This window comes from Basfia succiniciproducens, assembly GCF_011455875.1.
Taxonomy (GTDB): Bacteria; Pseudomonadota; Gammaproteobacteria; order Enterobacterales; family Pasteurellaceae; genus Basfia; species Basfia succiniciproducens.
Map to the genome: position 1 here is coordinate 1,727,393 of NZ_CP015031.1, position 57,671 is coordinate 1,785,063.

Here is a 57,671-nt window from a genome sequence, read left to right on the forward strand (position 1 = left end):
GCTGTAGCGTAAAATTGATTGAACGTAATGCTGAAAAAGCAAAGTCTCTGGCGGAAAAACTCTCTAACACATTAGTTTTTCACGGCGATGCCTCTGACCAATCTTTATTATTCGAAGAACATATTGAAAACATCGACGTATTTATCTCGCTCACCAGCGATGATGAGGCCAATATTATGTCGGCATTACTGGCAAAACGGTTAGGTGCCAAAAAAGCCATGGTGTTAATCCAACGTATGGCGTACATTAATCTCATTCAGGGCGGTACCATTGATATTGCCGTTTCACCGCAACAAGCCACCATTTCCGCCTTATTGACGCATGTACGAAAAGGCGATGTGAAAAATGTGGTTTCATTACGCCATGGTCTGGCGGAAGCTCTGGAAGTTGTGGTACATGGAGACGCAGCCACCTCCAACGTGGTCGGGCGAAAAGTAAGCGAACTGAAACTGCCTCAAGGGGTGATTTTAGGTGCCGTTTTGCGAAATGAAGAAGTGATTATTGCCAAAAAACAGGTGGTGATTGAAGAAAACGATCATGTAGTTATCTATTTGAGTGATAAGAAAAATATCAGTGAAATTGAAAAATTGTTCCAACCAAGCGCATTTTTCATTTAAATAACACAAAATAATCAATTTATATAGGTTGTAGGTATTTTAAACAGGCCCTATAATACGCACTCTTTTTTGATAGCAATTAACTTTAGGAGAATATTTATGAGCTTTATGAAAGAATTCCGCGAATTTGCCATGCGCGGCAACGTTGTTGATATGGCAGTCGGTGTGATCATAGGCGGCGCGTTCGGTAAAATCGTTAGTTCGTTAGTAGGCGATGTGGTTATGCCTGTGCTGGGTATTTTAACCGGCGGCGTCGATTTCAAGGATTTAAAATTTGTATTAGCGGAAGCCGTAGGCGAAACGCCGGCAGTTACTTTAAACTACGGTTTATTCATTCAAAACGTATTTGATTTTATCATTATCGCATTTGCCATTTTCATGATGGTGAAAGGCATCAACAAACTGAAAAAACCGGTTGAAGAAGCGCCTAAAGGCCCTACTTCAGAAGAATTGTTATCAGAAATTCGCGATTTACTGAAAAAATAGCGATTGCGGAAAATCTTCCTTTTATCGGGAAGATTTTTTATTTAATCTTCATCGTCCAAACTGAATTAAGGGGAGCAACATGACAGATTTACAAGAACTCCGGGCGGAAACCAGAGAAATCATTACCGACTTACTGAACGACGGTAGTGATCCTGATGCGCTTTATATTATCGAACACCATATTGCTCATTATGACTTCGATAAACTAGAAAAAATTGCCGTTGATGCCTTCAAAGCGGGCTATGAAGTTTCGGAAGCGGAAGAATTTGAAGACGAAAACGGTAAAGTCATTTACTGTTTTGATATTATCAGCGAAGTGGAATTAAAACCTGAAATCATTGATTTACAACAGAAAGAAATTCTGCCGATTCTGCAAAAACACAACGGTATTTATGACGGCTGGGGAACTTATTTTGAAGACCCTAACGCCTCCGACGACGAATACGGCGATGACGGTGAATTCTTTGATGATGAAGACGACTTCGACGACGAAGACGAAAGACCGGTTCATTAATCCGCATACAAACCGCGCCATAAAAGTGCGGTTATTTTTTAGGAAATTTCTATGAAACTCAAATCGTTATTTTGCTTATGTTTGGCGCTCCCGCTGATGGCGGCGGCGAATAACGAAGCGCCGCAAAACCCTCAAAATATAGTCAGTTTCTCCGCGGAAACGGAAAAAGAAGTACCGCGCGACTTAATGCAGGTTTCCCTGTATTTACATGAAGAAGGAAACAATTTAAAGAATTTAAACAAAGTTATCGCAGAAAAACTGAACAAAGGTCTAACGCTGATAAAACAGCAGCCTGCAATAGAAATTCAAAGCAATAACCGCCAAACTCAGGTGCGTTACAACAATAAAAATCAAAAAGACGGTTGGATTGCGACTGCGGAATTAGTACTGCAAAGTAAAGATTTCAGCCAATTGTCTCAATTGATTGAAGACTTATCGCCACTATTTGCCATCGGCAATATCGAAGCGGCACTTACCAAAGAGGCCGTCGCCGCAATGGAAGATGAAATGACCGACAGCGTATTGGCGAAGTTTCAGGCAAAAGCGACATTAATCCAACACAGTTTACAGGCAAAAGGTTACCGTTTGCTGGATATCAATATAGATTCCCTCAGTGAACATTACGCCTCACCGATGGTCAATCACGTCACCATGAAAATGGCGGTAGCGGAACAAGCGGCGCCGGTACAACTGGAAAGCGGGAAAACCCGTTTAAAAGCCATTGCCCGCGGGCGCATTGAATTGATTAAAGAATAAAAACCTTCCGGCGACGGACGCTTTAAAAATACTTGAGACCGCCGCAAGCCCTAATTGAGCATGACAGGCTTTGATAAATCCTATACAATACGGAAAAATTTTTTTAACCATAAAATGAGGTCAAAATGAAAGTTGCTAAGAATATTGTTGTAGGCATTGCTTACCAGGTTCGCACGGAAGACGGCGTATTAGTAGATGAAGCGCCAACCAACCAACCTTTAGAATATTTACAAGGTCACAACAATTTAGTTATCGGCTTAGAAAACGCATTGGAAGGCAAAGCGGTCGGCGATAAATTTGAAGTACGCGTAAAACCGGAAGAAGGTTATGGCGAATACAATGAAAATATGGTACAACGCGTCCCGAAAGACGTATTTGTAGGGGTTGACGAATTAGCGGTAGGCATGCGTTTTATCGCCGATACGGACATGGGCCCGTTGCCTGTGGTTATCACCGAAGTCAGTGAAAATGATGTGGTTGTTGACGGCAACCATATGTTAGCCGGTCAGGAATTATTATTCACCGTAGAAGTTGTTTCCGCCCGTGAAGCGACACCGGAAGAAATCGCTCACGGTCATATCCATTCTGGCGATCATGATCACGGTCATGGCGGCTGCGGTTGCGGTGGTCACGGTCATGAGCACGATCACGACCATAGTCACGGTGGTTGCGGCTGCGGCGGTCACGGTCATCATCATGATCACGGCCATGATCACCATCACGGCGAAGGCTGTTGCGGCGGACATGGCAAAAAAGAAGGTCATGGTCACGGCAACTGCGGTTGTGGCGGACACGGTCACTAATCTTTTTAGTGTTTGCAATCCTTGAAAGGATTGTTCCGCTTCGGATTGGCAACGCCAACATTAAAAAAATGCTGTTTTATGACCGCACTTTGTATTGCGAATCAAAGTGCGGTCTCTTTTTGTAAATTTTTCCTATTAATGCAATTCTGCAAAACCATATAATTTTAGTTAAAAAATCATGAAAAAGTCTGTAAAATAGCCGAATTAAATGCTAACAATTTTATAACAAAGAGAGACTATGAGCGTATTAAACGTACTTATTTATCCGGATGAGCGCTTAAAAACCATCGCCGAACCCGTTACCGAATTCAATGACGAATTACAGACTTTCATTGACGATATGTTTGAAACCATGTATCAGGAAGAAGGAATCGGTCTGGCGGCTACGCAGGTTGACGTACATAAACGGGTTATCACCATTGATGTCACCGGAGAAAAAACCGAACAATTGGTGTTAATCAATCCCGAATTACTTGACGGAGAAGGGGAAACAGGTATCGAAGAAGGTTGTTTATCCCTGCCCGGCTTGCGCGGTTTCGTACCCCGCAAAGAAAAAGTAACGGTGAAAGCGCTAAACCGCCAAGGTGAAGAATTTACCCTTCATGCGGACGGCTTGTTGGCAATTTGCATTCAGCACGAAATAGATCACTTAAACGGTATTGTCTTCGCCGATTATTTATCGCCGCTGAAACGCAACCGTATGAAAGAAAAATTAGTGAAACTGCAAAAACAGATTTCACGCCATCAAGCTTAATTATCCCAGGGCTTCCGATTTTAAAGGAAGCCATTTCATTTTCAGCCCGTTTTTAACGTAGAACATTATGATGAAACCGCTAAAAATTATATTCGCCGGCACACCGGATTTCGCCGCCCAACATTTACAGGCTTTACTTAATTCACATCATCAGGTGATTGCGGTTTATACGCGGCCGGACAAACCCGCCGGACGCGGTAAAAAACTGCAGGCAAGTCCGGTAAAACAACTTGCCGAGCAATATAACATTCCCGTTTATCAGCCGAAATCACTGCGCAAAGAAGAGGCGCAAGCTCAGTTGGCGCAACTGCAGGCGGATGTGATGGTAGTGGTTGCTTACGGCTTGATTCTGCCGAAAGCGGTGTTGGAAATGCCGCGTTTAGGCTGCCTGAACGTACATGGTTCCATTCTTCCCCGCTGGCGCGGAGCCGCGCCTATTCAGCGGGCTATTTGGGCGGGCGACAAACAAACCGGCGTGACCATTATGCAAATGGACGAAGGTTTGGATACCGGCGATATGTTACACAAAGTTTATTGCGATATCACGGCGGAGGAAACGTCCGCGAGCCTTTACCATAAACTTGCAACCCTCGCGCCGCCGGCTTTAATCGACGTATTGGACGAGTTGGAAAGCGGAAAGTTTATCGCCGAAAAACAAGAAGATTCAAAATCCAATTACGCGGAAAAACTGTCTAAGGAAGAGGCAAAACTGGATTGGTCGCTTTCCGCCGCACAACTTGAACGTAATATCCGCGCATTTAATCCCGCACCGGTGGCATTTCTTACCGTGCCGGTAAATGAAGCGGAAGAACGGATTAAGGTTTACCGGGCGGAAGTTCTCCCTCATCAAAACAGTGCTGCCGGCACGGTGCTGGCTTTCGATAAAAAAGGCTTACAGATCGCCACGGCGGAAGGCGTACTGAACATTCAGCAACTTCAACCTTCCGGTAAAAAACCCATGTCCGTGCAAGACTTTTTAAACGGTCGTGCCGATTGGTTCGTCTTAGGTCAGGTGCTTAACTAATGAAAAATTCAGCAAAAACGACCGCACTTTTAAGCCCGAAAAAAGCATTCAAACGCCCTCAAACTCCGGCACATAAAAAAATACAATCCGTACGCGCTTTAAGCGCGCGGATTATTTTGCAGGTATTGGATCAGGGCAAATCGCTCTCGGCATTAATTCCCGAATTGCAATCACAGGTAAAAGCACAGGATTTACCGCTTTTGCAGGAAATCTGTTTCGGTGTTTGTCGGGTACTGCCCCGCTTGGAACAAATTATTAAAAAGCTGGTCGATAAACCTTTGAAAGGTAAAACCCGTATTGTGCATTGTCTGCTGTTGGTCGGGTTATATCAAATTCTTTATACCAGAATCCCTGCTCACGCCGCAGTTGATGAAGTGGTTAATGCGACCTCGGCGTTAAAGTCGGAGAATTTCCGCGGTTTAGTTAACGGAGTATTGCGCCGTTTTCTGCGCGAACAACAGGAAATTCTGGCGGTTGTCGATAAAAACTGGCAAACCCTTCACCCGGAATGGTTTGTCAACAAATTGAAAAAAGCTTATCCGAACTGGCGTGAAATTATAGAAGCGAATAATCAAAAACCGCCGATGTGGATTCGGGTCAATCAACAACTTTGTACGACGGAAAACTACCGCACTTTATTATTAACCGAGCAAGAGCTGGATTCCTTTAAGGACGAAAACCCTAATGCATTACGCCTGGCACAACCTACGGCAGTACAAAACCTGCCTCATTTTACCGAAGGCTGGGTAACGGTTCAGGACGTACACGCGCAATGGTCTGCCCTTTTGCTGGAAGCTAAAAACGGCGATCTCATTCTTGACGCCTGCGCGGCGCCCGGCGGAAAAACCACCCATATATTGGAACTGGCGCCGCAGGCAAAAGTAATTGCGCTGGATGTGGAACAAAGCCGTTTGAACCGCGTAGCGGAAAATCTTGCCCGCTTAAATCAACAAGCGGTACTGATTTGCGGCGACGCCACCAAACCGGATGATTGGCTCCCGAATGCTGCCGAACGGCTTATAGGCAAAAAAACCGATCTGCAATTCGACCGTATTTTACTTGATGCGCCATGTTCGGCTACGGGAGTGATTCGTCGCCATCCGGATATAAAATGGTTGCGTCAGGAGCAAGATATTGGTCAGTTAGCGGCATTACAGCAACAAATTCTGACCGCACTTTGGAAAAAATTGAAACCAAACGGCATATTGTTATATGCGACCTGTTCATTGCTGCCGCAGGAAAACAGCGAACAAATCCGAACTTTCTTAGCTAACATGCCAGATGCGAAATTAGAACCGCTGCCCTTTGCTACACAGGAAAATGAAATCGGTAAACAGTTTATTCCGAGCGAATTTTCAGGTGACGGCTTCTACTACGCAAAACTAAGAAAAACCGATAACAAGGGCGGTTGATAAGTTAAAAAGCCTGTAACCGTTTATAAGTTACAGGCTTTTTAATAGATTAAGCAAATTTCCACTCACCGTTTACCGACGTACCCACAATATCAAAATTGTGAGTAAATGCGGTTAAATTAGCGATTTTCCCCGCTTCAATAGAGCCTAAACGGTCGTCTACCTTTATGGCTTTTGCCGGGTAATAATTACACATGCGTAAGGTTTCTTCTAACGGGATACCCACTTGTTCCACCGCATTTCTGATTGATTCAATCATAGTAACCGCCGAACCGCCAAGCGTACCGTTTGCCTCATAGCATTTACCATTGCGCACATAAACGGTTTTCCCCACAAACGTAAATTGCTCGATATCGGCGCCTGCCGCTGCGGTAGCATCGGTTACCAAACAAAGTTTGTCGCCTTTTGCCCGTTTAGCAATCAAAATATTGCCGAACGCTACGTGCAAACCGTCGGCAATAATGCCGCTGTAAACTTCGTCGGAATCCAACACCGCGCCGACTACGCCCATAGCACGCCCGGAGCTTACCGGTGACATGGCGTTATGTAAATGAGTGGCAAAACTTGCGCCTTGAGCAAACGCCCGTTTCGCCTGTTCATAAGTGCCGTTGGAATGCCCTACGGAAACAATAATGCCTTTTTCTACAAATTCGCCGGCATATTGCATGGCCGGGTTTTCCGCCGCAATAGTGATTTTACTGATAACATCGGCGTTATCCAGCAAAAATGCCTTCATTTCAGGGCTGATTTCACGGATATATTCCTCGCGGTGTACCCCTTTTTTCTCCACGCTTAAATAAGGGCCTTCCAAATGCAATCCGAGCGCCTGGTTTTTATGTTTCGCTAAATAATCTCGCATAATTTTGACCGCACTTTTCATATCTTCATCCGGGGATGTAATAAAGGTCGGCAAATAGCTGGTCGTGCCTGATTTTAAATTGGTCTCCTGCATAATTTCCAGGGTTTTGACACTGATGTCTTCGTTAAACATCACACCGCCGCAGCCGTTAAGTTGCAAATCAATAAAACCGGCGGTTAAATTACTGCCTTTTAAATCGATCCGTTGGATTTCCGGTATCAATTCTCTTTCAGGTAATACGGCTTGAATTTTATCTTTCTCAACAATCACGGCATGCTCGTAAAGCACGTTTTTTGCCGTATAAATCACACAATTTGTTAACGCATATTTCATTTATATCTCTTCCCTCAATGAAAAAGGACGCGTTAATTTGCGTCCTGATATTTAAATCACCGAATGGATGGCATAAGCTTCCAGCTCTGTAAAATATTTCACCGTTTTCACTTTCAGCTCTTGGGTAGCGGGCTCATCACAAACTACAATACTATGACGATGTAATTGTAAAGTGCTTACCGTCCATAAGTGATTCACAGCTCCTTCTACGCAGGCCTGTAATGCCAGCGCTTTTTGATGTCCCGTAATCAGCAACATGACTTCTTCCGCATCAAGCAAGGTGGCGACACCAATAGTTAAGGCATATTTCGGCACTTGACTCACATCATTATTAAAGAAACGCGAATTGGCTATTAAAGTATCCGGCGTTAAGGTTTTAATTCTGGTGCGGGAACTTAAAGAAGAAGCGGGTTCATTAAAGGCAATATGCCCGTCCACACCGACACCGCCCATAAACAGATTAATTTTACCGTAAGATTTGATTTTTTCTTCATAACGACGGCATTCCGCATCATGATCCGGCGTATTGCCGTCTAAAATATTAATATTCTTTTCCGGAATATCCACATGATTAAAAAAATTATTATACATAAACGAATGATAGCTTTGCGGGTGCTCTTTCGGCAAACCCACATATTCATCCATATTAAAGGTAACCACATGTTTAAAACTGACTTTACCTGCCTGATATAATTTAATTAATTCCCGATAAGTTTTTAACGGCGTACCGCCTGTGGGCAAGCCCAGCACAAAGGGGCGATCCTCAGTGGGATTAAAAGCATTAATCCGATCAACAATATGTTGAGCCGACCATTTTGCCACCTGTTCATCGTTTTTTAAAGGAATTAAACGCATTATATTCTCCTAAATTCAATACAAATAATCCAAAACCGGTCCCGCTTGCAAAATAACGGGCAGAAAAGAAAATCCGGCATTTCGCAAAACCTATCCTGCAATGCATTCTTTCATTTTTAAGCGTGAAAAATAAATGAAATTACAGTAACGCCACGGGTACTTTAACCACTAATTTTTTAAGTTCAGCCTGACCGTTCACATTGCAACACGGTTTGTGCTGTTCGTACGGATAGAACACTACAAATTGATTCGGGCGCACAACAATCCAGTTTTTATCTGCAATTTCAGCTGCGGTTAGTTGATAATCCTCTTCTTGATGATATTCCTCGTATTTCTCCAGAGCAGGCTCTGTCACACTGTATTCCATGCCGTCCAAACCGGAAATAACCAGCTGGATATCAATATATCTGTGGTGTAGTTCGGATTTTTTATTTTCCGCCGCATCACTGGTTGGTGTCATCACATTCATAAAAATATTTTCATTAATTTCATGACGACCATTTTCCAATGCGGATAAATCCAGCGTTTTTAAATAATCGCAAACATCCGCTAACACTTTAGGTAAATCCCGTTGATAGTCATTTCGGTTAAGATCACCAATATACATAATATTTTCCTTATTAAATTTGAGTTATTCGCCAACGAGCCGATTCGCCCGATCCCTATTATAGTTCTGATAAATCTTATCTTCTTCTATTATTTCTTCCACCCTTTCAACGCATCGGCAAAGGCGTTATTGGCAAACTGATTGCGTTGTGGTTGCCGGTTATCCCGACGGTTGCGATCCTGTCCGGATTTTGTTGATAAAGTGCGGTCGGATTTTTCCGAATTTTTGACCGCACTTTCGTCTAAACGCATGGTTAACGCAATACGGCGGCGGGCTACATCCACCTCAAGTACTTTGACTTTTACCACATCGCCGGTTTTCACTACCTGGTGCGGGTCTTCCACAAATTTATCGCTCAATGAAGAAATATGGACTAAGCCGTCCTGATGAACGCCGATATCCACAAAGGCGCCGAAGTTGGTTACGTTAGTGATAGTGCCTTCCAGAATCATACCGGCTTTCAAATCGGTAATCTCTTCAACGCCTTCCATAAAGGTCGCCGTTTTAAATTCGCCGCGGGGATCCCGCCCCGGTTTTTCCAATTCTTTGAAGATGTCCTGCACGGTCGGCAAACCGAATTTTTCATTAGTAAATTGCGTTGCATCAAGACGGCGAAGGGCGTTTGAATTACCCATTAAATCCCGAATGGATTGTTCCGTAACCTGTAGGATATTTTCCACTACCGCATAAGTTTCCGGGTGGACCCCTGAGGAATCCAACGGATTTTTCCCGTTAAGAATACGCATAAATCCCGCACATTGTTCAAAGGCTTTCGGTCCTAAACGCGGAACGCTTAGTAGTTGCTGACGGCTTTCAAAACGGCCGTTTTCATCACGATAGGCAACGATATTTTGCGCCAGCACTTTCGTCATCCCCGCCACGCGTGTGAGTAACGGCGCGGAAGCGGTGTTAATATCCACGCCTACCGCATTCACACAGTCTTCCACCACCGCATCCAGTTTACGGGCTAACTGAGATTGGTTGACGTCATGTTGATATTGGCCCACACCAATGGCTTTCGGTTCAATTTTTACCAACTCCGCCAACGGGTCTTGCAAACGGCGGGCAATTGACACCGCACCGCGCAATGACACATCTAACTCGGGAAATTCCGCGGCGGCAAATTCGGAAGCGGAGTAAACGGATGCCCCCGCTTCGCTCACAACAACGGTTTGCGCAGACCAATCCGTCGATTGCTTAATCACCTCTTTGGCAAAACGCTCGGTTTCACGGGAAGCGGTACCGTTGCCGATAGCAATCAACTCGGCATGATATTTTTTACCTAATTGATAAAGGGAAACCATTGCCTCATTCATTCTGCCGGTATGGGGGTAAATTGTATCCGTTGCCAATAATTTGCCGGTACTATCCACAACCGCTACTTTCACCCCGGTACGCAAACCCGGGTCGAGACCGATTGTGGTTTTAGCTCCGGCAGGCGCCGCCATTAAAAGTGCGGTTAAATTCCGGGCAAAAACATCAATGGCTTCATCTTCCGCTTTTTCACGCAATGAGCCCATTAAATCCGTTTCCAAATGCAGCGACACTTTAATTTTCCAGGTCCAGGCGATCACCTGCGCACGCCATTTATCCGCCGGCAATCCGGTCAAACGTACCGCTAAATGCTCGCGAATAATTTCCTCGCAATAACTAGAACGGGAACCTTCTTCCGCATCGGGATCCGCATTTAAACTTAACTGCAGAAAACCTTCGTTACGCCCGCGGAACATTGCTAACGCCCGGTGAGACGGCACATTTTTCAACAATTCCTGATGGTCAAAATAATCCTGAAATTTTGCACCGTCCGTTTCTTTTCCTTCAATAACTTTCGATACTAAAACGGCATTATGCTGTAAATATTGACGGACCTTAGCCAATAATTGCGCATCTTCGGCAAAACGCTCCATTAAAATATAACGGGCGCCGTCTAGCGCGGCTTTTGTATCCGGCACGCCTTTATTCGCATCCACATAAGCAAGCGCGGCGCTTTCCGGCTCATGTTCCGGTTCCGACCACAATAAATCCGCCAACGGCTCAAGCCCCGCTTCAATGGCAATTTGCCCTTTCGTACGGCGTTTCGGTTTATAAGGCAAATACAAATCTTCCAATTCGTTTTTGCTTAACGTGGCATTAATTTTAGCGCGTAATTCATCGGTCAATTTGCCTTGCTCGTCAATAGACTTCAAAATCGTCTGGCGGCGATCTTCAAGCTCTCGCAAATAGATTAAACGGGTTTCAAAATGACGCAACTGAGTATCGTCTAAGCCGCCTGTCACTTCTTTACGGTAACGGGCAATAAAAGGAATGGTATTACCTTCGTCCAATAATTGAACGGCGGCTAAAATTTGTTTCGGCTGAACGCTGAGTTCAGCGGCAATAACTTGACTGATTTGTTGATTTAACATGGTAAATTCTATAACTTTCTTTTACTAAAAATTGTGCATAGCATACTGGTTTTAGGGATATGGCTCAAATATTTCTTAAAATTAGGATATAATTTGACCGCACTTTTTTGAGGAACTTGGATTATGGCAAAATCAAATTACATTACCCGAGCGGGCTGGAATGTGCTTGATCAGGAATTAAAATATTTATGGAAAGACGAGCGTCCGAAAGTCACACAAGCGGTTTCCGATGCCGCCGCCATGGGCGATCGCAGCGAAAATGCCGAGTATATTTACGGCAAACGCCGATTACGCGAAATCGACCGCAGAGTACGTTTTCTGTCCAAACGACTGGAAGTCCTACAAATCGTCGATTACAACCCCAAACAGGAAGGCAAAGTGTTTTTTGGCGCATGGATTGAACTGGAAAATGAAGAGGGTGAAATAAAACGATATCGTATTGTGGGTTGCGACGAATTCGATCCGGCAAAAAACTGGATTTCTATTGATTCGCCCGTCGCCAGAGCATTAATCGGCAAACAAATTGACGATGAAGTGCGGGTAGAAACACCGGCGGGTAAGGTTTTATTGTATGTGAATAACATATGGTATGAAAAATAAAGCGTAACACAGGTTTTATACGGATTTAAATTAACAAAAAAGCTATCGCCGAACGGTGATAGCTTTTTTATATCAATGAGCCTTAATGTCTGTGTCTTCTCATTTCCCGATAATCCGAGTGTTTTGGTTTATGATGAGCAAAATAACGCTCTTTTGGATGATGGCGACGATCCTCATAGCGTAATCTGTCGAAATCTCTATGATGGCGACGGTCTCCCACTCGATAATGATCATCCCGCTGTTTATTAGCATTCCATTGGCTACCTACCACGCCGCCAAGTGCGGCTCCCGCCACGGTGGAGGTGACATCGTTGCCTAATACGGCGCCCGCTACGCCGCCTAATGCCGCGCCCACAACGGTATCATGTTGCTGACGGTTTAACGCATAAGCGGAAACGGACGTTGTTAATAATGCAAGGATTAAGCCTTTAGCTAAAATTGATTTCATAAAACCACCTCTTATTTTACTAAAAGTAACCGTTATGCTTAACGATGTTTATTCCATTGGCTGCCCACTACACCGCCAAGTGCAGCGCCCGCCACGGTTGAGACGGTATTCCCGCCGATAATGTTTCCTGCTACACCGCCGATAACTGCGCCGGTGGCGGTATCACGTTGTTGACCGTGAAGTCCGCAAGCGGAAACTGAAGTTGCTAGTGCGGCGATTACAACCGCTTTTATAATTTTACTTGTCATTTTTTATTTCTCCGATTTTTATTTCGAAATTTAATGTTACACTTGTAACACTTCATGGTCGCTATTTTATGGAAACCGGTGACCTAGTCAATACAATTACCCTAAACTGAAACAATATGAGAGATTTGTAACAGTATGAAAAAAAATCTGAACTTTGTGGTAAAAGAGAGTATCACCGAAGCCTTATTGCGTTTAATGGCGAAAAAAAACTTCGATGAAATTAATATCACCGCAATTACCGAACTCGCCGGTGTAAGCCGCATTTCCTTTTACCGTAACTTTGATTCTAAAGAAGACGTACTGATTAAATATATGTACGTAAGAGCCAAAGAACTTTATAAACCCTTTGAAAGTCAAGATGTTAGCGTACGTGACAAATTAATCGGTATGTTCAAATCCATTGAGGGAATGGAAGATATTATCAATTTACTTTATGCACAAAATTTATCCCATATTTTTTTACAATATTTTAATTTTGTACGAGGCGCGAAACCCGAACAGGAAAATCTTGATGCCTATCAAAATTCTATTGTGGTGGGAGTTTGTTTTGGTGCGCTGGACGAATGGATTAAACGAGGCCGGCAGGAAACACCCGAACAAATGGTGGATTTATTGCAAAATGTGATTTGGGGCTTTGTGAAAGAATAGAATTCTTAATAAACCTTAAGAAATTATCGCTTAAAGGACATAAATTTAATTAAAAGTGCGGTCAAAATTTGGAAAATTTTAATTTTATTTTCTATTTTTCCCCAAAAAAATGGTAAAACTCATGCTATAACGCACATTTCCTATGCTTGCACCAAGTCATAGCTGTTCAGAACCTTTAATATTATAATTCTGCTCCCGTTAGCAGGAGAAAGTATTGTAGAAAGCAGGTGGTTGGGGATACAAACAATCATTTTTTGCTAAATTTTTGCAAAATTCACTTGTGATTTCCCCCTCCGCCTTACAGGCACCTCCCCCAGCTTCGTGGGGGAGGGAAAATAACGTTTTCTATTTTCGCTCCCACCTTTACGGGGGGAGCTGTCACGAAGTGACTGAGGGGGGTATTTTCATGCAGGCGCCTCCCCCAGCTTTGTGAGAGAGAAAATAACGTTTCGCGCCTTCGCTGCTTGGCGCTACCATGTTGTAACCTTCTGAGGTGGCGTCAATGCTTACGATTTCCGCATAAATGTAACGTTATTCTATTTCGCTCCCACCTTTACGGGGGGAGCTGTCACGAAGTGACTGAGGGGGGCATATTGACTAAATATTCAAAGCTTCCGCATCATCAATAAAATATTGGTTCATATCAAAAGCCGGTTTTGCACTGCGGTCTTTGCTGATAATCTTCGCCGGCACACCCGCTGCAGTGGCATATTCCGGTACGGGTTGCAAAACCACGGAATTAGCGCCGATTTTAGCGTATTTACCCACTTCAATATTACCTAAAATTTTCGCACCCGCACCAATCATCACGCCCTCGCGGATTTTCGGGTGGCGATCGCCGGATTCTTTCCCCGTACCGCCAAGGGTTACGCCCTGCAAAATAGATACGTCATTTTCAATTACTGCGGTTTCCCCCACCACAATGCCGGTGGCATGGTCAAACATAATGCCGCAACCCACACGCGCCGCCGGATGAATATCCACGTCAAACGCCACGGAAATCTGGTTTTGCAGATAAATGGCAAGCGATTTGCGGTTTTGTTGCCAAAGATGATGAGTAATACGATAACTCTGAATAGCATGAAAACCTTTTAAATAAAGTAACGGCGTCGACCATAAACCGACTGCAGGGTCACGTTGACGCACGGCATGAATGTCGCAAGCGGCGCTGTCGATAATACGCGGGTCGTCTTGATAAGTTTCTTCAATAATTTCACGCAAAGTAATTGCCGGCATGGTAGAGGTTGCCAATTTGTTGGCTAAAATATAACTCAATGCACCGCCTAAATTTTTATGTTTTAGAATAGTGGAATGGAAGAAGCTGGCTAGAACGGGCTCATGTTCAACAAGTTCTTTTGCTTCATTGCGGATATTATTCCAGACTTCACGTAACATTATTGTTCCTTAATCAGTAAATTATTCAACTTTGCTTTTACGTCCTAATAATGCGGTTGCCGCCTCCTTGGCATCTTTCCCGCAAAATAGGACCTGATAAATTTGTTCCGTTATCGGCATTTCAATGCTTTGCTTCTGTGCCAGCATATAGGCCTCTTTGGTGTTGTAATAGCCTTCTACCACCTGGCCGATTTCATCCATTGCCGTTCGCGCATCCACACCTTGACCGAGCATCATACCGAAGCGACGGTTTCTTGATTGATTATCCGTGCAGGTTAATACCAAATCTCCAAGGCCGGACATACCCATAAACGTATTTACATTCGCCCCCAAGGATACGCCTAAACGGCTGATTTCCGCAATACCGCGGGTAATTAATGCGGTACGGGCGTTGGCGCCGAATCCCATGCCGTCCGACATACCCGCGCTAATGGCAATCACATTTTTAATTGCGCCGCCCAGTTGCACACCTACCATATCATTATTGATGTACACGCGAAAATGCTTGCTGCAATGAATTCTTGCTTGGAATTCTTTGGCAAATTGTTCGTTTTCCGCCGCCAGGGTAATCGCCGTTGGTAAACCTGCCGCAAGTTCTTTGGCAAAAGTCGGCCCAGATAACACGGCTAAAGGATATTGCGAACCCAATTCCTGCTCCACCAGATTTTGCAATAATCGTCCCGTGCCTCGTTCCAACCCTTTAGTCGCCCAAATAATACGGTGCCGGTTATGCAGAAACGGCTTAATTTGTTGAATCACTTCACCGAATACATGGCTTGGCACCACAATTAACAAATCTTTGGATTTTTCCACCGCACTTTTAAGATCGGATTCAACCCGTAAGACTTCAGGAAAGGAAATATCGGGCAAAAAACGTGCATTTTGACGTTCTTGCGCCATTTGAGCGCAAGCCGTCGGGTTATGTCCCCATAAATAAGTGGGATAGCCGTTGCGGGATAGGGCAATTGCCAGGGCTGTTCCGTAAGAACCGGCGCCCAGAATTGTCACGGGAGAAGCCTGAATACTCATAAATTACCTCTGAAATGAAAATTATCAGCAAAACTGAAAAAATATTACAGCGATAAAAATAGCACGGACAAAATGTCCGTGCCATCAAGATAATATTAATGTTGCACTTCGGTCGAAGATTCGGCGTTTTGACTTTCTTGTTCCTGACGTTGTAAGAATTCCATAAACAACGCATCAAAGTTTACCGGAGAAAGATTTAATGCCGGGAACGTGCCGCGATTTACCAAGTTAGACACTAATTCGCGCGCATAAGGGAAAAGCATATTCGGACATTGAGAAGTTAAACAATGAGCCATTTGCATATCTTCCAAACCGCTAATGGTAAATACGCCCGCCTGTTTCACTTCGCATAAAAAGGCTAAATCACCGCTATCTTCCAAAGTGGTTTCAACGGAAATATTCAATACGACTTCGTATAAATCCTCACCTAACTGTTTTGCTTCCGTACTTAAATCAAAATTTAATTTTGGTTTCCATTCCTGTTGGAAAACATGAGGGAGATTAGGCGCTTCAAATGAAATGTCTTTCACATAAATGCGTTGAATTTGTAACACCGCTTGTTGTTCTTCTGTGGCTGTTGCCGGAGTTTGGTTTTCTTCTGCCATTGTGACAATCCTTATTTAACTAATGGTAAATTTTGCGATTTCCAGCCCATAATGCCTTCATTTAAGACATAAACATGAGCGAAGCCCTGTTTTGTTAAAAGCTGCGCCGATGAACGTGCAGTAAAACCGTTTGCACAAACTAAAATAACATGACGGTCTTTATGTTGTTCAAGCTTGCCGAGATTCCGGTTTTTGATATCGGTCGGAATAAACTCCAAACTACCTGCAATATGTCCGCGCTTAAACTCATCAATACTGCGTAAATCAATTACCACCGCATCTTCATTATTAATTAAGCTTGTCGCTTCGGCATTTGACAGGATTTTTACTTTACTGGTAAAGGATTTTACTAATTGAAAAATCACAATTACGAAAATTGCAACCCAGGCTGCAATTAAAAGGGTATGATTTTTGGCAAACTCGGTTGCCATCGGCATAAATTCTTCCATTTCACTCTCGAAAATAAGTAATCAAAAATAGGGGTTAAGTATAACCGCTGTTTCTTGATCTTTCAAAGAAACTATTACAATTTAATTGATCTACATTATAGATATGACTACCTATTATTGGTATATTAACAAGCGATTTCAAAACAGCGTTAATGTTTTGTTTTTTCTGCTAGAAATCACTGTGTTGACACAGACGGAAGTGTTAAAAATACTTCTTAATAAAAAATTAAAAATAATTTAGGAGACAAATATGTCTGCAATGTTTCTTATTCAATTTGCCATAGTTTTACTATGTATCTTGATGGGTGCCCGTGCCGGCGGTATCGGTTTGGGTGTATTCGGCGGGTTAGGTTTGGCCATTTTATCCTTCGGATTCGGGCTGAAGCCGGCGGGCTTGCCAATCGACGTTATGTTTATGATCATGGCGGTAGTTTCCGCTGCAGCGGCAATGCAAGCGGCAGGCGGCTTGGACTATATGATCAAAATCGCAACCAATATTCTGCGCCGTAATCCGAAATATATTACCTTTATGGCGCCGGCGGTAACTTGGTTGTTCACTTTTCTTGCGGGTACCGGCCATGTTGCCTATTCCGTATTACCGGTTATCGCCGAAGTGGCCCGCCACAACGGCGTACGCCCCGAACGTCCGCTTTCAATGGCGGTAATCGCCTCACAATTCGCTATTGTGGCAAGTCCGATTGCCGCAGCGGTTGTTGCCGTGGTCGCTTATCTCGAACCGCAAGGCATTACACTGGCGAACGTATTAAGCGTAACTATTCCTGCAACGTTGTTAGGGATTTTCTTAGCCTGTGTCTTCGTCAATAAAATCGGCGTAGAACTAAAAGACGACCCTGAATATCAACGCCGTTTACAAGATCCGGAATACGTAAAAGCAAATCACGCCGACGTAAACATGGACGAAATTCAATTAAAACCGACTGCAAAATTATCCGTAGGTTTATTCCTGTTAGGTGCGTTATTAGTAGTTGTGATGGGTGCGTTACCGGAATTACGTCCTTCATTCGACGGCAAACCAATGGGAATGGCGCACACAATTGAAATCGTGATGCTAACTATAGGTGCATTGATCATTTTCACCTGTAAACCGGACGGTACCGAAATTACTCGCGGCTCCGTATTCCATGCCGGTATGCGTGCGGTAATCGCTATTTTCGGTATTGCATGGTTAGGCGATACATTAATGCAAGCGCATATGGACGAAGTGAAAGGAATGGTTTCCGGTTTGGTTGAAACCGCGCCTTGGGCATTCGCATTAGCGTTATTTATCTTATCAATCTTAGTAAACAGCCAAGGTGCGACAGTTGCAACCTTGTTCCCGCTAGGTATTGCGCTAGGTATTCCTGCGCCGATTTTAATCGGTGTATTTGTTGCGGTAAACGGTTACTTCTTCATCCCGAACTATGGTCCGATCATTGCATCAATCGACTTTGATACTACAGGTACAACGCGAATCGGTAAATTCATCTTTAACCACAGCTTCATGCTTCCGGGTTTATTAAGCATGGCGTTCAGCTTAGGTTTTGGTTTGTTATTCGCCAATATGTTCCTATAACTACATAAATAAATGTAAAGCGGTGCTTTTAGCGCCGCTTTTTTTTACGCCCGAATCAAAGTGTACACAAAAAAGTGCGGTAAAAAATTTCCGAAATTTTTACCGCACTTTTTAATGTAACTCTATTAATAAGTCTGCCGGTTATCTATCCTAAGAAATACCGATAAGAGGGACTGTCGGTAACATCCTGATAAGCATAGCCTAATTTTTCCAAATGTTGTTTAAATGCCGGTAAATCCGCGTCATTAATTTGGAAACCTGCCAACACATCGCCGTAATCCGCACCGTGTCCGCGATAATGGAACAGGGAAATATTCGCCTCCGTGGTGCCGAGGGTTTCCAGGAACTTCAGCAATGCGCCTTTTTGTTCCGGAAATTCAAAGCTATATAGACGTTCGTTTAAATCACTGGATGAGCGGCCGCCAACCATATAACGAATATGAGTTTTAGCAATATCGTCGTCAGACAAATCCTGCACGTCATACCCGCCCTGTTTTAATTGCTGGATAATAACTTGCTTTTCCTGTTCGCCGGTAATGCGCACACCGACAAAAATACAAGCCTGTTTTTCATCAGCATAGCGATAGTTGAATTCCGTCACCGCATTTTGTCCTAAAATCTGACAGAATTTTAAGAAGCTGCCCCGTTGTTCCGGAATGGTCACCGCAAATAAGGCTTCATGTTTTTCACCGATTTCACAACGTTCGGAAACATAACGCAGCGTATGGAAATTTAAATTCGCACCGGACAGCAGATTTACTAAGGTTTCGCCTTGCAAATTATGCTGTTTAGCATATTTTTTCAAGCCGGCGAGCGATAATGCGCCCGAAGGTTCCGGTACCGCACGAACGTTTTCAAACATATCTTTCATCGCCGCACAGATTTCATCACCATCCACCAGAATCACATCATCCACATATTGCTGACAAATGCGGAAAGTTTCGTCACCGATTCGTTTTACCGCCACACCGTCGGCAAAAAGTCCGACGCGTTCTAAATCAACGGGACGACCCGCTTTCAGTGCATAATATAAACAGGCGGAATCCTTCGCTTCTACGCCGATCACCTTAATTTCCGGCATTAATTGTTTAATCAGCACGGCAACGCCCGCAAGCAAACCGCCGCCACCTACCGGTACAAAAATGCGGTTGATGTGACCGTTTTGCTGCAATAATTCCATACCGATGGAGCCCTGCCCCGCAATCACCGCAGGATGATCAAAAGGCGGGATAAAGGTCATTTGCTCCGTTTGCGAAAGTTCAATCGCTTTGGCTTTGGCCTCATCGAAATTCGCGCCGTGTAAAAGTACTTCGCCGCCGTGTCCGCGCACCGCATCCACTTTAATGGAAGGCGTATTTTGCGGCATTACAATCAGCGCACGAATACCGGCATTTTTTGCCGAAAGGGCTACGCCTTGCGCGTGATTTCCCGCCGATGCGGTAATGACACCGGCCTCTTTCTGCGCCTGGGTTAAACCTGAAATCATGGCGTAGGCGCCGCGTAATTTAAAGCTATGTACGGGTTGATGATCTTCACGTTTAACATAAATCCGATTACCTAAACGTTCCGACAATTTCGGCATTAATTGCAACGGAGTAACTTTTGCCGCCTCATAAACTTTAGAAATTAAGATCGCTCTTAAATACTCCGCCCCAGTCGGGGCGTTCGATAAATTATTAACCATTCGTTACCACTTCTATATCTGATTTGCCAAATAAACAAAAAAACCAACAAAAAGTGCGGTCTTTTTTACCGCACTTTTAATGATTAAAGTTTTGTTTTATCGCGCACGGCGCCTTTATCCGCGGAAGTTGCAAAATGGCCGAATACTTTCAAAGCAAATGACACTTCACGCATGCGATTTGCCGGTTTCCAGCCTTTCACATCCTGTTCTGCTCGACGGGTTGCAAGTTCCTCATCGGAAACCTGTAACTGAATTGAGCGATTCGGAATGTCAATGGCGATAATATCACCGTTACGCACTAAACCGATTGTACCGCCGGATGCGGCTTCCGGTGAACAGTGTCCGATGGATAAACCCGAGGTACCGCCGGAAAAGCGACCGTCCGTTAATAATGCGCAGGCTTTACCTAATCCCATGGATTTTAAATAGCTGGTCGGATAAAGCATTTCCTGCATACCCGGTCCGCCTTTCGGCCCTTCGTAACGAATCACGACCACGTGACCGGCTTTCACTTTTCCGCCTAAAATGCCGTCAACAGCATCTTCTTGGCTTTCAAACACAATGGCTTCGCCGGTGAATTTTAAAATGGATTCGTCAACACCCGCGGTTTTAACAATACAACCGTCCAAAGCGATATTGCCGGAAAGCATGGCTAAACCTCCGTCCTGACTGTAAGCATGGGCTTTATCACGGATACAGCCGTTTTCGCGGTCATCGTCTAAGGTTTCCCAACGGCAATCCTGAGAGAAAGCCTCGGTAGTGCGAATGCCCGCAGGCCCCGAACGATAGAAGGTTTTTACCGCTTCATCCCGGGTTAATTTAATATCATATTTCGCTAATTGTTCGGCAAAGGTTAAGCCTAATACGGTTTTCGTATCATGATGCAATAAATTTGCGCGATCCAATTCGCCGAGGATCGCCATCACGCCGCCGGCACGATGCACGTCTTCCATATGATATTTATTGGTATTCGGCGCCACTTTGCTCAGGCAAGGCACAATGCGGGATAAACGGTCAATATCCGCCATGGTGAAATCAACTTCGGCTTCCTGAGCAACCGCTAATAAATGAAGCACCGTATTGGTTGAGCCGCCCATTGCAATATCCAGACTCATGGCGTTCTCAAATGCCGCTTTAGTGGCAATTGAACGAGGTAAAACGGAATAGTCGTCCTGTTCGTAATGACGTTTGCAAAGCTCAACGATTTGTGTTGCAGCATCTAAGAATAATTGTTTGCGATCCGCATGAGTCGCCAAACAGGAGCCGTTGCCCGGCAGAGATAAACCAAGCGCTTCCGTTAAACAGTTCATTGAGTTAGCGGTAAACATACCGGAACATGAACCGCAGGTCGGACAAGCGGAACGTTCAATAGCATCCACATCGGAATCCGATACGTTTTTATCCGCACTTTGAATCATCGCATCGATTAAATCCAATTTGATTAATTGATCCGAAAGCTTGGTTTTACCCGCTTCCATCGGACCACCGGAAACAAAAATTGTCGGGATGTTCAAGCGCATTGCCGCCATTAACATCCCCGGAGTAATTTTGTCGCAGTTTGAAATGCACACCATCGCATCGGCGCAATGGGCATTGACCATATATTCTACCGAATCGGCGATCAAATCACGGCTAGGCAAAGAGTAAAGCATACCGCCGTGACCCATTGCGATACCGTCATCCACCGCAATAGTGTTGAATTCTTTGGCAACGCCGCCCGCGGTTTCGATTTGTTTTACCACCATTTGACCGATATCATGTAAATGCACATGACCCGGCACAAATTGAGTAAATGAGTTAACCACGGCAATAATCGGTTTACCGAAATCGCCTTCTTTCATTCCCGTTGCGCGCCACAATGAGCGGGCACCCGCCATATTACGACCTTGTGTGCTGGTCGCCGAACGTAGTTTTGGCATAAATATCTCCAAGTAAGTATTAGGGGTTGTGTTTGTATCGCGTTATTTTAGCACATCCCCGTATAAATCATAAAAAGTGCGGTCAAAAAAGTGTATTTTTTGAAGGTTGGTTATGTCAACGGCTTCCTATGGGAAAATATCCGTATAATGATTACGAATATGTTCTAAAAATTCATATCCTTAAATTTAATTAGGCCGATGGCAAGCCTTTAATGCTACAGATAAAAATAAAGGCAATTCCAACGAATTGCCTTTAAAAAAACGAAAATCGGAATTATTGTTCGTTCCAACGTTTAATGGATTCGCGAATCACTTCTTTCGCTTCTTCTACATCGCCCCAGTGAGTTACTTTGGTTGACCCCGGTTTTTTCAATGCTTTGTAGTTATTGAAGTGGAATTCGATTTGTTTAATTAATTGTGCCGGTAAATCACTCAATGTGTTGTAAGCGTTACCCGTATCGCGGTCATCCGCCGGTACGCAAACGATTTTGTCGTCCACTTCGCCGTCATCAACAAATTTCATCACACCTATTACTTTTGCTTCAAGGAATACGCCGGTAGCTAAAGGTTGACGGGTAATTAATAACACGTCAAGTTCATCGCCGTCTTCATCTAAAGTTTGCGGGATAAAACCATAGTTAGTCGGTTTGGCAAAAATTGCCGGTTCTACACGGTCTAACTGGAATGCCGCAACTTTACGGTTCCATTCGATTTTATGGCAGCTGCCTTCCGGAATTTCATTTACTACGTTAATGATACCCGCATCAACATCACCCGGGGTTAAAATTTGGTTGAAATCAGCCATTGTATTTTCCTTTTTTATCTAGTGATAACTTATCAAAACGTCGAAAGTATAACAGTTTTTACTTGACTGTACAGGCTTTCCGCCGAAATTTCATTTATTCGTCGCATTCACATTCTTCATCGGTCGTAATATCGATGATATCTTCCAATTTCACTAACTGATGTGCCAATAGACAAATATCTCGCTCGCCTTCCACCACAAAATCCAGCCAGATTTTACCGTTTTCCAAATTCATTTTAAGCTTAATCACCGTAAAACCCCGGTGGCGAACAACACGCAAAATGCGTTCCAGAATTTCCGGGCGATGATGCGCCACGATAGTAAGTTCGTTAGTCATTGATTTTCTCCAACTTGAATCCATTCAAAAAAAATAAATTTATAAAACCTGCAGATAATTAGCTCATTTCTTCGATCATTTCTACATTACAGGCGCCCGGCGGCACAAGCGGCCATACGTTTTCGTCTTCATGCACACAAACATGCAGCAAATAAGCCTCTTGGCTTGCAAAGAAACGATCCAGCGCTTCGTTTACTTCACCAGCTTTTTCTATACGTTCCCCTTTTATGCCGAAAGCGGACGCCAGGGTCACAAAATCCGGGTTATCGTCTAAAATTGTCGAACTGTGGCGGCCGTGAAAGAATAAAGACTGCCACTGACGCACCATGCCGAGACGTTGGTTGTCCAATAATAAAATCTTAATAGGCGTTTTCGCCCGTTTGATTGAGCCCAACTCCTGAATGTTCATCATGATCGAGCCGTCGCCGGTTACTAAAATAACCTGATCCCGGGGGCGGGCTTTTTGTGCGCCAATGGCCGCCGGCAAACCGAATCCCATGGTACCGAAACCCGCCGATGTAATAAAATTCTCCGGCTTGCCAAAGCTCATATGTTGAGCCGCCCACATTTGGTGTTGCCCCACATCGGTGACCACAATGGCATTTTCCGCTTTCAAACGGGAAACGCGGTTTAATAAAAACAGCGGATTAATATCCCCTTCGCCTTCGTTTTCACCGTAATCCCAGTCAAAATCCTGTTTTAAACGTTGAACGTCCGCACGCCAAGGCTCGATATCCAAGGCAAAACTCAAAGCTTTGAGCGCCTGCTCGAGATCGCCGCATAACGCCACATCGGCACGGCGTAATTTGTTAATTTCCGCAACGTCAATATCCGCATGAATCACCTTCGCTTCGGTAGCAAAACTGCTTAATTTACCCGTTACGCGATCGTCAAAACGCGCACCTAACACCAACAGCAAATCCGCCTCTTGTGTTGCGTAATTAGCCGCTTTCGTACCGTGCATACCGATCATGCCCATATAATAAGGGTTATCCGCTGGCACGGCACCTAATCCTTTTAATGTGCAAATTGTCGGAATTCGGGTTGCGGTTAAAAATTCATGCAATGCCGGCACCGCTTTTGCCATGCCTACACCGCCGCCGATATAAGCCACCGGGCGTTTTGCATTTTTCAGCAATTCGACGGCTTTTTCCAAACTCTTAGCGGAAAGTGCGGTCGGTTTTTCAACAGAATAAACAATAGGTTGAAGTAAAGTTTCAGCGAATTGCACATCTTTAGGAATATCAATCAAAACAGGTCCCGGACGGCCGCTTTGTGCGATTTTAAAAGCTTTGGCAAAAATTTCAGGTAATTCTTCAATATTCTGTACGATAAAACTGTGTTTCGTACAGGCGAGAGATAACCCCAGCACATCCGCTTCCTGAAATGCATCGGTACCGATTAACGGCGCGGCTACCTGCCCGGTAATCGCCACCAGCGGAATGGAATCCATTAAGGCGTCGCCCAAACCGGTAATTAAGTTGGTTGCACCGGGGCCGGAAGTGGCGATACATACGCCGGTCTTGCCGGTGGATCTCGCATAACCGATAGCCGCCATCGCCGCACCTTGCTCATTACGACATAAAAGATGGTTAATACCACAATCGTATAAGGCGTCATATACCGGCATAATGGCACCGCCGGGATAACCAAACACGGTGTCTACATTATGGGCTTTTAGGCATTCTGTAACTAAGTTTGCTCCGTTCATTTTCTTACCTGTAAAAATCTTAAATCTTTTTGTGTTTGTTATTCTTATTTAACAAGGTTTTTAATTATAACCGGATTTGCCCGTTAAGCTAGCTTTAGTCATGCTTTTCTTGATCAAAGTGCGGTCAAAAAAAATTAATTTTTGTAGTTTGCCATGCCATTTCAAAGAGCAAACAATTTTATTCTGCCATAGGGTAATTTATATCAATATACAAAAGTAAACTCCGTTCGATTATTTTGTTATGATAGCGAAATGAATAATCAATTAGGTTTAAATGAATGAAACAACTTCCTTTTCGAGCCATAGTGTCCGACATGGACGGCACTTTGTTAAACGCCAATCATGTGGTTGGCGATTTCACCATCAATACATTAGAAAAACTTGCGCAAAAGGGCGTGGATATCGTAATGGCGACAGGGCGCGGCTACACAGATGTTGCCTCCACATTAAGTAAAATGAAGATTAAAAATGCCGCGATGATCACCTCAAACGGTGCGCAAATTCACGATTTACAGGGAAATAGACTTTACAGCAACTACCTCCCCGAAGATGTGGCGTTTGAAGTTATGCAACTGCCTTTTGATGCGGATCGGGTTTGCATGAATACCTATCAAAACAACGACTGGTTTATTAACATTGATTTACCGCAATTGCGCAAATATCACCAAACATCCGGTTTTATGTACGAAGTGGTGGATTTCAAAAAACATCACGGGCGCGATACGGAAAAAGTCTTTTTTATCGGTAAAAAACCGGCGGATTTAATGGAGATTGAACAGGAACTCACCTCGCGTTTCGGCAATTATGCGACCATTACTTATTCCACACCGGTTTGTCTTGAAGTGATGAATAAAAATGTGTCAAAAGCCACCGCACTTGCACATCTTATTGAGCAGCGAGAATATTCGTTGTCGGATTGTATCGCCTTTGGCGACGGCATGAACGATATCGAAATGCTAACCGAAGTGGGTAAGGGCTGCATAATGCAAAATGCCGATCCGCGTTTATTACAACTTTTACCCGATAACGAACGTATCGGCTTAAATAAAGATGAATCCGTCGCAAGCTATGTGCGGGCCGTTTTCGGAATTTATTAGGTGTGATTATGTGGCAATCATTAATTCTGATAAGTTCGGGCGCGGCGCTCGGCGCTTCTTTGCGTTGGGGCATGGGATTGATTTTAAATCCGCTCTTTGCCGCCTTTTCCTTCGGTACGCTTATTGCGAATTATCTCGGCTGTTTTATTATCGGCTTAATTATGGCGATGATTTGGCAGCATCCGCAATTTAGTGGCGAATGGCGCCTATTCATGATAACCGGATTTCTCGGTAGCCTGACTACGTTTTCTTCCTTCTCCGCTGAAGTAATGGAAAACTTTATCCAACAAAAATGGTTAATAGGTTTAGGTATTATGTCTGCTCATTTATTCGGTTGCCTTATTTTCACCGGTATCGGCGTGCTGATAACACGCTGGTTAAACTAAAAATTATGCTTATCTGGCAATTTTGCCGAATTTAACGCTATAATGCGCTAATTTTATTTTATGGTAACAACAATGGCTGAATACGATAAATTACGCTTAGAATGGGATTGCCGTCGGGGTATGTTAGAACTCGATAAAATCATTATGCCGTTCTATCTGGAACAATTTGATAATCTGACCGAAACGCAAAAAGCAACCTTTGTGCGTTTATTGGCTTGCACCGATCTACAGCTTTTTTCCTGGTTATTCAAGCGGGCGCGGGCTTCCGATACGGAATTGCAACAAATGGTCGATTTAATTTTGGAAAAACAAGGCGTTGTAATTAATAATTGATTTTGATTGGAAATATTTTTACGTTTCGGTGAACTTTTCTATTTTCACATGCTCTAACCAAATACATAGGCTTGCTGTCTTGAAATTAGAGCTTGTTATTGACAAGAGGTTATATGGCTGAACAGCTAACAGATCAGGCTTTGGTAGAAAGAGTGCAGCAGGGGGATAAGAAAGCCTTTAATTTGTTGGTTTCTCGTTATCAGAATAAAGTGGCGGGGCTATTAACCCGTTATGTATCGCGTAATGATATTCCCGATGTAGTACAGGAATCATTCATTAAAGCATATCGCTCTATTGAGTCATTCCGGGGTGAAAGCGCTTTCTATACATGGCTTTATAGAATTGCAGTAAATACTGCAAAAAACTACTTAACCGCTCAAGGACGCCGCCCGCCGAATGAAGACATTCTAGCGGAAGAAGCGGAAACCTATGATGTAGGTGGAAATTTAAGAGATGTGGATACGCCCGAACATGAAATGTTATCCGCAGAGCTAAAAAAGGTTATCTTTGATACTATCGACGGTTTGCAAGAAGAATTAAAAACGGCGATAACATTACGTGAAATGGAAGGGTTAAGTTACGAAGAGATTGCCGATATAATGGATTGCCCCGTAGGAACGGTACGTTCGCGTATATTCCGGGCAAGGGAAATTATAGAAAGCAAAATTCGACCGCTCATTCAACGTTAAACGAATAACAAAAGAGTTGGAGTTTACAATGCAAAAAGAGTTACTTTCAGCATACATTGACGGTGAACAAGTCGGTAACGACATCACCCTCGAATTATGTAACGATGCCGAGTTGCAACAAAGTTGGTCAAATTATCATGTAATTCGTTCCGTTATGCGCGATGAAAGCGAGGTATTTCTAGGCGCCGATTTCACCGCAAAAATGGCAACATTGATTGATCAGGAAGATGCGATTACCCTATCTCAACCGACTCCGGACGAAGTTGAAAACTTGCCGTTTATGCAAAAACTCAAAGCGTTATTTGCACCAATGGTTCAAGTCGGTGTTGCCGCCGGTGTGTGTTTAGTTGCCGTACTGGGCGTTCAGTCTTTTAATGCTAATAATAATGCGCAAACCACAGCGGATACGCCAGTATTGCAAACCTTACCGTTTAGCAACAATGTTCAGGAAGTAAGCTATAACGCTCCAACGAAAGATGCGGTGACACAAGAACAACTTGAACAAAAAAATAAACGTATCGGCGCAATGTTGCAAAGTTACGAATTGCAACGCCGTGTTTATGCGGACTCAGTACAAAATCAACAACATTAATTAGTTAACATTATTTTAATTCACCACCTTAATGGGTGGTGAATTTGTTTCCGGTTGATGAAGGGACTTCAAAAATGTTTAAAAAACTTACCGCACTTTTCTTTATCTTGCCCTTCTCTTTTTCCGTATTCGGGCAAGACAATCTTTCGCCTAAGCAACTACTCACAGAAATGCTCGCTGCCCAAAATAAGCTTAATTATGAAATTTCCTATGTTCAAATCGCGGGTGCCGAGATTGATACTTTTCGCTATCGCCATGTGTATAACGAAGGCAAATCTTACGCTCAACTTGCAACCTTAGAGGGTGGTAAACAGGAAATTATACAACGCGATAACTTAATCAGTTATTTTCATTCCAATTACAGCCCTTTCTCAATTAGCGGTTCGCAAATTATCGACAATTTACCTAACATCGTTAACGCGGATTTTTCCCGTATTGAAAAACATTATGATTTCATTAATATGGGGCGTAATCGCATTGCCGATCGTTTAGTTCAAACGGTTAGAATTTTGCCGAAAGATAACTTCCGTTATCAATACGTCGTTTTTATTGAAGAAAAAACTCATCTATTATTAGGCTCGGATATGTTAGATCAGGACGGCAATCTGTTAGAGCGTTTCCGTGTAGTGAATTTTTATATTGACGACCAAATGACACAACCGCTAACCGATGCATTAAGCAAATTGCCAACGCCTCCCGTTTTAGATAAAGCAACGCCACCAAAAAACAAATTAAGCTGGCAAGCCGGTTGGCTTCCGCAAGGATTTGCGGTATTGAATAACTATCTCACCAAAACCGATGAAGATACGATAGAAAGCCGCTTATATAGTGACGGATTATTTTCTTTTACTATTTATGTTTCCAATAATATCCTGCCGGAAAACCAAGAAAATGTATGGAAACAAGGCTCGTTCACTATTTACAGTGAAAGCATGAAAGATAAGGAAGTTACGATTATCGGGCAAATACCGCTCACCACGGCAAAACGTATCGTACAAGAAATTAAATCCAACTAGAGAAAAAATATGTTAACCGAAAGTGCCGTCGTAATTGATTACCGAGACGGAATCGCCAAAGTAAAATGCCAATCAAAAACCGCCTGCGGCAGTTGTGCGGCTAAAAACGCTTGCGGCTCGGCGGCACTTTCGGAACTTACCGGAGAACCGGGAGAACATATTCTGATTATTTCCACCATCACTCCGTTAAAAATCGGTCAACAAGTGGAAATCGGTCTACAGGAACAATCCCTTTTATTTTCCGCTTTTCTTGCCTATGTGATTCCGCTGATGACATTATTAATCGGCACGTTTGTCGCCACCGCAATTTTTTCAAATGAATTAATTAGCGCCGCATTCATCTTTATTTCCACCGCACTTTCCTTTCTTGCCGTACGGTTTTATGCCAAAAAACTCAATAAAAAATCGGCATTTGAGCCGATTTTATTGAGAGTATTAAATTAAGGTCTGTTTATCTTTTATAAACGGACTTTAATAATAAGAATGTTCGCCGCGTTGGTGCTCTGTGATGTCTTTCGCGCCTTTTAATTCGCCGGCAAATAATTCCACTAATTGTTTTTCTACGCCGTCTTTCAGGGTAACATCCACCATTGAGCAACCGTTACAACCGCCGCCGAATTGGAGAATCGCATAGCCCTCATCAGTAATTTCAACTAAGGTAATACGACCTCCGTGGCTTGCTAATTGAGGGTTAATCTGAGTTTGAATAACATAATCCACTCGTTCGATTAAAGGTGCGTCATCCGCAACTTTACGCATTTTGGCATTAGGCGCCTTTAGCGTTAACTGCGTACCGAGTTCTTCCGTCACATAATCAATTTCCGCATCTTCCAAAAACGGCAAACTCACTTCATCCACAAAGGCGGAAAACGTAGCATATTTCATTTCCGTATCCGTTGCTTCCACAGCATTAGAGGGGCAATAAGAAACGCCGCATTCGGCATTCGGCGTCCCCGGATTCACTACGAAAATACGGATATTCGTGCCTTCTTCCTGTTGATCCAGCAGCTTACGAAAATGCCCTTGTGCGGCGTCAGAAATTTGAATTTGTTGCATAAAATAATCCTAAAATATAACTAAAAAGCGTCTGATAACTGACTAACATAGTCGGAAATGATACGCTTAGATTACCTTTTATGCAAATTTTTATGCGCGCGCCAAACCCCACACCTGAATTTGTTCCACACCTTGTTGAACAAATAAACCGGCAAGGGCATTTAATGTCGAACCCGTAGTAATCACATCATCCACTAAAGCAACGGATTTATACGGACAAGCTTGTTTTTTGTCGGCGAATCGAAATGCTTTTCGCAAATTAACCCGTCGGGCGGCGGCGCTTAATCCCCGTTGCGTTCTTGTATGTTTAACCCGCTTAATCAGCCGATTATTACAAGGAATATTTAACCATTTGGCTAACTGTCCGGCCAATAAATCCGCCTGATTATACCCTCGCCGCCAGTGGCGAAAATGATGCAACGGAACGGGAATAATCACTTCCGGCAACATAAGCCCGTGAGTTCTGCGGGCGTCTCGAATTGCCAGATAAAGCAAACGCGCCAAAGTGCGGTCAAAATAAAAGGAATTTTGAAATTTAAAACGATGAATCAGACTTGAAAGCGGCATCTTATAAGCGCCGATAATCACCATACGATGCCAAGCGGGCCGGTTTTGCAAACAGTTTCCGCAACCTAAAGTGTTTTCCGCCAATTCCGATCCGCAAACGCCGCAATAATTAAAACGGCGGATCTGTTTATTGCAGCTGCAACACAGACCATGCGAGCCAATGGCTAGTTTTTTTTGACAATAAATGCAGCGGAAAGCAAACCAATTCATGTTATTCTCCTAAAAAGACAACGAAGAGAACAACATAATAAAATCTAACCTTTTCCGCCCTAATCACAGGAAAATTTTTCGATCTTTATCGCAATAATGTTAAAATTATTTTATATATTTTCTTACTTTTAAGGAGCGCTAATGACAATTCCAAATCTCCGCGACAAAATTAAAATCGTTTTTTTTGATATTGATGAAACTCTCATCATGAAATTTGAAGATATTCTGCCTGACTCCGTTCTTCCGGTCATTCGCAAACTCAAACAAAACGGCATTATTCCCGCCATCGCCACCGGACGCTCTCGTTGCAGTTTACCGACTAAAATCAAAGCGTTGATTGCTGAAGAACCCATCGAACTGTTCGTTACCATGAACGGCCAATTTTCCGTATTTCAAAATAAGGTGATTGAAAAACATCCGATTCCTACTGAAAAAGTGCAACACTTAGTTGATTTCTTTGATGCCCAACAAATTGATTATGCCTTTGTATCCGATAATAACGTTGCGGTATCCAAAATCACCGCTAAACAAAAATCCGCACTGGATCCGATTTTAACGGATTATATTGTCGATAAAGATTATTTTAAACATAACGAAGTTTTCCAATTATTGCCCTTCTATGACCAAAGTCAGGACGAACTTGTAAAAAATGCAAATATCTTGGACGGTTTGCGAGTGGTCCGCTGGGATAAAGATTCTGTGGATTTATTTGATGCCGAAGGTTCAAAAGCGCGCGGAATTGCTTCCGCAATCAAACGGTTAGGCTTTGAAATGGAAAACGTGATGGCATTCGGTGACGGTTTAAACGACCTTGAAATGCTAAGTACCGTAGGGGTCGGCGTAGCGATGGGCAACGCCCGCGACGAACTGAAAAAAGTCGCTGATTTCGTTACCGATCGTATTGAAGATCACGGCATTTACAACTTCTTAGTCAAAGCCGGATTAATCGAAGATTAAACTTAAGTAAAAGTGCGGTCAAAATTTCAAGAATTTTCACCGCACTTTATTACTTTATTAAAGAAAAAGAATAGGCTCGTTCGAGCCTATTTTGTTATTTAGTTAAACCTGCATGTAAACCCTGTACGGAATACACATCGTGAATATCCAAATTTGCTACGCTAAGGCTAATGGCATCGGCACCTGCAATGGTAGTATAAAGCGGCACGCGTTGTTTTAATGCGCTGGCGCGGATTGATGCGCTGTCCGCCACGCTTTCCGCCATTCCTCCGGCAGTATTGATAATAAGCGCAATTTCATCATTTTTAATGGCATCAACAATATGCGGTCTGCCTTCACGTACTTTATTCACGGTTTGCACGGCAATACCGTTTTCGCGCAGGAATTTTGAAGTGCCAAAGGTCGCGCATAAGCCATAGCCCTGTTCCTGTAAGCGTTTTACGATTGGCAATAAACGAGGTTTATCGTTGTTATCTACAGATACAAATACTTTGCCCGTGCGCGGAATCCGCTCGCCGGCACCGATTTGCGCTTTAAGGAATGCTTCCGCAAAGGTTGAGCCCACCCCCATCACTTCGCCGGTGGAACGCATTTCCGGTCCTAAAATAGTATCTACGCCGGGGAATTTAATGAACGGGAATACCGCTTCTTTCACCGCATAGAAATCCTGCGGCACCACTTCGCCTTGAATGCCTTGTTCTTTCAAGCTTATCCCCGCCATTACACGGGCGGCAATTTTCGCCAATGGCTGACCGGTGGCTTTGCTCACGAAAGGTACGGTACGGCTGGCGCGCGGATTCACTTCAAGCACATAAATCACATCATTTTGTACCGCAAATTGCACGTTCATTAAACCGACTACGTTTAAGGCACGCGCCATCGCTGCCGTTTGGCGACGGATTTCATCCTGAATTTCCATACTTAACGAATAAGGCGGCAATGAACAGGCGGAGTCGCCCGAGTGAATGCCGGCTTGTTCGATATGCTGCATAATCCCGCCGATAATTACTTGTTCGTCGTCACAAATGCAGTCCACGTCCACTTCAATAGCGTTATTTAAGAAATGGTCTAATAAAATCGGGCTGTCGTTGGAAACGGACACCGCTTCACGCATATAACGGTTCAATTCTTCATCGTTATATACAATCTGCATTGCACGGCCACCTAATACGTAAGACGGGCGAACTACCAGCGGATAACCCACTTCGTTTGCCAGACCTACCGCTTCCTGTGCGTTACGCGCCGTGCGGTTCGCCGGTTGTTTTAAATTCAAATCATGTAAGATTTTTTGGAAACGTTCGCGGTCTTCCGCCGCATCAATGCTGTCCGCCGATGTGCCGATAATGTTCACGCCGTTTGCATGTAACGCGTTTGCCAATTTCAACGGCGTTTGACCGCCGTAATGCACAATCACGCCCCAAGGTTTTTCCACGTGAATAATTTCTAGGACGTCTTCAAGGGTTAACGGCTCGAAATATAAACGGTCGGAGGTATCGAAATCGGTAGAAACGGTTTCCGGGTTGCAGTTCACCATAATGGTTTCAAAACCGGATTCGCGTAACGCCAATGCCGCATGCACGCAGCAATAGTCAAATTCGATACCCTGACCGATACGGTTCGGACCGCCGCCTAAAATCATCACTTTTTTGCGATTGGACGGTGCAGCTTCGCATTCTTCTTCATAGGTGGAATACAAATAAGCGGTATCGGACTTAAACTCGCCCGCACAGGTATCCACACGTTTATAAACGGGGTGAATATTGAATGCGTTACGTAAGCTGCGTACCGAGGTTTCGTCGGATTTCACCAATTGCGCAATACGTTTATCGGAGAAACCTTTACGTTTTAGTCGATAAATTTCGTCTTTGTTTAAATCAGCCAGCGTTTTCTTCTCAAGGGCTAATTCTTCAAGCACTAAGTCTTGAATTTGAATTAAAAACCAGGGATCAATTTTACTGTAATGATGGACGTCTTCAATTGACCAGCCGATACCGAAAGCATCCGCCACATAAAGCAGGCGTTCAGGGCCCGGATTGGAAATTTCATGGCGCAGTTTTTCCATATCTTCGGTTTTTAAGTTAAAACCGCAAATCCCGGTTTCCAAACCGCGTAAGGCTTTTTGAATTGATTCCTGGAAAGTACGTCCCATGGCCATCACTTCGCCCACTGACTTCATTTGAGTGGTTAAGCGATCATCGGCTTTCGGGAATTTTTCAAAGGCAAAACGCGGCACTTTGGTGACTACATAGTCGATTGAAGGCTCGAAAGAGGCCGGGATTAAGCCGCCGGTGATGTCGTTGCGTAATTCGTTTAAGGTATAGCCCACCGCTAATTTTGCCGCTACTTTGGCAATCGGGAAACCGGTGGCTTTGGAAGCAAGGGCCGACGAACGGCTCACACGCGGGTTCATTTCGATGACAATCATCTCGCCGTTTTCCGGGTTGATGGCAAACTGCACGTTGGAACCGCCGGTATCCACACCGATTTCACGCAATACCGCCAACGATGCGTTACGCATGATTTGATATTCTTTATCGGTTAAAGTTTGCGCCGGTGCCACGGTGATTGAATCGCCGGTGTGTACGCCCATTGGGTCGAAGTTTTCGATGGAACACACGATAATGCAGTTATCCGCTTTATCGCGCACCACTTCCATTTCGTATTCTTTCCAGCCCAAGACCGATTGTTCGATTAATAATTCATGAGTTGGCGAGGCCTCGAAACCGCGTTCGCAAATGGCCTGGAATTCATCGCGGTTATAGGCGATACCGCCGCCGGAACCGCCCATGGTGAATGAAGGACGAATTAAGGTCGGAAAACCGACTTCTTCTTGCGCTTTCCAGGCTTCGTCAAAGCTATGGCAAACGAAAGATTTCGGCGTATTTAAACCGATTTTCGCCATCGCTTCTTTAAAACGCCCGCGGTCTTCCGCTTTATCAATGGCGTCTTCCGTCGCCCCGATCAACTCTACGCCGTATTTTTTCAATACGCCGTTTTTTGATAAATCCAACGCACAGTTCAGCGCAGTCTGTCCGCCCATGGTCGGCAAAATCGCATCCGGACGTTCTTTTTCGATAATTTTTTCCACGGTTTGCCAGTGAATAGGCTCGATGTAGGTCACATCCGCCATATTCGGGTCGGTCATAATGGTAGCCGGGTTGGAGTTCACCAACACCACTTTATAACCTTCCTCACGCAAAGCTTTACAGGCCTGCGCCCCCGAATAGTCAAACTCACAGGCCTGACCGATAACAATCGGACCGGCGCCGATAATAAGGATTGTATTTATGTCGTTACGTTTTGGCATATTATTTTCTCTTGATAAAACTTTTAAAAAATTATTCGCAGTTTTGTAAACAAATTTGCTCGCTCCTGACGGCTCCGTTGACATAGCCAACGTTCAAAAAATTTCGCTTTTTATGACCGCACTTTTTGTTGTCGGTTTTCAAATCTCCTCTAGCCCCTCTTTACTAAAGAGGGGGACTGAGTTGAGGGTAATATAAAGATCTCAACGCCTCATCAAGATCGATTCCCCTCTTTAGCAAAGAGGGGTTAGGGGAGATTTGTCCTAATACCCCGCAAAATACTCCCGATTTAATTTGTTGTTATCCGGCGCATGTTAAGAAACCCGCACCATTATTAAAAACATACTTAAAATTCCACCGCACTTTATTCATCAGTCGTATGCGATACACCCCTGCGGTTGACATTAAGCCTTGCTCTGTTTCATGGCATCGATAAATTTATCAAATAAATAAGCCACATCATGCGGCCCCGGGCTGGCTTCAGGGTGGCCCTGGAAACTGAATGCCGGTTGGTCGGTCAGTTCGATACCTTGCACGGAATTGTCGAATAACGAACGATGAGTGACGCGTACATTGGCGGGCAAACTGTGTTCATCCACTTCAAACCCATGGTTTTGGCTGGTGATCATCACTTTTTGCGTATCTAAATCCTGTACCGGATGGTTGGCGCCATGGTGTCCGAATGCCATTTTTTTGGTTTTGCCGCCGCTTGCTAAACCTAACAATTGATGGCCTAAACAAATACCGAAAATCGGTTTTTTAGTGGCTAATAAGGTTTGAATGGCACTGATTGCATAATCGCAGGGTTCCGGATCGCCGGGGCCGTTAGATAAGAAAATACCGTCCGGATTCAGCGCAAGCACTTCTTCAGCGGATGTTTTTGCCGGCACTACGGTTAATTTACAGCCGCGTTCGGCAAGCATTCGTAAAATATTATGTTTCACTCCGAAGTCATAGGCCACCACATTGAACGATGCGTTTTGTTGTTCCGCATAACCTTTGCCCAACACCCATTCGCCTTGTGTCCAACGGTAACTTTGCTGTGCCGTGACTTCCCGGGCTAAATCTTTACCCGCCATAGAGCCGAAACTCAAGGCTAGTTTGAGAGCTTTTTGCTCGTCAACTTCGCCGCTCATAATGCAGCCCGCCATGGCGCCTTTATCCCGCAATAAACGGGTTAAGCGACGGGTATCGATATCCGCAATGGCAACTACGTTATTGTCTTTTAAATAATCCGACAGACTTTGATTGGCGCGGAAATTGCTGTGAATCATCGGTAAGTCGCGAATAATTAAGCCTGCGGCATACACGCCGTTGCTTTCGAGATCTTCGGAATTTGTACCGGTGTTGCCGATATGCGGATAAGTCAGAGTGACGATTTGTTTAAAATAAGAAGGGTCGGTAAGAATTTCCTGATAACCGGTCATTGAGGTATTAAATACCACTTCGCCGATCGTGTGCCCCGCAGCGCCGATAGAGGTGCCGCGAAAAATACTGCCATCTGCCAATACAAGAATTGCAGGTTCAGACATAAAATATCTCCTATAAATCAGGTCTGTTTATTTTTCATAAACAGACTATTATTCGGTCGAACACTTGCGAATGTTCATTAACCACGAAATTCATCGAAAAATGACCGCACTTTTTTAGAGAAATTTTGTGCGCCCGTTAATAAATCCGACGAAATCGCTGATTGTTTTTAGCTTTAGCGAGCTAAATTCTGCCTATTCTAAAGGACAATACAACGCTATTCAAGCTAAATTCGCAAACGTTTAAATGATTATTTATGCTTTTATTCTGCATAAAAATTCATTTTAAGGCAAGTTTTTTCATTCCGAACGGATTTATTTTGTAGATCATCGATAACTCATTTACAATGAAATTCAAATAGCGTTTGCTTTGAGGAAATAACGATGAAGAAAATTACTCTGATTGCCACCGCACTTTTCGCCGGTTCAATACTTACGGGTTGTGCAACCATTGACCCCGCAACGGGAGAACGTCAGGATCCGTTGGAGGGTTTCAACCGCACAATGTGGAGCTTTAACTATGACGTATTAGATCCGTATGTATTAAAACCGGCGGCAAAAGGCTGGCAGGCATTGCCGTCACCGTTGACCACAGGTTTATCCAACGTTGCGAAAAACTTAGAAGAACCCGTCAGTTTTGTGAACCGTTTATTGGAAGGCGAAGTGAAAAAAGCCTTTGTTCACTTTGACCGCTTCTTTATTAACTCCACCTTCGGCTTAGGCGGTTTAATCGACTGGGCAAGTTATAGCGACCCGTTAAAAATCGAAAGCGACCGAACCTTTGGTGATACGCTGGGCAGTTATGGCGTTGAACCCGGCGCTTATGTGATGTTGCCGGCCTACGGTGCAAGTTCGCCTCGCGAGCTCACCGGTACTGCCGTCGATACCGCTTATACCTATCCGTTCTGGCATTGGGTGGGCGGCGCCTGGTCTCTGGTACCGACCGTCGTGAAAGCGGTGGATAAACGAGCCAAAGCCATGGATAAAGAGGAATTGCTCAACCAAGCTCAGGATCCGTATATCACCTTCCGCGAAGCCTATTATCAGAATTTAGAATACCGGGCAACCGACGGCAATGTAAAAGCCAAAGACAGCGGTTTGTCTCAAGATGATTTAAACAGTATCGACTAGGTACTGTTTATCTTTTATAAACAGACCTAATATGAGGACCCCTCTATGGAAATGACATCCACACAACGTTTAATTTTAGCCAACCAGTATAAACTCATGGGCTTGCTGGATCCCGCCAATGCACAAAAATACGCCCGTCTTGAAACCATCGTTAAAGGCGGATTCTCATTAGAATTAAAAGAATTGGATAACGAGTTTTTGGCAATTTCCGAAGCTGAATGCCAAACCGTTTTAGAAACTCTTGAAATGTATCATGCGTTACAGGTTTCCTATGAAAATCTGGCGGATAAATCCGATTTAACCGCTCACCGTTTACAATTTATCGGTTACGATGCAATCCGTGAACGCAAATATTTGAATTATTTACGTTTTATTACCGGTATAGAAGGTAAATACCAAGAGTTTATGCGCTGCGCCCACGGCTGTGATTCACAAACACCGATGTGGGATAAATACAATAAAATGTTAGACGTGTGGAAAGCCTGCCCACATCAATATCATTTAAGTTTAGTTGAAATTCAAAATATTCTGAATGCTTAGAAATCAACGTTAAATCGGCCGCACTTTTAAAAAGTGCGGTTAATTTTAGGAGAATTTTGGAGAATATATGAAAAATCTGACAAAAAGCGCATTATTTATTTCCTTCGTCTGTACCAGCCCTCTCGCCCTTTCAGCTCCCGACGACAGCAAAACCGAAGCGCTACAAAAACTAGAACAGCAATGTAATGCCCTTAAAGACAGTAACATTCTGAATACTTCAATCAAATCGGTGAAATGGTTTGCCGGCGGTAATCTGCCGCCCGATGAACAGGCCAGTTTCACCGGCGCAAGCAACAGCAACATTGAAGCCGCGCCGCATTGCGTGGTAAACGGTGAAATTGAAAAACGTATTGGTGCCGACGGCAAAGAATACGCCATCGGTTTTCAGCTGCGCCTGCCCTCAAACTGGAATAATAAATTTTTATTCCAGGGCGGCGGCGGTTTGGACGGCTTTATCGCACCGGCGATCGGCTCCATTCCCGCTCACGGTTCAACGGCAACACCTGCGCTAATGAGGGGATATGCGGTTGTCAGTATGGATAGCGGACATACCGGCGCAAGAGATCCTTCTTTCGCGAAAGACCAACAGGCTCGCTTGAATTTTGCTTACGCCTCTACGGGCAAAGTCACCACCGTGGCAAAACAATTAATCGAGCAAATGTATAAAGAACAACCGAAACACAGCTATTTTATGGGCTGTTCAAACGGTGGTCGCGAAGCCATGCACGCGGCAATGCGTTATCCCCTTGAATTCGACGGCGTGGTTGCCGGCAATCCGGGATTCCGTTTATCTTACGCCGCCGTGGGCGAAGCCTGGGATAATCAACAGTTTATGAAATATGCACCGACTAATGAACAAGGTGAGAAGATCGTCGCAAACAGTTTAACTCAAGAGGATTTAGATATTGTATCTAAAGCAGTGCTGAAACGTTGCGATGCAAAAGACGGTCTGGCGGACGGCGTGATCAACGCCTGGGAAGCCTGTGATTTCAAACCGGAAATGGTGGAAAAAGAAATAGGTAAAGATAAAGTCGCATTGTTAAACGCTGTTTTTGGCGGAGCGAAAAACAGCCGTGGAGAAAATGTTTATGCTTCCTGGCCTTATGACGCCGGCATTAACAGCAAAGGTTGGCGAGCATGGAAAATAGGCGATTCACAAACTGCGGTTCCTAACGGACGTAACTTTACAATGGGCGTAGAAAGCTTAACCAATTATTTTATGATGCCGATTAGCCCTGATTTTGATCCTATGCAATTCGATTTCGATAAAGATACCCAAAAAGTGGCGCAAATTGCCGGTATGAATGACGCCGATGAAACCGAACTGACAACTTTCCAAGCGCGCGGCGGCAAGATGATTATTTTTGAAGGAGTTTCGGATCCGGTATTTTCCGCCCATGATTTGCGTGACTGGTATAACAAGCTGAATCAGGATATGAAAGATGCCAATCAATTTGCCCGTGTCTTTATGGTTCCCGGCATGACTCATTGCGGCGGCGGTCCGACTTTAGAAAATTTTGACCCCTTAACCGCATTAGAACAATGGACGGATGAAAACAAAGCGCCGGACTTTATTCTTGCAAAAGCGGGCGAAGAATTTCCGAATAAAGAAAAAGAAATGCCTTTATGCCCGTATCCACAAGTAGCAACCTATAAAGGCGGCGACAAAAATAAAGCTTCAAGCTTTGAATGTCGTTAATTCTGCAATGCGTTGATGTTGCAAAGTTTATGCTATTATAAAGACAATAAGCCGTGATAAAATCACGGCTTATTTTTTAATATCAATCTCTCACAAACACCGAATTAATAAAACTCATCTTCTGTGCCGTTGCCGATAAAATCGGCAAAGTCTTCCGCAAAAAATCCGTGAGAAAGCATATAACGCCAGATTTTTTGTTTGTTTTTTGCATCCTGCCGGATCTCGTAATCCGGAAATTTTTTTGCCAACACATTAAGCGCGATTTCCGACCAGTCAATATCACATTCCATCAGGGCTTCATCAACGGTTTCGGGCAAAATGCCTTTTAACTGCCGAAGTTCCTGCTTAATACGGTTAACACCATAACCCCGTTGAGCTCTCGCCCTTAAATAATTCTCCGTAAAACGTTTGTCACTTTGCCAGTTTTTCTGTTGCAGTTGAGCCAGCGTGTCCTCAATTTCCTGTTCGGAAAAGGCCTTTTCCTGCATTTTGCAACGAATTTCAAATTCACTGTATTCACGGCGGGACAATAAATTTACCGCATAACTGAATGCCAATGTTGTCATAATGAAATCCTTATTATTTAACAGATAAATTTGAAATCTATCGCTGTATTGAACAAAATAATCAAGTAAGACGGGAAAGAAAAATGATAGAAAAAGTGCGGTATTTTTTACCGCACTTTTGAACGAAATTTATTCGAAATCTTCTTTTTCTTCGCTATTGGTTTCGATATCGGCTAACAATGCCTGTTCCGGATTTGCCAGCAATTCGGCGCGGATTTTATTTTCCAACTCGGCGGCAACGGTAGGATTTTCCGCTAACCATTTCATGGCATTCGCTTTACCCTGACCTATTTTATCGCCGTTGTAGGCATACCACGCACCGGATTTATCAACCAGTTTGTGTTTTACCCCAAGTTCGATTAATTCGCCGTTTTTAGAGATACCTTCGCCATAAAGAATCTGGAAATCCACTTGGCGGAACGGCGGCGCTAATTTGTTTTTCACTACTTTCACACGGGTTTCATTACCGATGATTTCATCACCGTCTTTTACCGCGCCTACGCGGCGAATATCTAAACGTACGGACGAATAGAATTTCAACGCATTACCGCCGGTAGTGGTTTCCGGGTTACCGAACATAACACCAATCTTCATACGGATTTGGTTGATAAATACCACTAAACAATTGGCGTTTTTAATCTGACCGGTTAATTTACGCAAAGCCTGAGACATTAAACGGGCTTGCAAACCAACATGCGAATCGCCCATGTCACCTTCAATTTCCGCTTTCGGGGTTAAGGCGGCCACCGAGTCCACAATAATCACATCCACTGCGCCGGAACGAACCAACGCATCGCAAATTTCCAATGCCTGTTCTCCGTTATCGGGTTGAGAAACTAATAATTCTTTAACGTCAACACCTAATTTTGCGGCATAAATCGGATCTAACGCATGTTCAGCATCAATAAATGCACAAACCTTGCCTGCTTTTTGCGCCTGCGCGATAACGGACAGAGTTAATGTGGTTTTACCTGAAGATTCCGGCCCGAAAATTTCAACGACACGCCCCATTGGCAAGCCGCCGATACCAAGCGCCACATCCAAACCGATTGAGCCGGTTGAAATTGACTCTACGTCAAGCGCTTGCGTATCGCCTAATTTCATAATTGCGCCTTTACCAAATTGTTTTTCAATTTGACCTAAAGCGGCAGCCAGCGCTTTGGATTTTTCATCATTCGTTGCCATGTATAACCTCTGTCAAATAAAGTCATTCTCAAAATTTGTGGTGTATAATAACTGGTATAATATACAGTATCAAGAGAAATTTTGATCTTTTTCATGCGTTTATTAAATTTTGCGATCCTGCGCGCAAAAATAAAATAAAAGGCGGATATTCGAAATCCGCCGTGCAATTCAGTATAATAACCCGTCAAGTTAATTAACCAACTGAGTGAACGTAATGGAAAACCTCGATCAACATACGCCCATGATGCGTCAATATCTCGCCTTAAAAGCGGAAAATCCGGATATTTTGTTATTCTACCGAATGGGGGATTTTTATGAGCTTTTTTATGACGACGCAAAAAAAGCGGCGGCATTGCTGGATATTTCCCTGACCAAACGAGGTCAGTCCGCCGGACAGCCGATCCCTATGGCGGGTGTGCCTTATCATGCGGTGGAAGGTTATCTCGCTAAGCTGGTCCAGTTGGGCGAATCGGTGGCTATTTGCGAACAAATCGGCGATCCGGCGCTCAGTAAGGGTCCGGTAGAACGCAAAATCGTTCGAATTGTTACGCCCGGTACCGTCAGTGATGAAAATCTGCTGCCGGAACGACAAGACAACTTAATCGTCGCCGTTTATCAGGAAAAAGATAAATTCGGGCTGGCGACCTTAGATATGGCCTCCGGCCGCTTCCAAATCAGCGAGCCTGAAAGCGCGGAGAGCCTGAAAGCCGAATTACAGCGCCTTGCGCCCGCCGAATTGCTCTACTGCGAAGACTTTGCGGATATGCAACTTATTGAACATTACAAAGGCTTACGCCGGCGCCCGATTTGGGAATTCGAATTAGGTACGGCGGTACAGTTGCTTAACCGTCAGTTCGGCACAAAAGATTTACGCGGTTTCGGGGTTGAAAAAGCGATTTTAGGCTTGTGCGCGGCAGGTTGTTTACTACAATATGCGAAAGAAACCCAGCGCACCGCATTGCCTCATATTCAGAGCATTACATTAATTCAGAATAACGAAAATATTCAGCTGGATGCGGCAACCCGACGTAATCTGGAATTGACTCAAAATCTGGCCGGCGGTACGGAAAACACATTGGCATCCGTGCTTGATAAATGCGTTACCCCCATGGGCAGCCGCTTGTTGAAACGCTGGATTCATCAGCCTATCCGCCATATACAGAAATTACGGCAACGCCAGCAAATCATTAGCGAAATTATCCAATTGGATTTAATCGGCGAGCTGCAACCTTACTTGCAGCAAGTCGGCGATATGGAACGTATTCTCGCCCGCGTAGCGTTACGTACGGCCCGCCCCCGCGATTTAACCCGTTTACGTACGGCGCTGGAACAAATTCCGGCAATTAAAGACATTCTCAAAAATTCGCCAAAATTTACCGCACTTTTGCAGCAAATCGGCGATTTTGACGAACTTTTTGCATTATTGCAGCAGGCGATTATCGACAATCCGCCGTTACTCATCCGTGACGGCGGCGTAATTGCCGAAGGTTATAATGCGGAGTTGGACGAATGGCGGGCGCTGTCTGACGGCGCCACTAAATATTTAGAAGATTTGGAAATCCGCGAACGCGAATCCACCGGTATTGATACGCTGAAAGTCGGTTTTAATGCCGTACACGGTTATTATATTCAAATCAGCCAGGGGCAGGCTCATAAAGCGCCGATTCATTACGTTCGGCGGCAAACCTTAAAAAACGCGGAACGTTTTATTATTCCCGAATTAAAAACCTATGAAGATAAAGTATTAAAGGCAAAAGGCGCTTCGCTTGCTCTGGAAAAACAACTCTATGACGCACTTTTCGACCGATTGTTACCGCACTTGGGCGCATTACAACTGGCGAGTTTGACCTTATCGGCACTAGACGTATTAACGAATCTGGCGGAACGGGCGGAAACCCTGAATTATGTTGCGCCGGATTTCAGCGATGAAATCGGGGTTAAAATCGAAAACGGTCGTCATCCTGTTGTAGAGCAAGTGTTAAAAGAACCCTTTATTGCCAATCCGGTAGATTTAAATCAGCAGCGCCATTTATTGATTATTACCGGTCCGAATATGGGCGGTAAGAGCACCTATATGCGGCAAACCGCTCTCATTACGTTAATGGCCTATATCGGCAGTTTCGTGCCGGCGGAAAGCGCTTTGATAGGCCCTATTGATCGCATATTCACCCGTATCGGCGCCTCCGACGATTTGGCTTCGGGCCGCTCAACCTTTATGGTGGAAATGACGGAGATGGCAAATATTCTGCACCAGGCCGGCGCAAACAGTTTAGTGTTAATTGATGAAATCGGGCGGGGAACTTCAACCTATGACGGTTTGTCGCTCGCCTGGGCCTGTGCGGAATGGTTAGCCAAAAAACTGCGTTCTTTAACTTTGTTCGCCACCCATTATTTCGAATTAACCGTGTTACCGGAGCAACTTGCGGGGACCGCAAACGTGCATTTAGACGCTTTGGAGCACGGTGACAGCATTGCTTTTATGCACGCCGTACAAGACGGAGCGGCTAGCAAAAGCTACGGTTTGGCGGTTGCCGCACTGGCAGGTGTACCAAAAAATGTAGTAAAACTGGCAAAACAGAAATTAGCGAATTTAGAAAAATTATCGCAGCAAAGTGCGGATCAAAAATTACAGGATTTGCGCGCCATAAACCAAAATCAGGGCGAACTGAATCTGATGGAAGAAGAAGACGGCAAAAATGCCGCCCTTGAAATGCTGGCTCAGCTTGACCCCGACGATCTCAGTCCGAAACAGGCGCTGGCTTATTTGTATCAGTTGAAAAAATTACTCTGATTTGCACCGCACTTTTAAAAGTGTGGTCTTTTTTTCCGGATTTTTAATCCGTTATTTTGTTTGCAAGCTATATGATGACCGTTAAAGAACGCTTATTTCATGCCGTTTTGTTTGAAGCCGGCGCAATTATCCTTTCCGTTTTATTTATTTGGCTGACTACCGGCAAATCGGGAATGGTCGAATCCGCCTCTATGATTCTGATTTCCTTTATCGCCATGGTTTGGAATATGATTTTTAACTGGATTTTTGATAAATTTTTCACCTTTCCAAAGCAATACCGCACGGCAAAATTACGTTTATTTCATACCATCGCATTTGAAACGGGCTTATTAATTTTTACCATTCCCGTTATCGCTTATTTTTTAGCGGTGGATTGGTTTACCGCCTTTTTGATGGATGTCGGGATTTCCATCACAATTATGCTGTACGGCTATTTTTTTTAACCGGGGTTACGATCATCTGCGGGCGACGCTAATAAACAAGCGCTGACAAGGCGTAAACAAAAAATAAGGCTTGTAACGTTACTGCTACAAGCCTTAATTAAGAAATATTGAAATCACAAAAAACGAGATTTTTCTACCGCACTTTTCCCGTTATTTATTCGGCGATCTCAAGTTGTACCTGATTTTCGCTTGCCCATTCTTTTAACTTCGCCAGTAAGACAGTGCCCATTGGTCGCGGATCACCGGTAAACAGCGTTTTCAGACCGTTATTTTCAATAATATGACGACGTAATGCTAAACGCTCCCGATGATTTTCCGCCAAACGAATCGCCCGCTCAACATATTCGTCGACCGTATTGGCGATCAGCCATTCCGGCAGCCCAAGACGTTTGAACAGCCCTTCATCGATATGTTCGTGCACTTCAGGTCCGGTTTTACACACGCCCACCAGCCCCAGAGTAACCATATCGATAATGCCGTTGGTATTGCCGAACGGGAACGGGTTTACCATCATATCGCAGCCACGTAAGATTTCGAGATATTGGTGGTATGGCGAATGCGGATGCGCCGTGGCCGAATCACCGAGATAAGTTTTAACAAAACGTTCCACGTAAGGATGCGTAATTCCTTGCGATTGACCTAAAGCAAAATGAAAATGCACTTTAACTTTAGCCCGGTCACGAATGGCTTTTAACGCTTCTAAGAAATAAGGATTTAGCTTCATAGTGGTCGAAGCAATGCCTATATTGACCACGTCCGGGTTTTCACGCAGATTATAATCGACTTTTTCCGGCGCCAATGCGGAAGGCACATAAGGCAGGGCGTCTTTCGGCAAACGCAACAATTTCTCGCTGAAACATTGCTCCGAACCCACGTAATCGTCTTCCACAATCACATAGTCAATAAACGGAGAATGGGTTGTCGCCGGATGTCCTAAAGCGATAACCTGAATCGGCGCATAACGTATATTGCTGGCAAAAATAGGTAATAAATCCATGCCGATACTCGGCATATAGAATACCGCCGCACCGTTTTCTTCACAAAGATTGCGCAAAAAGGCTAATTTCTCAATCAGATTATTGCCGGCGACCTCATGAAATTCATCAAATACCTCGCGACCTTTTTGATCCACGGATTCATTACCCAAGCCGATTAAATAAAAATGTTCGCGGGCGGCAATCATTGATGTGGAATGAGTCCGATAAATCGAATGGGCGGCATGGAAATGTTCAAGCAATACCACCATAACCGGCTTGCCGTTACGATAACCCAATTTTTTCACATCGCGATCCTGCAAACCTGCTTCTAAAACATGGCGGCGAATCACTTGGTTTAGGGCGTTTTTCACCCAATGTTTATTTTCCGCCACATCATAACTGCAATGCATATACACATCATGAGTAATACTGCTCGGTACATTATTTAAATTCGGCAGCTGCGCCAATTTTTCCGGCAGCCATTGCAAAATTAACGCCCGTTTGGAAAAGGCCGTTGCGGTACCGATAAAACGCGGCGATTGCAGAGCAAAACAAAGGGAAACGCAGATATTCGCATCTACATTCCATAATGTATCCAAATTAATATTCAGATTGGATTCAGGAAAATAGAGAATACAGAATTTTAATAATGCCGATCTGTTGGCTTCTAAATGAACTTCCGACGAAATACGGTCAGGATTTTGGTTATACACCTGTAATACGTGATCCGCATTGATATAAGGAGAACTGGCGAAGATTAACGACATCCAGCGTTGAAATAAAAAGAAACGCTGCGCACCGGATTCAGAAATATTTAACTCTTTGTCGCTGAACAAAGTTGTAATTGCCGTTGCCATGCGGGTACAAAAATAAACTATTTTATCCTGCTGTAAATTCGCCTCCGCCAACTGTTTTGGCATTTGGAATTCAATATCATTGATGTTGCCAAAATTGCTGTCCAGTTTGCCCAGAATACTTAGCAGTTCCGTACAAGCCGATTCGTAGGATTTATCCGCCACCGCTTGTTCAAAACGCTCAACACTAGGATTTACTTGAGTTTTATTTTCCGACATAACTTCTCCCTAAATTCAAATTAAGGCTTGTTACCCCAAGAATAACAAGCCCCACCGTTTTTTAACAAGTTCCCCACAGATCGTATTCGTCCGCATTGGTAATAGCGACCTGAATAATATCCCCGATTTTCACCGCGCTTTCACTCAGATTATCAACATAAACCACGCCGTCAATTTCCGGCGCATCCGCCATTGAACGGCCGATAATACCGTCTTCGTCAATATCATCAATAATAACCGGCAATGTTTTTCCGATTTTTTGCTGTAAACGTTGCGCGGAGATTTGTTGCTGCAGCTCCATAAAACGTTGGAAACGCTGTTCTTTTACCTCTTCCGGCACCTGATCCGCCATATCGGTGGCAACCGCGCCTTCCACCGGGCTGAATTTAAAACAGCCCACGCGGTCTAACTGCGCTTCTTGTAAGAAGTCTAACAACATTTGGAAATCTTCTTCCGTTTCGCCCGGGAAGCCTACGATAAAGGTTGAACGCAGAGTTAATTCGGGGCAAATTTCACGCCATTTTTTAATACGTTCCAACACACGCTCTACCGAACCGGGGCGCTTCATCGCTTTTAATACTTTCGGGCTGGCGTGTTGAAGCGGAATATCCAGATAAGGCAGAATTTTACCTTCCGCCATTAAGGGAATCAGATCGTCCACATGCGGATAAGGATAAACGTAATGCAAGCGAATCCAGGCACCTAGCGTACCTAATTGTCGACACAAGGTGATTAAATTATTTTTGATCGGCGCACCGTTCCAGAAAACGGTTTTATTCTGATTTTCTTTGCTTTGATCCAGCGCGTATGCGGAAGTATCCTGCGACACCACCAACAATTCTTTCACACCCGAATCCACCAGGCGTTTCGCTTCGTCTAACACTTGAGTAATCGGACGACTATCCAAATCGCCGCGCAAGGAAGGAATAATACAGAATGTACACTTGTGATCGCAACCTTCCGAAATTTTTAAATAGGCATAATGTTTCGGCGTTAATTTCACCCCTTGCGCAGGCACCAAACTGGTGTATGGGTTGCGTTCGGGTCGCGGCACGTATTTATGCACGTGTTCCATCACCGCTTCATAACTATGAGGACCGGTGATTTCCAAAACTTTCGGATGCACCTCACGAATTTGGTTTTCTTTTGCCCCTAAACAGCCCGTCACTATCACTTTACCGTTTTCTTCCAGCGCTTCACCGATCGCTTCTAAAGATTCTTGTACCGCACTGTCAATAAAACCGCAGGTATTGACAATAACTAAATCCGCATTTTCATAAGTCGGAATAATGTTGTAACCGTCGGTACGTAACTCGGTCAAAATACGTTCGGAATCCACTAGATTTTTAGGACAGCCTAAACTCACAAAACCAATATTCGGTGCTGAATAACTCATAAAATATCTCACAATAACGGAAGTAAAGAGGCTGCTCTTTTATTCAATGAGCAGCCTATAAGAAAAAGTTGCTCATTGTACAAAAATTATCAACGAAAGGCGAGCGGTTGAAATAAAATCTCTGTAAAGATCTGTCAGGGCTTCGGCACTTTAAATGATTTAACCGAGTAACATAAATAATCTAATAATTGTGCCGATAATACCTGCGGACTCTATTTATTCCACGGGCATTTCGATAACAATACCGCCATACCGCAAAAACCCGAGACGCCGGCAAAAATCAATCCGGCACCGACAAATCCGCTTAATAAAAAACACCAAGGGGAAACCGAGTAACCCAAAATAACCCCCAATAACACCAAACTTCCTGCGGCAATTTGTACCTGACGCATTAAAGGAAGAGGTTGCGCTTTATTCACGACCGTGGCAAAACCCGCTTTTTTCCAGGCATTTAAACCGCCGTCTAAAATATACACCTCCGCTGCGGCGGCAGAGGCTTTCGCTAATAACGCCATATTCGCCTGAGTACGCATACCGGATTGGCAATGAAAAATCACACAAGGCGAGTTGTTGCAGATTTCCGGTTTTAAACCGGTTAAAGGTTGGGAAACCGCCTGTTCAATACATTCATGCGAGTATTCATCGGCATCACGAATATCAATTAATAACGCGCCTTGAGCAAGTTTCTCTTGTAATTGCCGAGCGGTGATTTTGGTTATGTTCATCATAAATTCCTTTATCATCAAAATAATAGATAAATAACTAACAACTGGAAACACTATAATAGATTTTTTCCGAATCGGATTAAAGATACTTCAAATAATAAAACCCTAGAATCTCTTCAAACTTTAATTCATAACCGCAAAGCAGTAATTATTTATGATTGGCTCCAATATCCTTATCGCTATTAAAACGTGCTATTCAGCCAATAATTTGCTATAATTCGAACAATTTTTTCATGAATAAAACAGAGAAATACTATGTCAGAAAATACACAAGAAAATTATGGCGCAAGTAGCATTAAAGTCTTAAAGGGATTAGATGCGGTACGTAAACGTCCGGGTATGTACATTGGTGATACGGATGACGGCACGGGCTTGCACCATATGGTGTTTGAGGTTGTGGATAACGCCATTGATGAAGCGTTAGCGGGGTATTGTAAAGACATTATCGTCACTATTCACGAAGATAATTCGGTATCCGTACAAGATGACGGCCGTGGTATTCCTGTCGATATTCATCCGGAAGAAGGCGTTTCGGCGGCACAGGTTATTATGACCGTATTACATGCCGGCGGTAAATTCGACGATAACTCTTATAAAGTATCGGGCGGTTTGCACGGCGTGGGCGTATCCGTCGTTAATGCGCTTTCCGATAAATTACAGTTAACCATTCGTCGTCAAGGGCACGTTTACGAACAATTCTATAGCCTTGGCGAACCGAATGAACAATTAAAAAATATCGGTGAAACCGATAAAACAGGGACAACCGTTCGTTTTTGGCCAAGTCCGACAATCTTCTCTAACACCGTTTTTGAGTATGAAATATTAAAAAAACGTTTACGTGAACTGTCATTCTTAAATTCGGGCGTTTCAATTAAATTATTTGATGAACGAGACGGCGCAAACGACCACTTCCATTACGAAGGCGGTATTCAGGCGTTTGTAGAATATTTGAATCAGAACAAAACGACCATTCATCCGAAACCCTTTTATTTTTCTATTGAAAAAGAAGGGATCGGCGTTGAAGTCGCATTGCAATGGAATGACGGTTATAACGAAAACATTTACTGCTTTACCAATAATATTCCGCAGCGCGACGGCGGTACCCATTTGGCCGGTTTCAGGGGCGCGTTAACCCGTACTTTAAACAGCTACATGGATAAAGCGGGTTTAAACAAAAAAGGCAAAAACGATAAAGATAAAGTCGAAACCTCCGGAGATGACGCTCGTGAGGGTTTAGTCGCGGTAATTTCCGTTAAAGTGCCTGACCCGAAATTCTCGTCACAAACAAAAGACAAACTGGTTTCATCCGAAGTAAAAGGTGCGGTGGAATCGGCGATGAACGAACGCCTGCAGGAATATCTGGAAGAAAATCCGAACGACGCCAAAATCATTGCCACCAAAATCGTTGACGCGGCGCGTGCCCGAGAAGCGGCGCGCAAAGCACGCGAAATGACCCGCCGTAAAGGTGCGTTGGATATCGCGGGGTTGCCGGGTAAACTGGCAGACTGTCAGGAACGTGATCCGGCATTTTCCGAATTATACTTAGTGGAAGGGGACTCCGCGGGCGGTTCTGCCAAACAGGGCCGCAACCGTAAAAACCAGGCAATTTTGCCGTTAAAAGGGAAAATCCTAAATGTGGAAAAAGCGCGTTTCGACAAAATGCTTTCCTCTCAAGAAGTCGGTACCTTAATTACCGCGCTTGGTTGCGGGATCGGTCGCGACGAATATAACCCGGATAAAATGCGCTATCACAAAGTGATTATCATGACCGATGCGGATGTGGACGGTTCACATATCCGCACCCTTTTATTAACCTTCTTCTATCGCCAAATGCCGGAAATCATTGAGCGAGGATATGTGTATATTGCGCAGCCGCCGCTGTATAAAGTGAAAAAAGGCAAACAGGAGCAATATATCAAAGACGAGCCGGCAATGACTCAATACGAATTGGCGATTGCCCTGGAAGACGCGGCGCTTTACGTAAATGCGAATGCGCCGGCAATGACAGGCTTGCCGTTGGAAAAACTGGTGGCGGATTATAATAACACGCATCAAATGATCGAACGTTTACACCGTCGTTATCCTGAAGCCCTGTTAAAAGAATTAATTTATTATCCGCAATTGACCACAGAGTTAATGAAAGATACGGGCGCAACGGAAGAATGGACAAAAAATTTAATTGCCGTCTTAACGGAAAAAGATACGCAAGGCAATAGCTATTCGTTCCGGCTTCAATATGATACGGAACGCCAGGTCAACGATATTATTTTAACGGTTCGCACCCACGGCGTGGATACCAATTATACGTTGAATTATCAATTCGCAACAGGCAATGAATACGCCCGTATCGTCAATCTGGGTAATCAATTAAAAGGCCTATTGGAAGACGGCGCATACGTTACCCGAGGCAACGGTAAACTTGAAATAAGCTCCTTTGAACAGGCGATCGAATGGTTTGTGAAAGAATCCCGTAAAGGGTTAACTGTTCAGCGTTATAAAGGGTTAGGCGAAATGAATCCGGAACAACTTTGGGAAACCACTATGGATCCGGATGCCCGTCATATGCTGAAAGTAACCATTAAAGACGCGGTGGCGGCAGACCAGCTCTTCACCACCTTAATGGGTGACGAAGTCGAGCCTCGTCGCGATTTCATCGAAAGCAATGCGTTACGCGCAAATTTAGATATTTAATTATTAAGTTATAACCGGGGCGTACAGCGTACGCCCTTTTTTATACATCAGTTTGAGAAAACGTTATGGAAAAATCAATCGCTATTATCACGGGCAGTACCCTTGGCGGTGCGGAATATGTGGCGGATCATTTAGCAGAATTATTAGAAAATCGGGGATTTTCCGTACAGGTTGAGAATAATGCGGCATTCGCCGATGTAGCGGAACAAAATTTGTGGCTGATTGTAACCTCAACTCACGGCGCGGGCGATTTGCCGGACAACTTAAAACCGTTCATTCGGCAAATTAACACTGAAGATTTAACCCAAGTGCGGTTCGCTGTGGTGGGTTTAGGCAATTCCGATTACGATACCTTCTGCCATGCGGTGGATAAAGTGGAAAACGCACTCACCGCGCAAGGCGCCGCACGGCTTTGCGATTCCCTGCGGATTGACGTATTAACGACGGATGATCACGAGCAATGCGCGGAAAACTGGCTGCCGAATTTCGTTGCGGCGTTATAATTTTGATGAAAAGTGCGGTCAAAAAAACAAAATTTTTTAATTTAGCCTGCCAACATCAGTTATTAAATTATATTTTCGGAGCAATAGAATGGAAACCTTTATCCACGGCTTTTTAGTTTGCGGCGGCTTAATTATTGCCATTGGCGCGCAAAATGCCTTTGTATTAAAACAGGGATTACTAAAAAATCATATTTTAGCCGTGATTCTCACCTGTTTTATCTGCGATATCGTATTGATTTCTCTTGGTGTTTTAGGCTTAGGCAGTTTAATCAGCGAAAGTCGGGAGGCAACGGTGGCGCTGGGCATTGTCGGCGCCTTATTTTTAACGGTTTACGGCGCAAGAGCGTTTCGCTCGGCTTACTTAGGCAATTCCAGCTTAGAAATACAAAGCCAACGTCAAGATAATACATCGTCCGCCTGGAAGGCGGTACTGGCTACCCTTGCCATCACCTTACTGAATCCGCATGTTTATTTGGATTGCTTTGCAATTATCGGCGGTATCGCAGGTACATTGACACCGGATCAGAAAATCCTGTTTTTATGCGGCGCACTTTGCACGTCATTTTTATGGTTTTTCAGTTTAGGCTACGGCGCCAGACTGCTCATTCCATTATTCAAACGCCCGATTACCTGGCGCATTTTAGATTTTGTAATCGGAAGTGTGATGTGGTTAATCGCCTTCGGTTTAGCCAAATACGCCTATCAATTGGCTTAATGAATATCCATAAAAAAGCTGAACCTTTGGGATTCAGCTTTTATTTTCTTAAAAATTGCAATTAAACGTTGTCAATCTGACCTAATAATGAACGCAAACGTTCCTGCCAGTTGTTATGTTCGCCTTTAAGCTGTTCGTTTTCACTACGTAATTCGTCATTCGCTTGTTGCGCTTGTTGATTTTTTTCTTTTAACTCTTCCACTTCTAATTGAAGTAATTGAATAGTTTCAACCGCTTGCTTAATTTTATCTTCTAGTTGGTCTAAAATTTCTAAAGACATGAAAAATTCCTCTTCTGAATATTGTATAAAATATGACGTTATTCTACCTTAGAATCGCCTTGAGATTAAAGGGTGAAATAAAAATTTCCTGTATATTTGTTCAATTTTTACAAGTATTCAGACAATTTTATATCGCAATCGTTTGCCGAATGCTAAAATAAATAGCAATTTCGTTAATTAATAAAGGATTAAACAGATGAACAGATCATTATCCATTGAGTTTTCAAGAGTAACTGAAGCGGCGGCAATTTCCGCTCACAGTTGGATTGGTCGCGGCGATAAAAACGCGGCGGATGAAGCAGCGGTAAAAGCCATGCGTTATATGTTGAATCGTATTCATATGGACGGCGAAATTGTGATTGGCGAAGGTGAAATTGACGATGCGCCAATGCTCTATATCGGTGAAAAAGTAGGTTCCAGCATGGGCGAACAAGTATCTATCGCGGTAGATCCCATTGACGGCACCAGAATGACCGCCATGGGGCAATCCGGTGCATTGGCGGTACTTGCCGCCGGCGGAAAAAATACCTTTTTAAAAGCGCCGGATATGTATATGGAAAAATTAGTGGTTTCCGCCGAAGCAAAAGGCATGATTGATTTAAATTTACCTATCGAACAAAATCTGCGTCGGGTAGCATCAAGAAAAGGGAAACTGATGTCGGAACTGGTCGTCATGGTGCTGGCAAAACCCCGTCATAATGAAATTATTAAACAAATTCAATCACTTGGAGCAAAAGTATTAGCTATTCCGGACGGTGATGTCGCTGCTTCCGTGCAAGTGTGCCTGCCGGATGCGGAAGCGGACGTGCTGTACGGTATCGGCGGTGCGCCCGAAGGTGTGATTACTGCAGCGGCGGTACGGGCCTTAGGCGGAGATATGCAGGCGCGCTTATTACCTCGTAATGAGGTGAAAGACGATACGCCGGAAAATCAACAAATCGCACAAGAAGAAATGCGCCGTTGTCAGGAAATGGGCGTGGCGGTGAACCAGGTTTTATCATTAAACGAACTGGCTCATGATGATAATTTGGTGTTCGTAGCAACGGGCATTACAAACGGCGATTTATTAAAAGGCATCCAGATTAAAGGCAACTTCGCAACAACGGAAACCCTGATGATTCGGGGACAATCTCACACTATCCGTCGCATTCAATCCATGCACTATTTAGACGGCAAAGACCCGGATTTATATAAATCCATCGCTTTATAATTTACCCTGATCATTTCCGAATTGGAAATATCTTAAAAAGTGCGGTAAAAATTCCCGAAATTTTACCGCACTTTTACCTGACTTATAGGCAACTCTCGCTTAATCGCCTTATAAAAGATTACGACCTCATTATCCGGCTATCCGAAAAACGGCGACAAATATTAATCGGCTCTTGGCGGAAAAAGTAAAACAACGAAAGCCTAAAGTGCGGTAAAATTTTCCGATTTTTGTAGAATTTAGATAAAAAGAGAACGCAATCTAATGGAAAAACTATTTGATATTAATGAACAGGGCTTGAGCGTACGATGCAAGCTATTTTACGAAAAAGATGTACACAGCATTGAAAATATCGTATTGATTTTACACGGTTTCGGCTCATCTAAAGAAGTAAAATCCAATGCCAAATTCGGCGAGCGCTTAATCACAAAATACAAAAACTACGGTGCCATCGCTTTCGATCTGCCTTGCCACGGCGCAGACGCCCGTAAAAAATTATCCGTAGCGGAATGCCTCACCTACATTCAATTGGTCGTCAATTACGCCAAAGAAAAACTTAACGCCCAAAACCTCTATGCCTACGCCACCAGCTTTGGTGGCTATCTAACGCTGAAATATATCGCCGAGCGGGAAAATCCGTTCCGAAAAATCGCTCTGAGAGCGCCGGCAATCCAAATGTTTCACACACTTACAGCCAATATGACTGACGACGAACGCCATAAAGTCGCGAAAGGAAAAGAAATCATGCTTGGTTTTGAACGAAAAATGAAAATCGGTAAAGAATTCCTGGACGAACTGGAACAAGGCGATATTCATCAATACGACTATTTGGACTACGCCGACGACATGCTGATTCTCCACGGCACTGCCGATGAAATGGTGGACATCGCCACATCCCAAACTTTCGCCGAAAATAACGTCATCGAATTAATTGCCGTAGAAGGCGCCGACCACCCCTTCTCCAACCCGCAATTAATGGATCTGGCGATTGGGCGAATTGTAGAGTTTTTCCACTAAAAACAATATTATTCCCGCTCTTCGTCCCGGTTTAACAAAGGGCGTAGCATTTATCGGGCGGGATTTATTCCATCCAGCTACCAACCCGCGCCTTAAAACCGGTAAGGCTTATAATCCCTTCGGACGCCAATAGATTTCTACATATGTCTATGGCGCTACTTTCAAAAATACTCGACAACCTTACCCTTACAAAAAAGCGATATAGTTCAATTTATTTTTTCATTATGAGACATTTGCCTCAATAATGAAAAATACGTTCCGATTGGCGGGAGAAACCGTTGTACTAGAACAATTAGTGCAATACCATTCATATTGGCTATTATTTAAACATATTTTTGTCAAAAATTATCCAAGAGGTATCCTATGAAACTTAAATTTGCACTACTATCTTTAACTGCCGCACTCAGTGTTTTTAGTAACTCGGTGCTGGCGAAAGCGGAAATGACATTACGCCTGGGTCTTGAACCTTCTATCGATAGCCCGCAAGGCGTCGGCGCGAAGGAAATGGCAAAGGTGGCCGATGAGCTTTCCAAAGGAAAAATTGCGATTGAGTTCTTTCCCGATCAGCAATTAGGAACCGGACCTCAGATGATCGAGATGGTCAAAAAAGGCGAATTGGATATTTTCCAAGGCGGTGCCGGATTATATTCCTCAATAGAACCGCGCCTAAATGTGTTTGATATTCCGTACTTATTTGATTCCGTAGAACAGGCTTACAAAGTATTGGACAGCGATTTCGGTAAAGAAATACTGGCAACATTGGAACCCGCTAATCTTAAAGGCCTGTCCTTCTGGGAAAACGGTATCCGTTCGGTCACCAGTAATGTAAAACCGATTAATACACCGGAAGATCTGGTCGGTTTAAAAATCCGGGTGATGCCGGCCAACCAGGTTCATGTTGATTTATGGCAAGGCGTCGGCGCAAAACCGGAACCGCTGCCTTACGGTGAAATTTACGGTAAATTGAAAAGCGGTGAATTAGATGCGCAGGAGCATCCGATTGCACCAATTTATACCGGTAAATTCTATGAGGTTCAAAAATATCTGTCTTTAACCCAACATATGTACGGCCCGTTGATTCAGGTGATGAATCTGGAAAAATTTAATGCATTACCGAAAGAAACTCAGGATATTTTATTGAAAGCTTCTTACGCGGGCGCGGTTAAAATGCGTCAGTTCTCAAATGAAAATGCCGCTAAATTCATCGATGATATGAAAAACAAAGGGATGTTAGTTAACAACGTGGACACTACACCGTTTAAAGCCAAAATGCGCCCGTTAGTTGAGAAACCTTATGTTGAGAAAAACGGTGACGATTGGCTGAAAAAAATCAACGCCTCTATTGAAGCGGATCGTAAAAAATAATAGTTTCGAATTGTTTTAACAACATTCGTCCCTTCGATTCTTACCGACCGTACTTACTCAAAAGTGCGGTCGGTTTTCTATTTTTTTATCATGTTGGGATACCAGGATTACAAGCTTTTTAATATCATTCTTAAGTAGGAATCCGGTGTTATCGCCCCCAAAATTGGTTGAACGGTTGGAATTGGTACCTATTTCAGCTAAGGCAATCAATGCAATTTTACTTTGAATTTTAAAAAGCCGTCTGAAAACGTTTAGCTATACGGAATTCCTCTTTACCTAAACAACACCCAAAAATCTCTCAAACACTTCTTCTGCGCTGATTGCGCGCATTGTTTCTTTTGTTAGGTGATGTTGGTTTTTGCCGTATGTACCGATTAATTTAGGGTCTGTTGCGCCGTAGAGAGTGATGTTGGGGATATCCAAAGCGGCGGTTAGATGGGCGAGCCCCGTATCGACGGAAACCACGGCACTGCTTTGTGCTATTTCTTCGGCGAGCGCCGAAAGGGAAAGTTTCGGCAGGATTTTCACCTGAGGGATATTTTGGGCAATCTGTTGCGCTTGCTCGTATTCCCGTTCGTTTCCCCAAGGCAAGTGAATATGGTAGCCTTTTGCCGCTAACAGCCGGGCGAGCTTTGTCCATTCGGGGTTTATCCAAAACTTATCGGCTCTGGTGGTCGCGTGAATAAACATAATATAGGGATTATCTATTGCTTTAGCGGCGTGCCGAAAATGACTGGCAATACCATAATCGCCT

At 43.9% G+C, this 57,671-nt stretch carries 56 protein-coding genes (2 of these 56 running past the window's edge); 30 read left to right on the forward strand and 26 right to left on the reverse strand.

Annotation, left to right across the window (positions count from 1 at the left end):
* From trkA to rsmB, 8 genes are all read left to right on the forward strand, one after another.
* A protein-coding gene (gene trkA / locus A4G13_RS08015; protein WP_090655657.1) for a Trk system potassium transporter TrkA crosses the window boundary here: on the forward strand, positions 1-617 show its final stretch. 760 nt of this gene lie to the left of the window's left edge; 617 of the gene's 1,377 nt are visible here — the last part of the coding sequence; the start codon falls outside the window, past its left edge; it ends in the stop codon at positions 615-617.
* Between the two features lie 99 nt (positions 618-716).
* On the forward strand, positions 717-1,103 hold the full coding sequence (gene mscL / locus A4G13_RS08020; RefSeq protein WP_041640079.1) for a large-conductance mechanosensitive channel protein MscL: 387 nt from the start codon (positions 717-719) through the stop codon (positions 1,101-1,103).
* Positions 1,104-1,182: 79 nt separating this feature from the next.
* Positions 1,183-1,617 (forward strand): ribonuclease E inhibitor RraB, encoded by a 435-nt coding sequence (gene rraB / locus A4G13_RS08025; protein WP_090655660.1) that lies wholly within the window; start codon positions 1,183-1,185, stop codon positions 1,615-1,617.
* 51 nt (positions 1,618-1,668) lie between these two features.
* Positions 1,669-2,373: an SIMPL domain-containing protein gene (locus A4G13_RS08030; RefSeq protein ID WP_090655662.1), complete on the forward strand. Its 705-nt coding sequence runs from the start codon at positions 1,669-1,671 to the stop codon at positions 2,371-2,373.
* A gap of 125 nt (positions 2,374-2,498) precedes the next feature.
* The gene (gene slyD / locus A4G13_RS08035; RefSeq protein WP_011201350.1) at positions 2,499-3,176 is read left to right on the forward strand and encodes a peptidylprolyl isomerase; all 678 of its coding nucleotides are present in this window, start codon (positions 2,499-2,501) and stop codon (positions 3,174-3,176) included.
* Positions 3,177-3,414: 238 nt separating this feature from the next.
* Positions 3,415-3,930 carry a peptide deformylase gene (def, locus tag A4G13_RS08040; protein WP_090655665.1) on the forward strand — a complete coding sequence of 172 codons (516 nt, stop codon included), beginning with the start codon at positions 3,415-3,417 and terminating at the stop codon, positions 3,928-3,930.
* A gap of 70 nt (positions 3,931-4,000) precedes the next feature.
* Positions 4,001-4,954 (forward strand): methionyl-tRNA formyltransferase, encoded by a 954-nt coding sequence (gene fmt, locus A4G13_RS08045; protein ID WP_090655667.1) that lies wholly within the window; start codon positions 4,001-4,003, stop codon positions 4,952-4,954.
* Positions 4,954-6,366, forward strand: coding sequence for a 16S rRNA (cytosine(967)-C(5))-methyltransferase RsmB (gene rsmB, locus A4G13_RS08050; RefSeq protein ID WP_243739731.1), 1,413 nt, complete (start codon positions 4,954-4,956; stop codon positions 6,364-6,366). Before fmt ends, rsmB begins: the two co-directional genes overlap by 1 nt.
* Positions 6,367-6,415: 49 nt before the next feature.
* Here rsmB and nagA read toward each other — a convergent pair whose 3' ends face one another.
* From nagA to A4G13_RS08070, 4 genes are all read right to left on the reverse strand, one after another.
* The gene (gene nagA, locus A4G13_RS08055; RefSeq protein ID WP_090655670.1) at positions 6,416-7,558 is read right to left on the reverse strand and encodes an N-acetylglucosamine-6-phosphate deacetylase; all 1,143 of its coding nucleotides are present in this window, start codon (positions 7,556-7,558) and stop codon (positions 6,416-6,418) included.
* Positions 7,559-7,609: 51 nt separating this feature from the next.
* Positions 7,610-8,413, reverse strand: coding sequence for a glucosamine-6-phosphate deaminase (gene nagB, locus A4G13_RS08060; RefSeq protein ID WP_090655673.1), 804 nt, complete (start codon positions 8,411-8,413; stop codon positions 7,610-7,612).
* A gap of 139 nt (positions 8,414-8,552) precedes the next feature.
* On the reverse strand, positions 8,553-9,020 hold the full coding sequence (gene nanQ / locus A4G13_RS08065; protein ID WP_011201357.1) for an N-acetylneuraminate anomerase: 468 nt from the start codon (positions 9,018-9,020) through the stop codon (positions 8,553-8,555).
* An 89-nt stretch (positions 9,021-9,109) separates the two neighbouring features.
* Positions 9,110-11,425 carry a Tex family protein gene (locus A4G13_RS08070; protein WP_090655676.1) on the reverse strand — a complete coding sequence of 772 codons (2,316 nt, stop codon included), beginning with the start codon at positions 11,423-11,425 and terminating at the stop codon, positions 9,110-9,112.
* A 123-nt stretch (positions 11,426-11,548) separates the two neighbouring features.
* Between A4G13_RS08070 and greB the strand changes: the two genes are divergently transcribed.
* Positions 11,549-12,025: a transcription elongation factor GreB gene (gene greB / locus A4G13_RS08075; RefSeq protein ID WP_090655679.1), complete on the forward strand. Its 477-nt coding sequence runs from the start codon at positions 11,549-11,551 to the stop codon at positions 12,023-12,025.
* A gap of 82 nt (positions 12,026-12,107) precedes the next feature.
* Here the strand turns inward: greB and A4G13_RS08080 are convergent, their stop codons facing one another.
* Both A4G13_RS08080 and A4G13_RS08085 read right to left on the reverse strand, forming a co-directional pair.
* Positions 12,108-12,473: a glycine zipper 2TM domain-containing protein gene (locus A4G13_RS08080; protein WP_011201360.1), complete on the reverse strand. Its 366-nt coding sequence runs from the start codon at positions 12,471-12,473 to the stop codon at positions 12,108-12,110.
* A 38-nt stretch (positions 12,474-12,511) separates the two neighbouring features.
* On the reverse strand, positions 12,512-12,721 hold the full coding sequence (locus A4G13_RS08085; RefSeq protein WP_090655682.1) for a glycine zipper 2TM domain-containing protein: 210 nt from the start codon (positions 12,719-12,721) through the stop codon (positions 12,512-12,514).
* Between the two features lie 135 nt (positions 12,722-12,856).
* On the opposite strand from A4G13_RS08085, the gene A4G13_RS08090 reads away from it, so the two are divergent.
* Positions 12,857-13,369: a TetR/AcrR family transcriptional regulator gene (locus tag A4G13_RS08090; protein WP_011201362.1), complete on the forward strand. Its 513-nt coding sequence runs from the start codon at positions 12,857-12,859 to the stop codon at positions 13,367-13,369.
* Positions 13,370-13,966: 597 nt separating this feature from the next.
* On the opposite strand, the gene cysE is transcribed toward A4G13_RS08090, so the two are convergent.
* The 4 genes from cysE to A4G13_RS08115 all read right to left on the reverse strand — a co-directional run bounded on the left by cysE (position 13,967) and on the right by A4G13_RS08115 (position 16,847).
* The gene (gene cysE, locus A4G13_RS08100) at positions 13,967-14,764 is read right to left on the reverse strand and encodes a serine O-acetyltransferase (RefSeq protein WP_090655686.1); all 798 of its coding nucleotides are present in this window, start codon (positions 14,762-14,764) and stop codon (positions 13,967-13,969) included.
* A 21-nt stretch (positions 14,765-14,785) separates the two neighbouring features.
* Positions 14,786-15,793, reverse strand: a complete 1,008-nt coding sequence (gpsA, locus tag A4G13_RS08105; RefSeq protein ID WP_090655689.1) for an NAD(P)H-dependent glycerol-3-phosphate dehydrogenase — start codon at positions 15,791-15,793, stop codon at positions 14,786-14,788.
* 95 nt (positions 15,794-15,888) lie between these two features.
* Complete coding sequence (gene secB / locus A4G13_RS08110; protein ID WP_011201365.1) at positions 15,889-16,398, reverse strand: protein-export chaperone SecB; 510 nt, start codon at positions 16,396-16,398, stop codon at positions 15,889-15,891.
* A gap of 11 nt (positions 16,399-16,409) precedes the next feature.
* Complete coding sequence (locus tag A4G13_RS08115; protein WP_011201366.1) at positions 16,410-16,847, reverse strand: rhodanese-like domain-containing protein; 438 nt, start codon at positions 16,845-16,847, stop codon at positions 16,410-16,412.
* Between the two features lie 250 nt (positions 16,848-17,097).
* Here A4G13_RS08115 and A4G13_RS08120 point away from each other — a divergent pair, with 250 nt between their 5' ends.
* Positions 17,098-18,420 (forward strand): anaerobic C4-dicarboxylate transporter, encoded by a 1,323-nt coding sequence (locus A4G13_RS08120; protein WP_011201367.1) that lies wholly within the window; start codon positions 17,098-17,100, stop codon positions 18,418-18,420.
* 145 nt (positions 18,421-18,565) lie between these two features.
* On the opposite strand, the gene ilvA is transcribed toward A4G13_RS08120, so the two are convergent.
* From ilvA to ilvG, 5 genes are all read right to left on the reverse strand, one after another.
* Positions 18,566-20,104 carry a threonine ammonia-lyase, biosynthetic gene (gene ilvA / locus A4G13_RS08125; RefSeq protein ID WP_090655692.1) on the reverse strand — a complete coding sequence of 513 codons (1,539 nt, stop codon included), beginning with the start codon at positions 20,102-20,104 and terminating at the stop codon, positions 18,566-18,568.
* Positions 20,105-20,187: 83 nt separating this feature from the next.
* A complete protein-coding gene (ilvD, locus tag A4G13_RS08130) occupies positions 20,188-22,023 on the reverse strand; it encodes a dihydroxy-acid dehydratase (RefSeq protein WP_090655696.1) in 1,836 nt (611 codons plus the stop codon).
* Positions 22,024-22,297: 274 nt separating this feature from the next.
* Positions 22,298-22,828 (reverse strand): inorganic diphosphatase, encoded by a 531-nt coding sequence (locus A4G13_RS08135; RefSeq protein ID WP_011201372.1) that lies wholly within the window; start codon positions 22,826-22,828, stop codon positions 22,298-22,300.
* Positions 22,829-22,922: 94 nt separating this feature from the next.
* Entirely contained in the window at positions 22,923-23,165 is a 243-nt protein-coding gene (ilvM, locus tag A4G13_RS08140) for an acetolactate synthase 2 small subunit (protein WP_165898031.1), read from the reverse strand.
* A 58-nt stretch (positions 23,166-23,223) separates the two neighbouring features.
* Positions 23,224-24,876 carry an acetolactate synthase 2 catalytic subunit gene (gene ilvG / locus A4G13_RS08145; protein ID WP_090655701.1) on the reverse strand — a complete coding sequence of 551 codons (1,653 nt, stop codon included), beginning with the start codon at positions 24,874-24,876 and terminating at the stop codon, positions 23,224-23,226.
* Between the two features lie 278 nt (positions 24,877-25,154).
* On the opposite strand from ilvG, the gene A4G13_RS08150 reads away from it, so the two are divergent.
* The 7 genes from A4G13_RS08150 to A4G13_RS08180 all read left to right on the forward strand — a co-directional run bounded on the left by A4G13_RS08150 (position 25,155) and on the right by A4G13_RS08180 (position 29,433).
* Positions 25,155-25,973, forward strand: a complete 819-nt coding sequence (locus A4G13_RS08150; RefSeq protein WP_090655704.1) for a Cof-type HAD-IIB family hydrolase — start codon at positions 25,155-25,157, stop codon at positions 25,971-25,973.
* Between the two features lie 8 nt (positions 25,974-25,981).
* Entirely contained in the window at positions 25,982-26,359 is a 378-nt protein-coding gene (gene crcB, locus A4G13_RS08155) for a fluoride efflux transporter CrcB (RefSeq protein ID WP_041640083.1), read from the forward strand.
* Positions 26,360-26,431: 72 nt separating this feature from the next.
* The gene (locus tag A4G13_RS08160) at positions 26,432-26,692 is read left to right on the forward strand and encodes an FAD assembly factor SdhE (protein WP_041640084.1); all 261 of its coding nucleotides are present in this window, start codon (positions 26,432-26,434) and stop codon (positions 26,690-26,692) included.
* A 113-nt stretch (positions 26,693-26,805) separates the two neighbouring features.
* The gene (gene rpoE / locus A4G13_RS08165; protein WP_041640085.1) at positions 26,806-27,381 is read left to right on the forward strand and encodes an RNA polymerase sigma factor RpoE; all 576 of its coding nucleotides are present in this window, start codon (positions 26,806-26,808) and stop codon (positions 27,379-27,381) included.
* A gap of 28 nt (positions 27,382-27,409) precedes the next feature.
* Positions 27,410-27,973: a sigma-E factor negative regulatory protein gene (locus A4G13_RS08170; RefSeq protein ID WP_041640086.1), complete on the forward strand. Its 564-nt coding sequence runs from the start codon at positions 27,410-27,412 to the stop codon at positions 27,971-27,973.
* A 74-nt stretch (positions 27,974-28,047) separates the two neighbouring features.
* Positions 28,048-28,989, forward strand: a complete 942-nt coding sequence (gene rseB / locus A4G13_RS08175; protein ID WP_090655707.1) for a sigma-E factor regulatory protein RseB — start codon at positions 28,048-28,050, stop codon at positions 28,987-28,989.
* Between the two features lie 9 nt (positions 28,990-28,998).
* Complete coding sequence (locus A4G13_RS08180; RefSeq protein WP_011201382.1) at positions 28,999-29,433, forward strand: SoxR reducing system RseC family protein; 435 nt, start codon at positions 28,999-29,001, stop codon at positions 29,431-29,433.
* Positions 29,434-29,460: 27 nt separating this feature from the next.
* Here the strand turns inward: A4G13_RS08180 and nfuA are convergent, their stop codons facing one another.
* The gene (nfuA, locus tag A4G13_RS08185; protein ID WP_090655710.1) at positions 29,461-30,045 is read right to left on the reverse strand and encodes a Fe-S biogenesis protein NfuA; all 585 of its coding nucleotides are present in this window, start codon (positions 30,043-30,045) and stop codon (positions 29,461-29,463) included.
* A gap of 90 nt (positions 30,046-30,135) precedes the next feature.
* Positions 30,136-30,822, reverse strand: a complete 687-nt coding sequence (locus A4G13_RS08190) for an amidophosphoribosyltransferase (RefSeq protein ID WP_090655713.1) — start codon at positions 30,820-30,822, stop codon at positions 30,136-30,138.
* A 141-nt stretch (positions 30,823-30,963) separates the two neighbouring features.
* On the opposite strand from A4G13_RS08190, the gene A4G13_RS08195 reads away from it, so the two are divergent.
* Positions 30,964-31,779, forward strand: coding sequence for a Cof-type HAD-IIB family hydrolase (locus tag A4G13_RS08195; RefSeq protein ID WP_011201386.1), 816 nt, complete (start codon positions 30,964-30,966; stop codon positions 31,777-31,779).
* A gap of 94 nt (positions 31,780-31,873) precedes the next feature.
* On the opposite strand, the gene carB is transcribed toward A4G13_RS08195, so the two are convergent.
* Together carB and carA are read right to left on the reverse strand one after the other, a co-directional pair.
* Positions 31,874-35,086 (reverse strand): carbamoyl-phosphate synthase large subunit, encoded by a 3,213-nt coding sequence (gene carB, locus A4G13_RS08200; RefSeq protein WP_090655716.1) that lies wholly within the window; start codon positions 35,084-35,086, stop codon positions 31,874-31,876.
* A gap of 402 nt (positions 35,087-35,488) precedes the next feature.
* The gene (gene carA, locus A4G13_RS08205; RefSeq protein ID WP_090655719.1) at positions 35,489-36,616 is read right to left on the reverse strand and encodes a glutamine-hydrolyzing carbamoyl-phosphate synthase small subunit; all 1,128 of its coding nucleotides are present in this window, start codon (positions 36,614-36,616) and stop codon (positions 35,489-35,491) included.
* A 381-nt stretch (positions 36,617-36,997) separates the two neighbouring features.
* Here carA and A4G13_RS08210 point away from each other — a divergent pair, with 381 nt between their 5' ends.
* The 3 genes from A4G13_RS08210 to A4G13_RS08220 all read left to right on the forward strand — a co-directional run bounded on the left by A4G13_RS08210 (position 36,998) and on the right by A4G13_RS08220 (position 39,983).
* Entirely contained in the window at positions 36,998-37,744 is a 747-nt protein-coding gene (locus A4G13_RS08210; RefSeq protein WP_090655723.1) for an MlaA family lipoprotein, read from the forward strand.
* A gap of 45 nt (positions 37,745-37,789) precedes the next feature.
* Positions 37,790-38,284, forward strand: coding sequence for a YfbU family protein (locus A4G13_RS08215; RefSeq protein ID WP_090655727.1), 495 nt, complete (start codon positions 37,790-37,792; stop codon positions 38,282-38,284).
* Between the two features lie 67 nt (positions 38,285-38,351).
* Positions 38,352-39,983, forward strand: coding sequence for a tannase/feruloyl esterase family alpha/beta hydrolase (locus A4G13_RS08220; RefSeq protein WP_090655731.1), 1,632 nt, complete (start codon positions 38,352-38,354; stop codon positions 39,981-39,983).
* 104 nt (positions 39,984-40,087) lie between these two features.
* On the opposite strand, the gene recX is transcribed toward A4G13_RS08220, so the two are convergent.
* Both recX and recA read right to left on the reverse strand, forming a co-directional pair.
* A complete protein-coding gene (recX, locus tag A4G13_RS08225) occupies positions 40,088-40,549 on the reverse strand; it encodes a recombination regulator RecX (protein ID WP_090655737.1) in 462 nt (153 codons plus the stop codon).
* Between the two features lie 129 nt (positions 40,550-40,678).
* Positions 40,679-41,734, reverse strand: coding sequence for a recombinase RecA (gene recA, locus A4G13_RS08230; RefSeq protein WP_011201394.1), 1,056 nt, complete (start codon positions 41,732-41,734; stop codon positions 40,679-40,681).
* Between the two features lie 214 nt (positions 41,735-41,948).
* Here recA and mutS point away from each other — a divergent pair, with 214 nt between their 5' ends.
* Both mutS and A4G13_RS08240 read left to right on the forward strand, forming a co-directional pair.
* On the forward strand, positions 41,949-44,525 hold the full coding sequence (gene mutS / locus A4G13_RS08235; protein ID WP_090655741.1) for a DNA mismatch repair protein MutS: 2,577 nt from the start codon (positions 41,949-41,951) through the stop codon (positions 44,523-44,525).
* Positions 44,526-44,596: 71 nt separating this feature from the next.
* Complete coding sequence (locus tag A4G13_RS08240) at positions 44,597-44,968, forward strand: PACE efflux transporter (RefSeq protein ID WP_243739732.1); 372 nt, start codon at positions 44,597-44,599, stop codon at positions 44,966-44,968.
* A 154-nt stretch (positions 44,969-45,122) separates the two neighbouring features.
* On the opposite strand, the gene A4G13_RS08245 is transcribed toward A4G13_RS08240, so the two are convergent.
* The 3 genes from A4G13_RS08245 to A4G13_RS08255 form a co-directional block, all read right to left on the reverse strand.
* Positions 45,123-47,018: a UDP-glucose:protein N-beta-glucosyltransferase gene (locus tag A4G13_RS08245; protein WP_011201397.1), complete on the reverse strand. Its 1,896-nt coding sequence runs from the start codon at positions 47,016-47,018 to the stop codon at positions 45,123-45,125.
* A gap of 61 nt (positions 47,019-47,079) precedes the next feature.
* Positions 47,080-48,414, reverse strand: a complete 1,335-nt coding sequence (gene rimO / locus A4G13_RS08250; protein ID WP_090655744.1) for a 30S ribosomal protein S12 methylthiotransferase RimO — start codon at positions 48,412-48,414, stop codon at positions 47,080-47,082.
* A 212-nt stretch (positions 48,415-48,626) separates the two neighbouring features.
* Entirely contained in the window at positions 48,627-49,142 is a 516-nt protein-coding gene (locus A4G13_RS08255) for a rhodanese family protein (RefSeq protein WP_369596145.1), read from the reverse strand.
* 252 nt (positions 49,143-49,394) lie between these two features.
* Here A4G13_RS08255 and gyrB point away from each other — a divergent pair, with 252 nt between their 5' ends.
* From gyrB to A4G13_RS08270, 3 genes are all read left to right on the forward strand, one after another.
* Positions 49,395-51,830 (forward strand): DNA topoisomerase (ATP-hydrolyzing) subunit B, encoded by a 2,436-nt coding sequence (gene gyrB, locus A4G13_RS08260; protein WP_090655747.1) that lies wholly within the window; start codon positions 49,395-49,397, stop codon positions 51,828-51,830.
* A 65-nt stretch (positions 51,831-51,895) separates the two neighbouring features.
* Positions 51,896-52,333 (forward strand): FMN-binding protein MioC, encoded by a 438-nt coding sequence (gene mioC / locus A4G13_RS08265; RefSeq protein WP_090655750.1) that lies wholly within the window; start codon positions 51,896-51,898, stop codon positions 52,331-52,333.
* A gap of 88 nt (positions 52,334-52,421) precedes the next feature.
* Complete coding sequence (locus A4G13_RS08270) at positions 52,422-53,048, forward strand: LysE/ArgO family amino acid transporter (protein ID WP_011201403.1); 627 nt, start codon at positions 52,422-52,424, stop codon at positions 53,046-53,048.
* Between the two features lie 61 nt (positions 53,049-53,109).
* On the opposite strand, the gene zapB is transcribed toward A4G13_RS08270, so the two are convergent.
* A complete protein-coding gene (zapB, locus tag A4G13_RS08275; RefSeq protein WP_090655753.1) occupies positions 53,110-53,328 on the reverse strand; it encodes a cell division protein ZapB in 219 nt (72 codons plus the stop codon).
* 196 nt (positions 53,329-53,524) lie between these two features.
* Between zapB and glpX the strand changes: the two genes are divergently transcribed.
* The 3 genes from glpX (at position 53,525) to A4G13_RS08290 (ending at position 56,917) form a co-directional block, all read left to right on the forward strand.
* Positions 53,525-54,538 carry a class II fructose-bisphosphatase gene (gene glpX, locus A4G13_RS08280; RefSeq protein ID WP_090655756.1) on the forward strand — a complete coding sequence of 338 codons (1,014 nt, stop codon included), beginning with the start codon at positions 53,525-53,527 and terminating at the stop codon, positions 54,536-54,538.
* 261 nt (positions 54,539-54,799) lie between these two features.
* Positions 54,800-55,552: an alpha/beta hydrolase gene (locus A4G13_RS08285; protein ID WP_090655759.1), complete on the forward strand. Its 753-nt coding sequence runs from the start codon at positions 54,800-54,802 to the stop codon at positions 55,550-55,552.
* A 363-nt stretch (positions 55,553-55,915) separates the two neighbouring features.
* On the forward strand, positions 55,916-56,917 hold the full coding sequence (locus tag A4G13_RS08290; protein ID WP_090655761.1) for a TRAP transporter substrate-binding protein: 1,002 nt from the start codon (positions 55,916-55,918) through the stop codon (positions 56,915-56,917).
* A 276-nt stretch (positions 56,918-57,193) separates the two neighbouring features.
* Here the strand turns inward: A4G13_RS08290 and rfaC are convergent, their stop codons facing one another.
* Positions 57,194-57,671, reverse strand: partial view of a lipopolysaccharide heptosyltransferase RfaC gene (gene rfaC, locus A4G13_RS08295; protein WP_090655831.1) — the final stretch only. Its footprint extends 479 nt past the window's final position; the window shows 478 of its 957 coding nt (coding positions 480-957); its start codon lies off the right edge, out of view; it ends in the stop codon at positions 57,194-57,196.

What these genes read in the sequence shown, in the direction of transcription:
- rimO (WP_090655744.1), bottom strand. Translation starts at nt 48,414, where the DNA reads ATGAGTTATTCAGCACCGAATATTGGTTTTGTGAGTTTAGGCTGTCCT.
- A4G13_RS08090 (WP_011201362.1), top strand. Translation starts at nt 12,857, where the DNA reads ATGAAAAAAAATCTGAACTTTGTGGTAAAAGAGAGTATCACCGAAGCC.
- A4G13_RS08190 (WP_090655713.1), bottom strand. Translation starts at nt 30,822, where the DNA reads ATGAATTGGTTTGCTTTCCGCTGCATTTATTGTCAAAAAAAACTAGCC.
- A4G13_RS08270 (WP_011201403.1), top strand. Translation starts at nt 52,422, where the DNA reads ATGGAAACCTTTATCCACGGCTTTTTAGTTTGCGGCGGCTTAATTATT.
- mutS (WP_090655741.1), top strand. Translation starts at nt 41,949, where the DNA reads ATGGAAAACCTCGATCAACATACGCCCATGATGCGTCAATATCTCGCC.
- A4G13_RS08080 (WP_011201360.1), bottom strand. Translation starts at nt 12,473, where the DNA reads ATGAAATCAATTTTAGCTAAAGGCTTAATCCTTGCATTATTAACAACG.
- nagA (WP_090655670.1), bottom strand. Translation starts at nt 7,558, where the DNA reads ATGAAATATGCGTTAACAAATTGTGTGATTTATACGGCAAAAAACGTG.
- A4G13_RS08070 (WP_090655676.1), bottom strand. Translation starts at nt 11,425, where the DNA reads ATGTTAAATCAACAAATCAGTCAAGTTATTGCCGCTGAACTCAGCGTT.
- rseB (WP_090655707.1), top strand. Translation starts at nt 28,048, where the DNA reads ATGTTTAAAAAACTTACCGCACTTTTCTTTATCTTGCCCTTCTCTTTT.
- recA (WP_011201394.1), bottom strand. Translation starts at nt 41,734, where the DNA reads ATGGCAACGAATGATGAAAAATCCAAAGCGCTGGCTGCCGCTTTAGGT.
- A4G13_RS08115 (WP_011201366.1), bottom strand. Translation starts at nt 16,847, where the DNA reads ATGGAAGAATTTATGCCGATGGCAACCGAGTTTGCCAAAAATCATACC.
- ilvG (WP_090655701.1), bottom strand. Translation starts at nt 24,876, where the DNA reads ATGAACGGAGCAAACTTAGTTACAGAATGCCTAAAAGCCCATAATGTA.
- rraB (WP_090655660.1), top strand. Translation starts at nt 1,183, where the DNA reads ATGACAGATTTACAAGAACTCCGGGCGGAAACCAGAGAAATCATTACC.
- A4G13_RS08135 (WP_011201372.1), bottom strand. Translation starts at nt 22,828, where the DNA reads ATGGCTGATTTCAACCAAATTTTAACCCCGGGTGATGTTGATGCGGGT.
- A4G13_RS08215 (WP_090655727.1), top strand. Translation starts at nt 37,790, where the DNA reads ATGGAAATGACATCCACACAACGTTTAATTTTAGCCAACCAGTATAAA.
- glpX (WP_090655756.1), top strand. Translation starts at nt 53,525, where the DNA reads ATGAACAGATCATTATCCATTGAGTTTTCAAGAGTAACTGAAGCGGCG.
- ilvA (WP_090655692.1), bottom strand. Translation starts at nt 20,104, where the DNA reads ATGGTTAATAATTTATCGAACGCCCCGACTGGGGCGGAGTATTTAAGA.
- mioC (WP_090655750.1), top strand. Translation starts at nt 51,896, where the DNA reads ATGGAAAAATCAATCGCTATTATCACGGGCAGTACCCTTGGCGGTGCG.
- cysE (WP_090655686.1), bottom strand. Translation starts at nt 14,764, where the DNA reads ATGTTACGTGAAGTCTGGAATAATATCCGCAATGAAGCAAAAGAACTT.
- slyD (WP_011201350.1), top strand. Translation starts at nt 2,499, where the DNA reads ATGAAAGTTGCTAAGAATATTGTTGTAGGCATTGCTTACCAGGTTCGC.
- A4G13_RS08245 (WP_011201397.1), bottom strand. Translation starts at nt 47,018, where the DNA reads ATGTCGGAAAATAAAACTCAAGTAAATCCTAGTGTTGAGCGTTTTGAA.
- ilvM (WP_165898031.1), bottom strand. Translation starts at nt 23,165, where the DNA reads ATGACTAACGAACTTACTATCGTGGCGCATCATCGCCCGGAAATTCTG.
- def (WP_090655665.1), top strand. Translation starts at nt 3,415, where the DNA reads ATGAGCGTATTAAACGTACTTATTTATCCGGATGAGCGCTTAAAAACC.
- A4G13_RS08220 (WP_090655731.1), top strand. Translation starts at nt 38,352, where the DNA reads ATGAAAAATCTGACAAAAAGCGCATTATTTATTTCCTTCGTCTGTACC.
- A4G13_RS08150 (WP_090655704.1), top strand. Translation starts at nt 25,155, where the DNA reads ATGAAACAACTTCCTTTTCGAGCCATAGTGTCCGACATGGACGGCACT.
- crcB (WP_041640083.1), top strand. Translation starts at nt 25,982, where the DNA reads ATGTGGCAATCATTAATTCTGATAAGTTCGGGCGCGGCGCTCGGCGCT.
- A4G13_RS08195 (WP_011201386.1), top strand. Translation starts at nt 30,964, where the DNA reads ATGACAATTCCAAATCTCCGCGACAAAATTAAAATCGTTTTTTTTGAT.
- A4G13_RS08255 (WP_369596145.1), bottom strand. Translation starts at nt 49,142, where the DNA reads ATGATGAACATAACCAAAATCACCGCTCGGCAATTACAAGAGAAACTT.
- zapB (WP_090655753.1), bottom strand. Translation starts at nt 53,328, where the DNA reads ATGTCTTTAGAAATTTTAGACCAACTAGAAGATAAAATTAAGCAAGCG.
- A4G13_RS08170 (WP_041640086.1), top strand. Translation starts at nt 27,410, where the DNA reads ATGCAAAAAGAGTTACTTTCAGCATACATTGACGGTGAACAAGTCGGT.
- A4G13_RS08290 (WP_090655761.1), top strand. Translation starts at nt 55,916, where the DNA reads ATGAAACTTAAATTTGCACTACTATCTTTAACTGCCGCACTCAGTGTT.
- A4G13_RS08120 (WP_011201367.1), top strand. Translation starts at nt 17,098, where the DNA reads ATGTCTGCAATGTTTCTTATTCAATTTGCCATAGTTTTACTATGTATC.
- secB (WP_011201365.1), bottom strand. Translation starts at nt 16,398, where the DNA reads ATGGCAGAAGAAAACCAAACTCCGGCAACAGCCACAGAAGAACAACAA.
- mscL (WP_041640079.1), top strand. Translation starts at nt 717, where the DNA reads ATGAGCTTTATGAAAGAATTCCGCGAATTTGCCATGCGCGGCAACGTT.
- nagB (WP_090655673.1), bottom strand. Translation starts at nt 8,413, where the DNA reads ATGCGTTTAATTCCTTTAAAAAACGATGAACAGGTGGCAAAATGGTCG.
- gpsA (WP_090655689.1), bottom strand. Translation starts at nt 15,793, where the DNA reads ATGAGTATTCAGGCTTCTCCCGTGACAATTCTGGGCGCCGGTTCTTAC.
- A4G13_RS08180 (WP_011201382.1), top strand. Translation starts at nt 28,999, where the DNA reads ATGTTAACCGAAAGTGCCGTCGTAATTGATTACCGAGACGGAATCGCC.
- fmt (WP_090655667.1), top strand. Translation starts at nt 4,001, where the DNA reads ATGAAACCGCTAAAAATTATATTCGCCGGCACACCGGATTTCGCCGCC.
- A4G13_RS08085 (WP_090655682.1), bottom strand. Translation starts at nt 12,721, where the DNA reads ATGACAAGTAAAATTATAAAAGCGGTTGTAATCGCCGCACTAGCAACT.
- ilvD (WP_090655696.1), bottom strand. Translation starts at nt 22,023, where the DNA reads ATGCCAAAACTACGTTCGGCGACCAGCACACAAGGTCGTAATATGGCG.
- gyrB (WP_090655747.1), top strand. Translation starts at nt 49,395, where the DNA reads ATGTCAGAAAATACACAAGAAAATTATGGCGCAAGTAGCATTAAAGTC.
- nfuA (WP_090655710.1), bottom strand. Translation starts at nt 30,045, where the DNA reads ATGCAACAAATTCAAATTTCTGACGCCGCACAAGGGCATTTTCGTAAG.
- A4G13_RS08285 (WP_090655759.1), top strand. Translation starts at nt 54,800, where the DNA reads ATGGAAAAACTATTTGATATTAATGAACAGGGCTTGAGCGTACGATGC.
- A4G13_RS08210 (WP_090655723.1), top strand. Translation starts at nt 36,998, where the DNA reads ATGAAGAAAATTACTCTGATTGCCACCGCACTTTTCGCCGGTTCAATA.
- recX (WP_090655737.1), bottom strand. Translation starts at nt 40,549, where the DNA reads ATGACAACATTGGCATTCAGTTATGCGGTAAATTTATTGTCCCGCCGT.
- A4G13_RS08160 (WP_041640084.1), top strand. Translation starts at nt 26,432, where the DNA reads ATGGCTGAATACGATAAATTACGCTTAGAATGGGATTGCCGTCGGGGT.
- rsmB (WP_243739731.1), top strand. Translation starts at nt 4,954, where the DNA reads ATGAAAAATTCAGCAAAAACGACCGCACTTTTAAGCCCGAAAAAAGCA.
- A4G13_RS08030 (WP_090655662.1), top strand. Translation starts at nt 1,669, where the DNA reads ATGAAACTCAAATCGTTATTTTGCTTATGTTTGGCGCTCCCGCTGATG.
- greB (WP_090655679.1), top strand. Translation starts at nt 11,549, where the DNA reads ATGGCAAAATCAAATTACATTACCCGAGCGGGCTGGAATGTGCTTGAT.
- carA (WP_090655719.1), bottom strand. Translation starts at nt 36,616, where the DNA reads ATGTCTGAACCTGCAATTCTTGTATTGGCAGATGGCAGTATTTTTCGC.
- A4G13_RS08240 (WP_243739732.1), top strand. Translation starts at nt 44,597, where the DNA reads ATGATGACCGTTAAAGAACGCTTATTTCATGCCGTTTTGTTTGAAGCC.
- nanQ (WP_011201357.1), bottom strand. Translation starts at nt 9,020, where the DNA reads ATGTATATTGGTGATCTTAACCGAAATGACTATCAACGGGATTTACCT.
- rpoE (WP_041640085.1), top strand. Translation starts at nt 26,806, where the DNA reads ATGGCTGAACAGCTAACAGATCAGGCTTTGGTAGAAAGAGTGCAGCAG.
- carB (WP_090655716.1), bottom strand. Translation starts at nt 35,086, where the DNA reads ATGCCAAAACGTAACGACATAAATACAATCCTTATTATCGGCGCCGGT.